Genomic DNA, 49,470 nt, shown 5'->3' with positions numbered 1-49,470 from the left:
GGCCATATTCGAATACATCAATGGCTTCTACAATCCGCGCAGAAGGCACTCGGCTTTGGCATGGAAAAGCCCATTGGCATTCGAAGCCAGGATCGCTTAAATGAGAACTCGGGGCGGAATCAAACCGTGACAGGTCCAAAGAGTTCGATATTCATCATCCGAATGTCGAACGAGATTACGTATTTGGATGGCTGCTCAAATCAATTTTCGAGAATGACTATCTACGGGCCAGGCTCGTATTCAAAGGCGGCAACTGTTTGCGCAAAGCCTTCTACCCTGACACCCGTTTTTCAGCCGACCTCGATTTTTCTGTCAGCGATGCCATTGACGCCGAACAAATGGGCGAACAGATCAATAATGCTTGCCGTGAAGCTCAAAATGCCTGCGGTGTCGAGTTCCTAATTGGCCGCAACACGTTCGCGTCGGGGCCGATGGTGGACAGCGCCCGGCGCTCATACAAAGCCCGAGTCTATTTCACCGACTTCTTTGGTCAGCAAGACGACTTGACGATCAGCGTCAAATTGGATGTTACCGAATTTGATCGCCTCCATCTCCCCACGATCACGCGTCAGCTCATTCACCCATATTCAGATGCCGCAGCTTGTAGCGCGGGTTTGAATTGCATGGCGATCGAGGAGATCGTCGCCAACAAGCTGAAATGCTTGATACAGCGCAGGCACTCCCACGATCTTTTCGACCTAGTGTATTCAACATTCATCGATCACACTATCGAACTGGACCGCGGCTTGGTCCTGCGCACCTTTTTAGACAAAACGATATTCCGCGCCAGCCCAGGCGCAGCCAAAGGAATTTTGCTTGGTATCCCGTTGGCTTTCTTCGGTGGAGTCTGGGAAAAATATATCCGTTGTCCGAAATCTACTCGCTTCGGCTTCGACCGCGCTGTCGAAGGTTTCAAAGACTGCATTGAACGCTTGTTCGATGGTGTAGGCAGCCGGAGTTGGGGTGAGCAACTCTATTTTGGCGGAGAGCATCGGCACCTGATCTTAGAAGCTGGAGCTGAACGCAGGCTGATGAAGTTGACCTATCACGGGGTTGAACGCGTCATCGAGCCATATTCGCTGGCTTACAAGCAAGCAGCGGGAAAGCCGGCGCGCGAATATTTTTACGCTTATGATAGAACAGGCGGGCGCACCAGCGGACCGAGCATCAAAGCCTTTCTCAACAAGGATGTTCAAGCGCTTTCGATCACGGATGAAAAATTCGAACCACGCTATGAAATCGAGCTTTCGAAGGCTGGAGAAGAAGCAAGGAACGTCTATTTCGGCAAAAGCTTCGGTGCAGGACGAGCCGCGCGCGGCGGTCGTTCCGCCAAAACTCGTGTTGGAAAAATACTGAAGGCGAAGAAGATCTGGGATTATGGACTCACTTACAAGGTGCAATGCCCTTACTGCCAAAAGATATTTACCCGGAAAACGCAGTCGCTCGAGCTAAAGGAGCACAAGTCGCCCGATGGCTTTCGCTGCGGTGGACGGAGCGGCTACCGAGTGTACTGAGCGCTCTGGTATTTCCTGCTCCAACAATTTTCGGACATCGCAAGGCTGCCGTGCGAGAATGCCCGCGTCCAATGACTTTTCCGATGAAACCCGTCTGTCCGCTCGCGACACCATTCCGGTCGTTCACTTCACTTCGCAACAAACGCCCACTCCCCGCCCTCTATTGACCTTCGCATACCGTGCAACGACCGGCAGCTTCGCAGAGTGGGAGGAAATCCTGCGTACGACCCAAATGGGGACGTATTGAAGCCGTCGCTAAGGCAATAGACCAAACTGTAATCGTCGGGTAGCACCGGTCCAGAGTTCAGCGTGAAATGGGAGCCAAGTGATCTTGCGCGATGCGCCAAGTGATCTTGCGCGCTACAAAAAAGTTCACACAATTTCCAACGTGGCAGCAAAGACGCCAAGTATGGGACTGAAATTCAAGAGCTTGATTTCTTTGGGGAAATGGCGCACCGGGGAGGATTCGAACCCCCGACCCCCAGATTCGTAGTCTGGTGCTCTATCCAGCTGAGCTACCGGTGCTTGATCTGCTCAAGAGCGTGTCGTCGAAGCCTTAAAGCAAGATTGCGACCGTCTTGGCGCTGCGGGGCGTGTGCCCCGGACAGGGCGCTTACCTACTGCGGTCCGGCGGGGAATGCAAGGGACTTTTCGAAGTTTTTTTCAAGGAACTGTCACAATGGCGCGCTACCCGCAGAAACCTGCCAGTTCCCCCCTCGCCCCGCCTGGCTGTGCATAACCGGGCTGCGCCCTGCCCCAGGGAGCCGCCGTGGTCAGATGGCTTTAAACCGCTTTGTCTTTTGCAGTGACATCTTTGAGGTCAGGCCGCTTGAGGCAGCCCCTATGACACACGGCCTGCCTCAAGCGGACCGGTCCGGCACCTCGATCCGGAAGCAGGTGCCCGGATGGGTTTCGTCGAGATGGATGGAGCCGCCATGGGCTTTCAAGAGCTCTGCCACGATGGCAAGGCCAAGGCCGACGCCGCCGGTTTTCGAGCCGGAATGGAAGGCCTTGAACAGGGCGGACTTGATGTTGCCCGGAATGCCGGGCCCGGTATCGGACACCGTCACGTGCACACAGGCGCCCTCGCGCTCTGCCGCCAGGGTGATCCTCCGGATCAGACTGCTGTCCCGCTCCGCTTCCAGCGCTTGAAGCGCGTTGCGCACCAGATTGAGCAGCACCCGGAAGATCTGTTCCGGGTCCGCGTCGATCTCCACCTCCTCCGGCACCTTGTTTTCGAAGGTTACCGTGCCGTGATCGGCCAGAGCCAGCACATCGGCCACATCATCGCCAAGACGGCGCAGCGCCAGAAGACGGCGCTGGGGCGGACGCTCCTGGGCCTTGCCATAGGCCATCACCGCCTGGGTGTAGCCGACGGCCCGGTCGAGCGTTGCCAGGATTTTCGGCGCAAGACGGCTGACCGTCGGGTCCGGCACATGTTCCAGACGCTCCAGAAACAGCTGCGCGGAGGCCAGCAGATTGCGCAGATCGTGATTGATCTTGGAGACCGCAAGACCAAGATCCGCCAGCCGCTGCTTCTGGTGAAGCGCCCGGGACAGCGCTTCCTCCATGGCCGCAAGACGGATTTCCGCATCGCCCAGCTCGTCCTTGCGGCCGGAGACCGTGATGATCCGGGAAGTGTCCTCCGGGTTGTCGGCAAAGCGTTCCATGGACCGGGTGAGTCGGCGCAGGGGCCGGATGAACAGCGCCCGCAGCGAAATATAGACCAAGCTGGCTGTGATACCGGAAATCACCAGCGACAGCGCCAGAATGCGGCCGGAAAAGGCCAGCATGTCCTGCTGCAGCAGCTTGACCGGCAACACCACATCCACCCGCTCCGTGTGGCCCATCTGGCCAAGACCGACCACCCGCATAACGCCATTGCCCTGGTAGGTCAGGATCTGGAACGCGCCCAGGATAGAGGAGACCGCCGTGTCATGGGCCATGTCGATCACGAAATCGACATTCTGCGGCACATCCTGCATGGCAATCAGGCTGCGGCGCGAGCCCTGGTCCAGCGAGATTGCAATCGCGCCGGTGGTGGTCAGCAACTCTTCCTGAAGGCGGGGGGCAATCGTATTGGTTTCGGCCAGAACGGACGCGGCCACGCCCGCCGTTGTCAACCGGTCCATCAGCCAAGTGTCCCGGTAGTTGGCGATGGAGGGCACATAGATGAAGACTTCCGACAACATGACAAAGAGCACGGTCAGGATCAGCAGCTTGCCGGACAGCCCGCCAAGCCGGTGCCCCTGTGCACGGATCTGATCTACCCCGGCCGGCCCTCCCGGGGACGGGTGCGGCGGGGCCTGATCCGGTGCTCCATCACTGGCCCCGTGCAGAGCCCGGGAAGAGACTGCGGCGCCGTCCGGCGCGCCCTCATGCTTCATGATCATTCGTCCCGACGGTGCCGCCCTCAGCCGGCACCGGTTCAAATACTTTATCCAAACCGGCGTAACATACCGATTACGCAGCGCAACCAAACACGTTTCGGTGCATCCGCATAGTACGAAATTGCCGCACGCCGCACCAGTTCCCCGAGGGTCGGATAAGGCGCGATGAAGCTGGCAAGGTCTTTCATCGACATCTTCTTAGACAGGGCAAGGGACAAAAGATTGACGATCTCCCCGGCCTGCTCCCCGGCGATGTCAGCCCCCAGAAGGCGGCCGCGCGGCCCTGCAATGAGTTTCAGCCGGCCTTTGAGGGCGCCTTCCGCCTGGGCCCGGTCATTGCCCGCGTAATCGGCGGTCAAGACTTTGACCTTGCTGCCATGGGTCTTGCGGGCCTGCGCTTCGGTGAGGCCCACATGGCCAAGTTCGGGAGAGGTGTAGGTCACCCAGGGCACGATGCCGGGTTCCATCCGGACCGGCAGGCGGAACAAAAGCGCACGGATCAGGAGCCCTGCCTGATAGCCCGCCACATGGGTGAATTGCAGCCCGCCGGCCACATCGCCAATCGCATAGACCTTGCGGTTGCTGGTGCGCAGGCTCTTGTCCACCTGGATGCCTTTGCGGTCATAGGCGATGCCCGCCGCGTCCAGGCCCAGCCCGTCCACATTCGGCGCCCGCCCGGCCGCCACCAGAAGATGGGAGGCTTCGATCTGCCGTGCCACACCATCCTTCTCGCAGACGCTCAAGACAAGCCCATCTCCAGTCTGTGCGACCGCCTCCACGCGGGTCTCTTCCAGAATCTCCACGCCCTCGCCCCGCGCGGCTTGCAGGACCAGGGCGCTGAGCTCCGGATCGTCCTTGCCCAGAGCTCTTGCCGCCTCCACCACGGTGACGCGAGCGCCGAGCCTGCGGTGCGCCTGGGCCATTTCCAGCCCGATGGGACCGCCGCCGACAATGGCCAGATGCTCCGGACAGCTCCGCAGGGTGAACAGGGTTTCGTTGGTCAGATACGGCACCTGATCCAGCCCGGGAAGGGGCGGCACGAAGGCGGAAGAGCCTGTGGCCACCACATAGCGGCGCGCCCGGATCTCCACCTCCCCGGCCTGCGCCCTGTCCGGCCCGGTGAAGCTGGCCGCCGCCTTGAGCACCGTGACACCGAGGCTTTCGAAGCGCTCTTGAGAATCGTGAGGCGCAATCTCGTCTATCACACTGCGCACATGGTCATTCACAGCTGCGAAATCGATCTCTTGCCCCATGGGAAGGATGCCAAATGCCTTGTTTTTCTGCGCGCTGGCAGCGGCCTTTCCGGCGGCCAGCAAGGCCTTGGACGGCACGCAGCCATAGTTGAGGCAATCGCCGCCCATCAGCCCTTTTTCGATCAGTACGACCTCAACCCCGAAAGCGGCCGCCGCCGCGGCGACGGACAAACCGGCCGATCCGGCACCGATGACACAAATGTCTGGGGTCAGCAATTTGGCCATGAAGGGCTCCGTTTCTGCTGGAGGCGGGACAGGATTACGCAGTGACCAGGCTAGGAATTGCGGGACCGGCGTTTTTTCAGGACCACGGGGATGAGGCTTGCAACTCCGAGGGCAAAGAAAGCCGCCAGCAGCTGGGGCGTGACCAGAGCACTGATCTCAATGGCACAGGTTCCCGCCGCCGCACAGCCCGGATTGGCGGCCTCCTGGGCCATGATGACACTGTCCAGACCGGAGCCGATAAAGGCAAAGGCGAAGGTGCCCGGAATGATCCCCAGCACGGTGGCAAAGGCGTAGGTGGCCAGGGGCATCTGAAAGACGGCCGGGGCGATATTGACCAGCCAGAACGGAAAGACCGGGGTGAGGCGCAGGAACAGGAGATAGCTGAAGCCTTCTGTGCGTAACCCCTCCGCCAGCCGGGCGAGAAAGGGGCCCGCCCGCCGGGTCAGAACATCGCCAAAGGAAGAGCGTGCCACCAGAAACACGATGGAGGCCCCGAGCGACGCGCCGATCACCGTGGCAATCCCACCCAGAACCCAGCCGAACAGGAAGCCCCCGGCAATGGTCAGGAGCGAAGCACCGGGAACAGACAGCGCGACGCTCACCAGATAGATCAGGATATAGGCCAGGAGCGCCAGGACCGTATGGTGTGCCACAAAGGCAGTCAGCCCCTGGCGCTGCATGATCAGATTCGACAGGCTGAGCTGATCCTGAAGTCCGGTGGAAAACACAATCGCCATCAACCCGGCCAAAGCTGCCATCGGCAACCATTTTCGGGCTCTGGCGGCGACGGATGATCCGCCGGAACCGCGTCTGTGCGCGGCCGCCTCGTCCGATCTTCCGGCCGCCGGGCCCGTTTCCTTCGGCGCTGCCATGGTGTCTGCCTTGTCCCCCAGCATATCCATCCACTTTGCGTATCGGTGTCAGGCGGTGGAAAGGACCGCCACAATTGCTTCATAAGGCAGATGTACCTTAAAGCCGGTAAAAAGAACGGCGCTTCACCGAGAAGTGACGGCATCTGGCGGCCCGGTCACCTGTGTGTGATCCGGGTTTTCGTGTCAGATTCTTGTCTGGTGACGTTGACTTGAAGCGGCGCGGCGCTTATAAGCGCGCTCGATCGGGACATGCATTCGGGACCCAAGGCTGAAATTGCCGCGCTCTTCCGGCGCTTTCGGGTGCTTTCTCCAAAGAATTTAAATGAACAAGGGCCGCGCTCAAATCCGCGCGGGGAAGAACAATGAAGCGTACGTATCAACCGAGCCGTCTTGTCCGCAAGCGCCGCCACGGCTTCCGCGCACGTATGGCCACCAAAAATGGCCGTCAGGTGCTTGCTCGCCGTCGTGCAAAAGGCCGCAAGAGCCTCAGCGCCTGATCGGCGACCTGCGCGCAGTGCGCCGGGTTGGCGGCGTCTGCCAGGACCAATCCGCCGCCATGGACACTCTAAAAAAGCGCTCCGAATTCCTGGCGGTCGCCAAAGGCGGCCGGCTGGGTCGGCGCGCTTTTGTCGTTCAGGGCCTTCCGCGGGACACGGATAATGCGCCGCGCGTGGGCTACACGGTGACCAAGAAGACCGGCAATTCTGTTGCCCGCAGCCGCATCAAACGGCGCCTGAGGGCAGCCGTTGCCGCGTTAGAGGCCGGGGATATTCCGCAAAAAGCAGATTTTGTGCTTGTCGCGCGCGATAGCGCGCTCACTCTTCCCTTTCAAAAACTCGTTGCAGACCTTAAGTCTGGCCTGAGCCAAGTGCTGGACCCGGACACGCCGCGCGGACGGTCCAAATCGCGCAAGGGGCGTCACAAGGGCGCTCAAGGGTCTCAGTCGACATCGCGCAGGAAACAGGGGTAACTCCAGTTGATTTCTGAAAACCGAAACACGATTCTTGCAATTGTCTTGTCCCTGATCGTTCTGCTTGGCTGGCAATATTTTGTTGCCAATCCGGAACTTGAGCGCCAGCAGGCAGCCCTTCAGGCCCAGCAGCAGGAAGACGCAGCCCGCCAGGCCGCAACGGCAGACGGCAGCAGCGGCCACGCCAACGCGCCCCAGCCTGCCGCCAACGCTTCGGGCGGCACAGCAGCCCTTCCGGCCCAGGGCGCAGGCGGCTCCGCCACCTTTGCCAACCGGGAGCAGGCCCTGTCCGCAAGCAAGCGCATTGTCATCGATACGCCCCATCTGGAAGGCTCCGTCAATCTGACCGGCGGGCTTCTGGATGATCTGCGGCTGAAGGAATATCACGAGACCGTCGACAAGAGCAGCCCAACCATCGTGCTGTTTTCGCCGAAGGGCAGCCCCAATCCCTATTACGCCGATTACGGCTGGGTGGCCGATCCCGGTGCCAATGTTGCCCTGCCCGGCCCAAATACGGTCTGGTCCGTTGCAGGCGATGCAACGCTCACGCCCAGCTCGCCTCTGGTCCTGACCTGGAATAACGGCGACGGACTGACCTTCAAGCGCACCTATTCGGTGGATGACAACTATCTCTTTACCGTTGACCAGTCCGTCGAAAACAGCTCCGGCGCGCCGGTCACGCTTTACCCTTACGGCCTGATTGCGCGCAAGGGCGTGCCGCAGACCAGTGGCATCTGGATCCTGCATGAAGGCCTTCTCGGGGTCTTCGGCGAAGACGGGCTGCAGCAGGTCAAATATGCGGACCTGGAAGAAGACGGCGCCATACGCCCGCCCAAGGTCGACAATGGCTGGCTTGGGATTACCGACAAATACTGGGCCGCCACCCTGCTGCCGCTTCCTGGTGCGGAGTTCCAGCCGAGCTTCAGCTTTTCCAAGACAACAGGCAACTTCCAGGCCGACTACCTGGGCAGTGCGGTGTCTGTTCCGGCGGGCGGAAATGCACAGACCAGCTCCTATCTCTTTGCCGGCGCCAAGGAAACCAAGCTTCTGGACGCTTATGAGGAAGCCCTTGGCCTGAACCGGTTCGAGCTCTTGATCGACTGGGGCTGGTTCTACTTCCTGACCAAGCCGATGTTCTTTGCCATCGACTATTTCTTCCACCTGTTTGGCAATTTCGGTGTCGCCATTCTGGTTGTGACCGTCATCGTCAAGCTGATCTTCTTCCCGCTGGCCAACAAGTCCTATGTCTCCATGAGCAAGATGAAGCTCGTGCAGCCACAGATGACGGAAATCCGCGAGAAATACGGCGACGACCGGCAGAAGCAGCAACAGGCGCTGATGGAGCTTTACAAGAAGGAGAAGATCAATCCGCTGGCCGGCTGTCTGCCGATCCTGATCCAGATCCCGGTCTTCTTTTCGCTCTACAAGGTGCTGTTCGTCACCATCGAAATGCGCCATGCGCCGTTCTTCGGCTGGATTCAGGACCTGTCCGCCCCGGACCCGACAACCCTCTTCAACCTGTTCGGCCTGATCCCCTGGGACCCACCGCAGCTGCTGATGCTGGGCGTCTGGCCCCTGATCATGGGCATTACCATGTTCGTCCAGATGAAAATGAACCCGGCCCCGCCCGATCCGACCCAGCAGATGATCTTCACCTGGATGCCCGTGGTCTTCACCTTCATGCTGGCTTCTTTCCCGGCCGGTCTGGTGATCTACTGGGCCTGGAACAACACCCTGTCGGTGACCCAGCAATATGTGATCATGCGCCGCCAGGGAGCCAAAGTGGAGCTCTGGGACAATCTGGGTTCCATGTTCAAACGCAAGAAACAGGCGCCGGACGACAAGAGCTGACGTCCAGCCGGACAATCCGGAAAGAGCCTCAAGCCCCGCGCTTCCGCGGGGCTTTCTTTTTGGGCAGACTGCTGATGACGCCCGCCTCCTTCAATCTTCGGGAACCGGACGAAAAACTCAAAGAGCGGATCGGGCGGCGTGTGGACGGAAAGGGCCATCCTCAGGGCCTGCGCGATGTTTGGCTGGAAAGCCGCCGGTCCAAGTAGGGTTTTGCCGTTTGCCTGTCGAAGTCCGGCTTGTATCTCACTGCCCGATGTGGTTGAAGAGGCTCCAGTCTGCCTGAAAGGCAGATGCCTGATCTCTTCCAATCTCAGGAGTGTGCAGACCAATGATCCGATGAAGCAAGACCTGTTCTGAAAGGCGAGGATGCCGGCCGGCAGGTCGAAGACGCACAGCGTCTCTCCATTTCCTTTCCATGTCATTTGCTTTCCGGAGGTCCCATGCACGGCCCATCCCCTGACACACGCCATCCCTTCAACGGCGAACCGCACACGGTTTTTCTGAAGAACGTCATCACCCGCCCCAATATCGAGGTGGGCGACTACACCTATTATCACGACTTCGACAATGCCCCGGACTTTGAGAACCGCAATGTGCGCTATCATTTCGAGGCGATCGGCGACCGGCTGAAAATCGGCAGGTTCTGCGCGCTAGCCCATGGCACCAGCTTCATCATGAACGGGGCCAACCACGCCATGACCGGGTTTTCCACCTACCCGTTTCATATTTTCGATGCCGCCTGGATGGCCGCCTTCGACCCGGCCAGCATTTTCGATCACCTGCGCGGCGACACGCTTGTTGAAAATGATGTCTGGTTCGGCACCCACTCAACGGTGCTGCCGGGGGTGACCATCTGCAACGGGGCCATCATCGGCGCCCACACAGTGGTCACCTCGGATGTGCCCCCTTATGCGGTGGTTGTTGGCAATCCGGGCCGTGTCGTCCGGCTGCGCTTCGACGAGGCCAGCATCGACCGGCTTCTGGCGGTGGCCTGGTGGGACTGGCCCGCCGCAAAGATCACCCGGCACTTGAAGGCCATCTGGGGTGCGGATATCGATCTTCTCGAAGAGGCCGCCCTCGCAGACGAACCGGCTCTCGACGCAGCGGACGAGGCAGGGTAGAAGGCGCCATGAGCGACGATACCCTCCATACCCCAGACGACCTGGAAGCGGGCCGGCTGATGTTTGCCCGCCCCTGGGACTTTTTGACCAGCGTCACCGACATGCGCGACCTTCCGGAAGCAGCCGGAACGGAAATCGCCTTTGCCGGGCGCTCCAATGTGGGCAAGTCCAGCCTGATCAACGCCCTGACCGGCCGTAAGGGCCTGGCGCGGACCTCGTCCACGCCGGGCCGCACGCAGATGCTGAATTTCTTCATCGCCCCGGACACGCCGCTGACCATTGTCGACATGCCCGGCTATGGCTATGCCCAGGCACCGAAAGAGCTGGTGGAGGCCTGGACCGACCTGGTCTTCTCCTATTTGCGCGGCCGGCCGAACCTGCGCCGGGTGATCCTTCTGATCGACAGCCGGCACGGCATCAAGAAGAACGATCTGGAAGCCATGGAGCTTCTGGACAAGGCGGCCGTGGTCTATCAGGTGGTGCTGACCAAGGCCGACAAGATCAAACCGCCCCAGTTGGCGCGGCTGATGGACGAGACCAGAACGCTGCTGACCAAACGGGTGGCCGCCCACCCGGTTGTCCTTGCAACGTCGTCGGAAAAAAACAAGGGCGTTGACGGCCTGAAGGCCGAATTGTGCCTGCTTGCCAACCAGTAGTGTCTGACAGACTTGAGAAAAGCCGCGAATTGTGAAGCCTGCACAAACCAGCTATAGCAAGTGTCCTTCAACCGATTGTCCGCATCCAGATTGAGTACCTCACGTCCATGACCACGCCCGACATGTCCAGCCGCGCCCACATCATCGCGCATGCACTGCCCTACATGCAGCGCTATGACGACAAGACCGTTGTGGTGAAATATGGCGGTCATGCCATGGGCGATCCGGAGCTGGGCCAGGCCTTTGCCCGCGACATCACGCTGTTGCGCCAGTCCGGCGTCAAGCCGGTGGTCGTGCATGGCGGCGGGCCGCAGATCGGCAAGATGCTGCAGCGGCTGAACATTGTCAGCGAATTCAAGGGCGGCCTGCGCGTGACCGACAAGGCCACCGTGGAAGTGGTGGAAATGGTGCTGGCCGGGGCGATCAACAAGGAAATCGTCCAGATGATCAACGCGGAAGGCGGCCGCGCGGTGGGCCTGTGCGGCAAGGATGGCAACCTGGTCACCGCGCGCAAGCTGCAACGCACCGTGGTTGATCCGGACAGCAACATTGAAAGCGTGGTGGATCTCGGCTTTGTCGGTGAACCGTCCAGCGTCGATCCGACCGTCCTGAAGCTGGTGCTGAAGGAAGCCATCATTCCGGTGGTTGCCCCGGTCGCCCATGGGGAGGACGGCGCCACCTACAACATCAATGCGGACACGGCCGCCGGGGCCATTGCCGGATCGCTTCACGCCAAGCGGCTGCTGTTTCTGACCGACGTGCCCGGCGTGCTCGACAAGGACGGCAATCTGATCAAGCAGCTGACCGTGGCCAAGGCGCGCGAGCTGATTGCCGACGGCACCATTTCCGGCGGCATGATCCCAAAGGTTGAAACCTGCATCGAGGCGCTGGAGCTGGGTGTGGAAGGCGTTGTCATCCTGAACGGCAAGGTGCCCCATGCGGTGCTTCTGGAGCTGTTCACCGATGGCGGCGCAGGGACCTTGATCCGCCCGTGACCGGCAAGCGCACCCTGCCGGCGGAAGGCCAGCACGCCCACCGCCAGGACCTTAGGGTCTTCAAGGGGGTGGAAGCCTGGGTCTTTGATCTGGACAACACGCTCTATCCGCATGACGCGGATCTGTTTGCCCAGATCAACGAGCAGATCGCCCGCTATGTGGAAAGGCTGCTCGACCTCAGCCGGGCCGATGCCATGGCCCATCAAAAGGCGCTTTACCACGAATACGGGACCACCTTGCGCGGCCTGATGGTGACGCACAAGATCGATCCGGACGACTATCTCGCCTTTGTCCACGACATTGACTATTCGGGCCTTGCGCCCGCCCCGGATCTGGGCACAGCCATCAAGGCCCTGCCCGGCCGGAAGTTCATCTTCACCAATGGCGACCGCCCCCATGCGGAACGCACCGCCGCCGCCCTTGGCATTGCAGAGCATTTTGAAGATATTTTTGACATCGTCTCGGCTGATCTTGTGCCCAAGCCCAACCGGGAAACCTATGACAAGTTCCTTGACCTGACCGGCATTGCCCCGGCCCGCGCCGCCATGTTCGAGGATCTGGCCAAGAACCTGCACGTGCCCCACCAGCTCGGCATGCGCACGGCGCTGATCGTGCCCAGGGGCAGCCGGGAAGTGTTTCAGGGGGACCTGGATCTGGAGGCCGATCCCTATCCCCATGTCGACTTTGTCACCGAAGACCTGACCGGCTTCCTGAAAGCCGTTCTGGGGGCTATGGCGTCCTGATCCGGAGCGGCACAGGTCTGCTTCAGTTCTGCGGAAACTTGAAGCCGCTTGAAAAGACGGCCCCTCCCCTTGCCCGGACCGGCTGAAGGCGCAATAAGGGGCAAATTTTCAAAAACCCGTCAGGAGCCTCATGTCCCTTCGTGTCGTCTTTATGGGCACCCCGGAATTTTCAGTGCCGACCCTCATGGAAATCGTCGGTCAGGGCCACGAGGTTGTTGCCTGCTACTCACAGCCCCCGCGCCCGGCCGGGCGGGGCATGGACCTGAAAAAATCGCCTGTCCATGAGGCCGCCGAGTCCTTTGCCATCCCAGTCTTCACGCCCAAAAGCCTGAAAGGGCCGGACGAGCAGGCCGAATTTGCCTCGCTGAACGCCGATGTTGCCGTTGTGGTCGCCTATGGCCTGCTGCTGCCAAAGGCTGTTCTGGACGCACCGCACCATGGCTGTTTGAACCTGCATGCCTCCATGCTGCCGCGCTGGCGTGGTGCGGCCCCGATCAACCGGGCCATCATGGCGGGCGACACGGAAACCGCCGTTCAGGTGATGCGCATGGAAGAAGGTCTGGACACAGGCCCGGTCTGCCTGTCGGAAACCGTGGCCATCGGCCAAAATATGACTGCCGGGGAATTGCATGACCGGCTGTCCGGCCTCGGCGGAGACCTGATGGTGCGGGCGCTTGCGGCCCTGTCACGGGGCGCCCTTGGCGAGCAGGCCCAGTCTGAAGATGGTGTCACCTATGCGGCCAAGCTCTCCAAGCAAGAAACCCGGATCGACTGGTCCAGGCCGGCGGCGGAGATTCACAACCACATTCGCGGCCTGTCCCCCTTTCCCGGTGCCTGGTGCGACATGCCACTTGGCAGCAAACCGGAGCGGGTGAAAATCCTGCGCAGCGCGCTGGTGGACGGCAGCGGAGTGCCCGGCACGGTGCTGTCCGCGGATGATGTGCCCGTGATTGCCTGCGGCTCCGGAGCTGTCCGTCTGGAAGAAGTGCAGCGCGCGGGCAAGAAGCCCATGAACGGCGCAGATTTCCTGCGCGGTGCAGCTCTTTCTGCCGGCACACAACTCAACTAAACTAGGCCCTTGGCATCACAGGCTTCAGGAGACACCCATGACCGGCGCGGCCCCATTCTCCGATCTGACAATCCGCAGCGTGACTGCAGAGGACACGGCTGCCATCCGGGACCTGCTGACGGCCGCATTTCCCTCCGGCATGGAAGCCCGGCTGGTTGAAAAACTGCGCAACTGCGGCGCCCTTGTGCTGGAACAGGTGGCTGTGGATGCCAGCGGCGCCGTTCAGGGCCACATTGCCTATAGCCGGGTCACTCCGGCGGCCATCGGCCCGGGACAGGCGCTGCAGGTGTGTTGTCTCGCCCCTGTCTCCGTATGGCCCGGCCAGCAGCGCAAGGGCATCGGCTCGCAGCTGATCCGCGCGTCCCTTGAGACGCTGAAAACGCTCGAGGAGGATCTGGTGCTTGTACTCGGGCCACCCTCCTACTATCCGCGCTTCGGGTTTGATGCGCAGCTCGCCCGCAAGGTTCAGGGGCCCTATGCAGGCGATGCGTTCATGGCGCTTGCTCTCACCCCGGCCGGGTCTGCCGATCTGCCGATTGAAGTGGCTTTTGCCACGCCGTTTCAAGAATTCGAATAATCAGAGCCCCGCAGAATGCCACGCTACAAGTTGACGGTGGAATATGACGGCCGCCCGTTCTGCGGCTGGCAGCGCCAGGCCAATGGGCCATCTGTTCAGGCCGTGATCGAACGAGCCATCCGGTCCTTTTCCGGCGAAGAGGTCACCATTGGCGGCGCGGGCCGGACCGACACGGGGGTGCATGCCACCGGACAGGTCTGCCACGCGGATCTCGGCAAAGCCTGGCCGGTCAAAACCATCATGGGGGCCCTGAACTTTCACTGCCAGCCGGACCCGGTGGTAATTCTGGACTGCGCAGAAATGCATGAGGGTTTCGACGCCCGTTTTTCCGCGATCCGCCGGTCCTACCGCTACCGCATCCACAACCGGATCCCGCCGCTGACCCATCAGCTCGGTCTGGCCTGGCATGTGAAGCCGGAGCTGGATGCTAAGGCAATGCACGACGCCGCGCAGGAATTTGTCGGCCACCACGACTTCACCACGTTCCGCCACTCCCGCTGCCAGGCCAAGAGCCCGGAAAAGACCCTTGAACACTTCCGCGTCTTCCGGGAAGGCGAATTTGTCATCGCCGAATGCTCCTCACGCTCCTTCCTGCACAATCAGGTGCGCTCCATGGTCGGCAGCTTGCGGCTGGTGGGGGAAGGCAAGTGGGGCGGCGGCGACATCTCAAAGGCACTTTTGGCACGGGACCGCAAGGCCTGCGGCCCGGTGGCCCCTGCCGACGGGCTTTATCTGACCCGCGTCGACTACCGCCCGGCGGAACTGGATATAGAACTCTTGAAAGACTGGCAGGCCCGCAAGGCGGCCCTGGGCGCTGACGCGGATCGCGTTTAATCGGATCTGCCTTTCGCTGCAAATCCAGGTGGCGCACGCAAAGGACATCACAGTTTGACTCTTCAGGGGGGCACCTACGGCTGGGGGCGAAATGGTACGCTAGTGTGGTGGAAGAGCCCAAAGCGCCGGATGATGCGTTTGGTATGAATGGCTGCTTTGCGTTCCCAATATTGGCCGTCCGCTGTTTGGCGACCTAGTCCTGAAAGCGGACATTCATTTGAGGCGCAGCAAATTCATAGAATGGGCGGGAAGCTGACATTTGCTGCACATGCAAACGCTCAGGTGCGATTTCCGCAAAGCAGACAATCAAAGTCTCAGATTCGGCTATGTGCGTGTTCCCAAGGAACCGATGGTGGTAAGCGTTGTTCCGTTCCCACCTGTACATTACTGATTTAGAACACCATGATCGCCATGAAGACTGCGCTTATCCGAGGTCTTTGTCACATCGTGCGATCACATTGTCTTTCTCTTCCGATTCTGGCCTAACATCATGACATTTAGACAAGATCAATTTTTCCAAGCAGTGGCCTCTCGGCAAATTCCGCGGATCAGGGTCGCAGGTATCGTTGTTGCGGATGAACGCGTTTTGGTTCAGCAACCCGTCGATGACCCTGGGTCCTGTTGCGCTTTTATTGGAGGCGAGTATGAGATCGGGGACACATTCGAGGCACGTTTGAAGAAGGAGTTTGAAGAAGAAACGAATGCCACGATTGTTACGTTGGAATATCTTTTCTGCGTCGAGAACCAATTTCGATATAACAAAAACCTGATTCAACAGGTGGAACACTATTTCCTGGTAAATCTGGATCGGCACGACGTGGAGAGCAGAGAAGCGCACTTAAGGCAGCGCTGGATTCCATTGCGGCAGCTCAGTCAAGCAGATGTCCGGCCAACAGCAGTTCGTGACGCGATTTCCGACGGAAGCTACTTGAGTAAGCGGCATATCGTTCAAATGCCGGATTAAACTGCTCGATTGTCCGGAATGCGGGCTGCGGCCGCAGCATCCGAAGGCCGCGCTCAAGGTCGGCTATGGGCCGTTAATGTCGGCACCCGGCTGCAATTGCCATGTCCGCTTTACTATTTCGGCTACAACAGCCAGACTGTGCGCTCCCGGCCACAAAGCTGTCATTCGCCGAAGCCGCATTTATGGCTGCTTCGTCCGCATCTCGCCAGTTCACGCCGGTTGGAGCGAACGGCAGGTGTGGGAAAATAGGCCCGGCACCGAGACAGTCACCGTAACAGCTCAATGAAACGCCTTTGAGGGCAAAATCCGTGGTTTTATCGCTGTACCGGCGGACGATCCCCTTACGAACGGGGCGTGCGGACCTAAACGTACTATTTCGCCCCTAGCCGTAAGCGACCCCTTCAGGAACGCGAAGCGCTAAGAAGAGGCGGGCTGTTCGTCCGGCGGGATCACAACGCATTTCTTGTAAAGATGCCAGGTGGTGTGGCCGAGCACGGGCAAGGTCACAATCAGGCCCAGAAACGCCGGCGCCATCGAAACGATCAAAAGCGCGGTGACCGCCAGCGCCCAGCCGATCATCGGCACGGGGGACACGACGACGGCACGCACACTGGTGATCATGGCGGTGATGAAATCCCGGTCCTCCTCCAAAAGCAGCGGGAAGGAAATCACCGTCAGCGAAAACAGGATCAGGGACAGGATCGCCCCGACCACATGGCCGACCGCCAGAAACATCAGCCCTTCCGGCGTGGAAATGACCTGAGCCAGGAACGCATCAAAGCTGGCAAAGGACTTGAAGCCCAGAAAAAGCGCCAGCAGCAGCCGCACCTGATACATCCACATGATCTGGATAAAGAGCACCACAAAAGCCATCCAGGACAGTTCCCGGCCCTTCTGGGCCCAGATCGTGCCAAGGACCGCTGTCCAGGTGAGCGGTTCCCCGGAGGCGAGCCTGCGGCTGACCTCATAAAGGCCAACCGCCGCAAATGGCCCGATCAGCACGAAACCGGCGGCGGCCGGATAGGACAGGTAGCTCATGTTGAGGGCCGCCGCGCTGAGGACCACAAACAGCCCGCCTGCGGCAAACAGGGCACCGATGACGAGGCCATAAACGGGCGCCCGCCGGAAATCCATCAGACCGGCGGCCAGCGCATCGATGACATCATTGGCGGTGATCTTGTTGACCTGCGGCATGGGGCGCATCGCCGCGGCACTTTGAGCCACTGGCGCGTGTGGTGCGGCAGTTTGAGATGTTGGGGCCTGGCGGTCTGCGCCCGCAGGCGCGCCAGCCCCGGCGGGGGCAGTCTTGATATCGGTCATGGTTCAGCTTCCTCCCAAAAGCCGGATGATGAACGCGTCTGCCCTCCTTCAGACACACAATGTTACGCATGGATCAGCGGGAGTCTCAACGGGAGAAATTCCTTATCCCTCTAAACGAAATATTTGATGTGAGTTCGAGCCCGCGTGCAAATCGTGAAAGTGGCTGAATTTTAAAAAATAAATCTCTCAAGAAGTGTATTTGAACCGTCCATGACACAGAATTTCTCCTGTGCCACGGGGCACTGCACCGCCTGTATCGGGGCTTTCCGCAAGAGCGTTAAAGGTCAGACCGGCCGGTGCTCACTGCAAGAGCGTTTATTCGGCCGCCGGTTTGGTCTGCTCGGCCGCTGCGGCGGCGGCGGCGGCGGAGGTGAGCGTTTCCTTCTGCTTCTCGTCCATCTGGGACATGTCGGGCAATTGCACGCGCACCTCCTTGCGCGCGAACTGAATGCCGTTTTCGTCAAACACCTGCTGCACGCGCTTGTAGATTTCCTTGCGCACGCCGAACTGCTTGCCGGGCTTGGTGGTGAACTTGCCGCGCACAACAATGCCGACATCGTCCACATCCGCCACGCCCTGCCCCTTGAACGGCGCTAGAATGTCGTCTTTGTATTCGTCCATCTGCATGATGTCCTGGCCGATCCGCTTGAACAGTTTGCGCACCTTCTCCACATCCGTGTCGAAGGGCACCGTGAATTTCAGCTTCATGATCACCCAGTCGCGGGACAGGTTGGTGAGTTTGGGGATCTGGCCATAGGGCACGATATGGACGGCCCCTCTGGTGCCGCGCAGCTGCAGGGAGCGGATCGAGATTTTCTCGATGCTCCCCTGGGCATCTCCCGTGTCGACAAATTCCCCAAGCCGGAAGGCATCATCCATCAGGAAGAAAACCCCGGACACAACATCCTGCACCAGGGTCTGGGCGCCGAAGCCGACGGCAAGACCGATGACGCCGGCCCCGGCCAGAAGCGGCGTGATGTTGACCCCGAGCTGGGACAGCGCCAGAAGGACCGTCAGAGTGAGGATGGTGATCTGAAGGACCACCCGCAAGAGCGGCAGGATTGTTGCCATGCGCGATTTGCCGGCCCCGCCCATTTCCGCATCATCATCCTGATTTTCCGCTGGCGGTGAATCCTTGGCCAGTTGATGGGACACCCACAGATTGGTCACCTCCCAGGCCAGATACCCGGCGGCCAGGATCAGCAGGAATATGACACTGTCGCGGGCGACGGCCGATCCGTCATTGGCACCAAGCGCCAAAAGGTTCAGCCCGTAGATGCGCCCGACCATCAGGATCAGGAATGCCAGAAGGGCGACCCGGGCGATCCGCACATAGCTGTGCCGGGTCTGCAGATGCGCAGCTTCGGCTACCGGTCCGTCCCCCTGCATCGGGGGCACGATATGGGAGACAATGCCCCTGACCATTGTGTCCAGAAACGGTGCGAACACCACAAGCGCGATCACGGCCAGGGACCGCCCGGCGGTCAAGGCGTCGCTGCCCATGCTGGTCGCCGCCTGAACCAGAACCCAGTTGAAAATGATGAAGGCCATGGAAAAATACGGCCAGAACCGGGCCATGCGCTCCAGACCCGAAGTCGGGTCTTCATCATCTCCCAAAATGATGCTGGTGAGGCCGTGCCGGGCCTTCCAGACAATGGAGACAATCCATGCGTTGACCGCAAAACCGACAAAGAAACGGAAGGTCCCGGCGACGTTCTCGTCCGCCCCGTGCAGAATGTTGCGCAGGAAAAAGGCAACACCGACCACAGTGAAGAGCGTCGTGAAATTGTGATAGAGCGCCCGTGCGGTTGCATCATCTGCCGTTACAAGCCGCAATTCGCGGCGGTTGGGCGCCAGCGCAAACCGGAGCAGAGCCGCCACCAGCCGCGGGATGAACACGATCCAGAAGACTGCTTGCAGGGCAAAGCTGCGCGCCACAGGATCGGCTATGGCAGTCCGCCCGGCAATGACCGCCACTACGACAAAAACGACCAGTCCGCCAAGGTCAAGCCCGGCCCGGGTCGACACCAGTTTGACCGTTTCAAAAAGGCTTTCGGGGGACTTATCGCGGATCTTGCCGCGCAAGGTGGCAGTGAAGCGGTTCATCGCAAACTCGGCTGCAAACCCGGCGATCAGAATGATGGCAATGCCGATGAGCAGCACATGCAGAGGACCTGCGACCTCACCGGAGACCAGGGCGGTCAGGCTTGCCGCGATGCTGGAAAAGAGCTCGGGCAGGTTTTGAAAATGGTTGCTCACCATGGCCGCGAAGTCATTGGCCATCGTCTGCAGCTGCTGCAGCAGGCTGGGCCTCTGGCTCGCTGCCGGGGCTGCCTGCGCCTTGGTGGCGGCGCTTTGCTGGAGCAGGGTCATCAGATCGGTTAGCGCCTCGACCTGATCCGGGTCCAGATCGGAGACCAGCTTGTGCATCGCGTCGCTCTGAAGGGCAGGAGGCAGATCCCCCTGGGTGTCCTGAGCAAAGGCGGTTGGTTGAAAAAGGCTGAAGATTGCGAAAAAGAAGCTGATTGCACAGAGATGGATGGACTTGCGTAACACAACGCGCATGGAGCTGCCCCCGACGGCTTTTTTGAAATTGCCCCAAAATAGACTCGTCCACGCCGCAAAATCTACCAATAATCCGCTGCGTAATTTGCAAATTTCAGAAACTACGAACTGGCAGAAGAAGCCCCCCTTGCGATAAATACCGGTGCAGTCCAAGGGCGGCGCTTGATCCCGGCCGCGTATGCGTCTACCTCCCTAACAGATCAATTTTCGTAAGCAGGACTGGATGACCACACTCCCTACAAGCGCAAATGTCGCCCCCGGGCCAGCCTGGGCTTTTTTCAGCCCCTTCGGGCGCATGGGCCGTCAGCCCTATTGGCTTTGCTTTGCCTTTATCTGCCTGGTTATGTCGCTTCTCCTCAGGCTCTGGATGCTGTCCCTTCCAGCCCAGCCCACCAGGGAGGAAATGACCCTGGCGGCCTTTCTGTCCTCCAACCCGCTGATTCCGTTTGTTCTGCTCACCCTGAACTGGATTGAGATTGCCATGGTGATCAAGCGCCTTCAGGATCTGGGCCGCAGCGGCTTCTGGGCGCTTTTGATTTTCCTGCCTTTCGTCAACCTGCTGATGTTCTTTCTGCTCGGCTTTGTGCCAAGCCAGGACAAGCCGAACCGCAGCGGACCGATGCCCAACAGCTACTGGCGCAAGTCCTGACCCCTTCCGTCCTCCCTGCCCGCAACTCTCCTTTGAAACCGAGTTCCCCTCTGATGTCTTCTGCCGTCTCCATCGCCCAGGATCTGATCCGCTGCCCCTCTGTCACTCCTGCCGAAGGGGGGGCCCTTGCCACGCTGGAAACGCTTCTGGCCAAGGCCGGGTTCTCGGTCTCAAGGGTCACATTTCAGGACAAGGACACGCCGGACGTGGAGAACCTGTTCGCAACGATCGGCTCGGGCGCACCGCATTTCGTCTTCGCCGGGCACACGGATGTTGTTCCGGCCGGAGCGGAAAGCGACTGGCGCCATGGCCCGTTTGCGGGCGAAATAGCCGACGGTTACCTGTTTGGCCGCGGGGCGGTCGACATGAAAGGCGGCATTGCCGCCTTTGCCGCAGCGGCGCTGGATTTCATCGGCGCACACGGACCTGATTTTGGCGGCACGATTTCCTTTTTGATCACCGGTGATGAAGAAGGGCCCGCCGTCAACGGCACTGTGAAACTGCTGGATTGGGCAAAGGCGCAGGGCCACAGATTCGATGCCTGTATCGTCGGCGAGCCAACAAATGTGGACACGCTGGGCGACACGATCAAGATCGGCCGCCGCGGCTCCCTGTCAGGCATTGTCATGGTGACCGGCGTTCAGGGCCATGTGGCCTATCCCCATCTGGCCGACAACCCGGTGCCGGGCCTGCTGCGCCTCCTGAGCGCGCTGGATGGTCTGGAGCTGGACAAGGGCAATGCGCGGTTTGAACCGTCCAATCTGGAGATCGTGACGGTGGATGTTGGCAATCCAGCCTTCAATGTTACCCCGGCCCGGGCCGAAGCCCGGTTCAACATCCGCTACAACGATGAATGGACCCTGGAGAGCCTGAAGGCCCGGATCACCGAAACCCTGGAGGCGGTAGACATGGGCAACCTGAGCCGGGAAATCACCTTCCGGCCGGATGCCAGCGAATCGTTTCTGACCCGCGACGATACGCTGATCGGCACCTTGAGTGCGGCGGTCGCCGCCGAAACGGGCCGGACACCCGCCCTGACAACCGGGGGCGGCACCTCTGACGCCCGGTTTATCAAGACTTATTGTCCGGTTGTTGAGTTCGGACTTGTGGGGCAGACCATGCACAAGGTTGATGAATGCACCCAGATCGTGGATCTTGAACGGCTGACGGCCATCTACACCCGTTTTCTGGCCGGATATTTTGGGCACGAGTCAGGAGCGGCTTGACGTTGATCACCATGACGGAAATCCGGGCGGCGCTGGACGGCTCCTGGCTATTGCTGCGCAACAGGCCGGAAGGCATGGCGTTTTTCGACCAGTCCATTCATGGGTTCTGGCGCTCGTTTCAGGTCGTGTTCCTGCTGATCCCGTTTTTCCTGCTGGCGGGCCTGTCCGAACGTCAGATCTATTTTCTGGAAAATCTGTTTCATCCGGAAGGGTTCCCCAACCGGGCCTTCTGGAGCGCCCAGGCGTTCGGGCTTGGGGTCGACTGGATTGCCCTGCCCCTGATTATGGCAGCGCTAGCCTCCCCCATCGGGATTTCGCACCGCTATGTGCCCTTCATCGTGGTCCGCAACTGGACCAGCCTGCTGGCATCCATTCCGTTCACGATCAATTACATCCTGTTCCTGCTCGGCATCATTCCGACAGGGATTGCGCTGCTGCTGTCGCTGACCTGTGTCGTGGTCGTGCTCTGGTACCGTTTTCTGGTGGCCAGGATTGCCCTTCAGGCCACCGTCAGCCTGGCGATTGGGGTTGTCGTCCTCGACATTCTGCTGTCGCTGGTGATTGCCGAAATCGTCGAGATCCTTTGGCTCAGATAAAACCCCCGCCTTTCGGAAAGACGGGGGTTGAAAGAGACGATCCGCCCGCTCAGTCGCGCAGAAGCTCGTTGATCCCGGTCTTGGACCGGGTCTTTTCGTCAACGGTCTTCACGATCACCGCGCAATAAAGGTTCGGGGCCGCCTCGCCGTTGCCCATGGTGCTGGAAGTCGGCATGGACCCGGCCACGACCACCGAATAGGGCGGAATTTCGCCATAGGTGATTTCGCCGGTCATCCGGTTCACGATCCGGGTCGACTGGCCGATATAAACGCCCATGCCCAGCACGGACCCTTCGCGCACGATACAGCCTTCCACCACTTCGGAGCGGGCACCGATGAAACAATTGTCCTCGATGATGACAGGACCGGCCTGAAGCGGTTCCAGAACCCCGCCGATGCCGACGCCCCCGGACAGGTGCACATTCTTGCCGATCTGAGCGCAGGAGCCGACGGTCGCCCAGGTATCGACCATGGTGCCCTCATCCACATAGGCGCCGAGATTGACGAAAGACGGCATCAGGACAACGCCCTTGCCGATAAAAGCGGAGCGGCGCACGGTGCAGTTCGGCACGGCCCGGAACCCGGCCTTTTCAAAATCCGTCCCGCCCCAGCTGTCGAATTTGGACGGCACCTTGTCCCACCACACGGCAGCGCCAGGGCCACCTTTGATGACTTCCATGGCGTTGAGGCGGAAGGACAGCAGAACCGCTTTTTTGGCCCACTGGTTCACGAGCCAGTCCCCGTCCTTTTTCTCCGCAACACGCAATTCGCCACGGTCCATGCTGTTCAGCGTGGCTTCCACCGCATCACGGACCTCGCCGGTGGTCGAGGTGTCGATGGACGCGCGGTCTTCAAAGGCGGCGTCGATGATCGCAGACAAGGCGGCAAAATCTTGAGGCATGGCTCGAAGGTCTCCAGACAGGAACAAATCGTGCGCGGACCTAAGCCGCCGCACCTTGCCATGTCAAGCGTCCTGCGCCCCCCGTCCGGCCCCTTGCGCCCCGGCTCCTTGCCCGCCTGCTGGCCAGCCGCCGCCCCTCCCGGCCCTTCCGGCCTGTGCGCCCTTGCCCGGTTCCGGCCCGGGCGGCCGCCCGGTTGAGCAAAAATAACCGAACCCTTGCAGTTTCAGTTAGTTTTTGTCGGCCTAGCCTGACCTAAGATGAGTGGAAATCAACTGAACTCAAAGGTGCCCCCGTGGAACTGTGGATCCCGATCACGATTTTTGCGGCCTTTTGCCAGAACCTGCGCACGGCAATGCAAAAGCATCTGAAGGGCAGGCTCGGCACGACCGGGGCCACCTTTGTCCGCTTCGGCTACGGTGTGCCGTTTGCGCTCGCCTATGCGGCCGTTCTGCACCTTGTTTTCAAGGCCCCTGTTCCAGACCTGACCCCGACCCTGATGATCGCAGGTGCGCTCGGCGGGCTGGCGCAGATCATGGCCACCTTTCTGCTCATCTATCTGTTTTCCTTACGTAACTTTGCGGTCGGCACGGCCTATTCCAAGACAGAACCCATCCAGGCGGCCCTGTTCGGGCTGGTGGTGCTGGGAGAACATGTGACCTGGGGCGCCGCTATCTGCATCATGGTGGGCATTTCCGGGGTGGTTGTCATTTCACTCGCCCGGGTGCCCCTGACCTTTGCTGGCGTGCGCGCGTCTCTCTTCGGGCGCCCGGCCCTGATCGGTCTTGCGTCCGCCGCCCTCTTTGGTGCGTCTGCAGTGGCCTACAGAACCGCGTCGCTGTCGCTGCAAGGCACGCCGGTGCCCATGCAGGCGGCCACTGCCCTGGTCTATGCCACCCTGTTTCAGACCTTGATCATGACGCTCTACATGCTGTGGCGCGAGCCCGGAGAGTTGCGTGCCAGCCTCAAAGCGTGGCGGGCTGCTGTCTGGGTCGGTGCCTCTGGTGTGGCCGGGTCCGCTGGCTGGTTCACCGCCATGACCTTGCAAAATGTTGCCTATGTCCGGGCCCTGGCCCAGATCGAACTGGTTTTCACCTTCCTGGCCTCCTGGCTGGTGTTCAAGGAAGTGATCACACGGTCTGAGATCGCAGGCTGCCTGCTGATCATTGCAGCGGTGATCGGGGTCATTCTGTCACACTAGTCACCCCGATCTGAAGTTCGTCTCACTTTCCAGCATGTTCCGGCCGAGTTCAGCTTCATGAGGATCACTAGCAAGTCTATGTTCATAGTGTGGTTTTCGGAACTGAAATACGCCACGGCGCGCTGCACAAATCAGGCGTATTTCAAGTCCACCACACTAGGGCTGCCCGGCGGTGCCTTCCAGCCAGTCGCGGAAGGCGGCGACGGGCCGGGCAAGGGTGCGGGCCGGAGAGCGGACGAACCAGTAGCCGGTATCCAGTTCCAGCACCGGCCAGTCCGGGGCAACAAGATGGCCCGCTTCCAGCTCCTGAGAAATGAAGCGCCTGTCGATGGCGATCGCACCCATGCCTGCAATCGCCGCCTGGATGGCCAGGTCCCGGCTTTGCAGAACCGTGCCGGAATTAATGTCCGGATGACTGAGGCCGGACGCCTCCAGCCACTGCATCCAGTCGGCCCGCCGGGCGGCGCTGTGCAGCAACGGCAGCGTTTCCAGAACCTCCGGATCCGGAGGCTTGGCGCCCTGAAGCAGACCGGGCGCCATGGCAACCGCCAGATGTTCCCTCCAGAGCAGATGGGCTTCGATCCCGGACCAGTTGCCGGTGCCCAGCCGGATGGCACAATCATAATTTTCCCAGTCCAGATCGATCACCCTTGTGGAGGTGGACAACAACAGCTCCACATCCGGCTGGTGCGCCTGAAAGTCGGGCAGACGCGGGATCAGCCAGCGGGTGGCAAAAGTGGTGACCGTGCTGATCCTGAGTTCCGTACGGCCCCGCCGCCGGAAACTGTCAACCGCCTCGTCAATCCGGTCAAAGGCGTCGCCCAGGCTAAGAGCCAGCCGCTGACCCTCGTCGGTCAGGGTCAGGCCGCGCCCGTCCCGGTTGACCAGCGTTGCGCCCAATTCGCTTTCCAGTTTGCGCATGAGATGGGACAGCGCGGACGGAGACACGCCCAGTTTTTCAGCCGCAAGAGCTGCCCGGCCGTGACGGGCGAGGAGAGAAAAAGCATGAAGCGCGCGCAGGGAAGCCATGAAGAACCGGATCTTTATTGAGTTTTGCTCAATTTAACCGAGTTTCATGCGAATAAGAACCGGTTTGATCCCTTCTTTGCCGAAGGGCAGGCGATGAGGCCTTTTGATATCTGCAAACGGCTGCGCACATCCAATAAGATCGTGATGTCCGAAGAATTGGCGGTCTGAAAATCCCTCAGGCGAGACCGGGCAACAGCACCTTGAGACTGCCGGTCATCATCTCCATGGCGATGGCGGCCAGGATCATGCCCATCAGGCGGCTCATGACGCTGTTGGCGGTTTGCCCCAGGAACCGCGACAGGAAGGGGGCTGCAAAAAATGTCGCGACCAGAACCGCAATGGCTGCGGCCACAGCTGCAACATAGGCCACTTCCTGCTCAAAGGAACTCACTTGCCCCCGGAAGATGATCATCGTGGAAATGGACCCTGGGCCGAGCAGCACCGGAACGGTGAGCGGATAAATCGCCGGATTGTCCTGCGCCTGCATATGCTCCTTTTCGGTTTCCGAGCCATGATGGGTTTCCGTCTTCTGCCCCCGGATGAGATCCAGGGCAATCAGAAGGATCAGAAATCCGCCCGCGAGGCGGAAGGCATCCAGGCTGATGCCGAAGATCTTCAGGATAATATCACCGGTCAGGCCGATCACCACTGAGCCGATGGTCAGGCTGATCAGGAGCGTGAAGGCAACCTTGCGCTCAAAAGCCGGACCCCGGTCAGAGGTCAGGGCCAGGAATACAGGCAAATTGGCAATAGGGCTCATGATCGCGAACAGCGCCGCGAAGGTTTTCAGGAACAAGGCCTGATCCATGACTGCCGCCCTTCCCCTTTTGGCCGCCTTTTGACCGCCTTTTGACCGCCTTTTGGCCGCCTTCAGCCAGCTGCACCCAGTCGGCGGTGGTCAGACCTTGCCGGCCAGTCTGGCCTGTTTGCTGAATTTCTTGACCACCCTGTCGCGTTTCAGCTTCGACAGATAGTCAATGAACAATTTCCCGTTCAGGTGGTCAAGCTCGTGCTGGATACAGGTGGCCAGCAAGCCGTCCGCCTTGATTTCCCGTTCGGCGCCCTCCCGGTCAAGAAACTGCACCGTCACTTCCGCAGGCCGTTCCACATCCTCATAGTAATCTGGAATGGACAGGCAGCCTTCCTGATACACGGACAGATCTTCACTTGACCAGACGATTTCCGGATTGATGAAGACCATGGGCTCCTTGGGCGCATCTTCCTTGGCCACATCCAGCACGAACAGACGCTGCAAAATGCCGATCTGGCTTGCAGCCAGACCGATGCCCGGCGCCGCATACATGGTTTCCAGCATGTCGTCGGCCAGAGCGCGGACGTCGTCAGTGACGGTTTCCACCGGCGCGCAGACCTCGCGCAGCACCGGGTCGGGAATGGTGATAATGGGGCGTTTTGTCATGCGCCTGACATAGGCAATCGCGCCGCGCCGGTCAACGCGCAATTCACGCCTCTCCAAAGGCCTGGCCCAAGCGTTTTCAACGGTTCTGACCGGTAGGGCGGATAGGAGCATCAGCCGAATCGTTCTATGTTTGTTTCATGAACGAGATCCTGTTTGAGTTGAATGGCCGTCCGGTGACAGGGCTGGAAGCAGCCCTTGCCGGTGGTTTCTGTCTGCTGGTGCTGATTGTCTGGCTTGTCTTGCGCACCATGCGCCAGATCCGCCTGCGCGCGGAAGACGACAGCGCGGCGGCAGAGCGCATCCACGAGCTGGAAAGCCACCTGTCCCAATTGCTGAAATCGCAAGGGGAAATGACCGGCCGCATGCAGACCATGGCGGAGGTGTTCGGCACCCGCCAGTCGGACATGATGCGCGCGGTCAATGAGCGCCTGGACGGCATGGGCCACAAGCTGGGCCTGTCCATGGCCGACACCACCAAGAAAACCCAGGACGGGCTCCGCCACCTGCATGAACGCCTTGCAGTGATCGACCGGGCGCAGCGTACCATTACGGACCTTTCCGGTCAGGTGGGCCAGCTTCAGGCCATTCTCGCCAACAAACAGACGCGCGGCGCTTTTGGCCAGGGGCGGATGGAAGCGATCATTCAGGACCAGATGGCACCGAGCACCTATTCCTTCCAGAGCCTTCTGTCCAACAATAGTCGTCCGGACTGTCTGATCCATATGCCGAACGGTGCGCCCCCGCTTGCCGTTGACGCGAAATTTCCGCTGGAAGCGTTCAACCTGCTGCGCGAGGCGGAGACCGACGATCAGCTGAGGGTGGCGCAGGCCCAGTTCCGTAAGGATTTCACCAAACACATACAGGATATCAGCGAAAAGTATCTGCTGCCCGGAGAAACCCAGGACACGGCATTCCTGTTTGTGCCGTCAGAAAGCATTTTTGCCGAGGTGAATGAGCGGTTCGAGGATCTGGTGCAACGCGCGCACCGGGCCCGGGTCGTGATCGTCTCCCCGTCCCTGTTGATGCTGTCTATCCAGGTGATTCAGTCGGTTCTGCGCGATGCCAAGATGCGGGAACAGGCACACCTGATCCAGGCGGAGGTCGGCCATCTGATCACCGATGTCGGACGGCTGAATGAACGGGTCGGCAAGTTGCAATCCCATTTTGCCCAGGCGAACAAGGATATCGACCAGATCCTTATTTCAACGGACAAGATCACCAAGCGCAGCCGCAAGATCGAAGACCTTGAACTGGGAGAGGCAGAGCCAGCCCGGCAGGAGGTGTCCGATCCGGAGCCTGAGCTGTCATTGTCGCAAAAAGCCTGAACAGATCCACCACGCCGCCGGGCAGCTGCCGGCTGGCCCAATAGAGTGCCGCGCTCCGCCGGATCTGCATTTCGCGGCCTGACATCAGAGATTTCAACGCAAAAGACAAACGGTTTGACCGCATTTGAACGCGACACGCACTAACGGCGTGCCGAATGGTCCTGTGTCGGCAGATGGCGGGCGCTGGTGATCTGGCCCCATTCCCTGGCCGCAATACGCTCAATCGCCCGGTCGAGGGGCTCGGAAGCGACGGTCATGGTGAAACCATTGGCATGAAGCAGCCGGTTCGGACCGGTGACAATGCCCACATGCCCTTTCCAGAACACCAGATCCCCGCGCAGGAAAGTGCTCGGATCCTCATGCGGAATTTCCGCGCCTGCAGCCGCTTCCTGCATATCGCTGTCGCGGGGGATGTCATACCCTCCCGCTTGGGCAGCCAGCTGGACAAGCGCAGAGCAATCAAGCCCCGTGCTGGTGCGCCCGCCCCACAGATAGGGGGTGCCGGTAAATTCCTCCGCCACCGCCACCCAGTCGCCTGCATATGTCTCCAGCGGCACCAGATGTTTGGCGGCAACGGCCGTGCCGTCGCTCAGCAGGGCATAGGTCAGGCCGCGGGTTTCAGTCGTGCCGGTAACGTTCACCTGCGCGCCGATGGACAGGCAGCCAAGTGGCGGAAATTTCAGGTCCGGCCCAGGATAACAAAAGGTCCGCAGCGCCCGGACCCGGTGGGAGGCCGGGTTGACCGGGCCGAGCCCGTCGGACGAAAACCAGCCGACATAGCCATCGGTGTCGAGTTGCCCCCAGGCCCAGCCTTCCGCAGTCTGTTCATAGACCGTGACCCATTCCCCGCGCAAAGCCTGGCTGTCGATGGACCAGTCCGGCCGGGGCTCCGGCCGGATGTCCAGATGATCGGCAGTGACCTGAAACACTTCACCATCGGCAAAGCGGGACGCCTCCACCCTGCCCTCATAGTCACGGGCGGCAAGGTCCGGACGGACCGGATGCAAACGTCGGTCAAAAGGCTGGCTCATGGGAGGGCACCGGGTCACGGGGTGAAAGGCTGAGACCACTCTTACCCGATAGCAATCTATCTGATGAGGGTGGCATGAGGCCCTGCGTTCAAAAGGGTATTCCTTAGCGCGGCAGATCTTTGGCCTTGTCTACCACGAGGTCGCCCAATTGCTCCAGATAAAGTGCGCCGGCGACGGTTCGGGTAATAATCACGTTGCGTTTGTCGGCCTCATCCCGCTTGCGTGATAACAGCCGCATGCCGCCCAGCGTGTCCAGCGCCCGGGTGATGGCAGGTTTGGTCACATTGAGCTTGGCCGCAAGCCCGCGCACAGTATGAGGCGGTGGCTCCAGATAGACAGTCAGCAGGATCGTTATCTGGCGCGCGGACAAATCCTGTTCGCTGTCGCGAACCAGCGCCAGATTAACTTCATGCAGCAATTTCAGCGCCTGAGAGGCGCGTATGTCGACAGCCATGGTGTTGCCGGTTTCTCGGTTTCATTCCCGGCCATCGAAACACAAAAACGTTTCGGACCCGTTATCTTACGTTCAAATAGCGTTCCGAGATCATATCGAACAGGCAGCGGATGCCCTGAGCCTCTCCGCCCGCCGGTTTTCCGGGCCGGTCAGACGGCGTCCAGCCGTAAATATCGAAATGCACCCAGCTGTCTGTCTTTTCGACAAAACGGGACAGGAACAGCGCCGCCGTGATGGAGCCGGCAAAGCCGGTGCCGGACGTGTTGATGTGGTTGATGTCTGCCACCTTGCTGTCGAGATACTTCATGTAAGGTTGCCAGAGCGGCATCCGCCACAGCGGATCGGCGGACGCTTCCGCCATGACGGCAATGTCTTCGGCGAGGACCTCGTCATCGGTGTAGAAGGGCGGAAGATCCGGCCCGAGCGCGACCCGGGCGGCACCGGTCAGGGTGGCCATATCCACCAGAAGGTCCGGTGCCTCTTCATCCGCCAGCGCCAGGGCATCTCCCAGGATCAGGCGGCCTTCCGCGTCCGTATTGCCGATTTCAACAGTCAATCCCTTGCGGCTTGGCAGAATGTCACCGGGACGGAAGGCACTGCCGGCCACCGAATTTTCAACGCAGGGAATGATCACCCGCAACCGGACAGGAAGGTTTGCCGCCATGATCATGCTGGCAAGGCCAAGCACATTTGCCGCCCCGCCCATGTCCTTCTTCATGAGGGACATGGAGCCGCCCGGCTTCAGGTTGAGGCCGCCCGTATCGAAAATGACGCCTTTGCCCACCAGTGTGACTTTGGGATGACCCGCATCCCCCCAGCAGAAATCGGCCAGACGCGGGGCCCGGGAGCTGGCCCGGCCAACCGCATGCACCATGGGGAAATTCTCCGTGAGGAGATCCTCCCCCACAACAATGCGCCCGGTGCCGCCGTGTGCCTGGAACAGCGCCTCAACGGCGGCGGCAAGCTCTTCCGGCCCAAGATCATTTGCCGGTGTGTTGATCAGGTCGCGAGCCAGTTTTACCCCATCCAGGATCGTGCCGATCCGTTCAAGGTCCACCTCTTCGCCCACTCCGAGCCGCCGGGCCTTGCCGGATTGCGCCAGATAGCGCTCGAACCGGTAGGATGAAAGAGCAAACCCGAGCGCGGCCTGTTCGGGATCGGGAAAGCCATCTGCCAGCACATAGTCGCCTTCCGGAAGGCTGCTGACGCAGGCGCCAAGCGCAAACGGATGCGCGAGGCCGGTCTCTTCTACACCGAAAAGGACTACGGCCCCATTGTCCTCTCCGTTTGGCACCAGAAGATGGGACGAGGGTTTTGCCGAATACCCGTAGGCCTCACACCAGCTGCGCGCTGCCGTGCCCAAACCGGCAAGAACCGTTTCAAGGGTGGCCTCGCGCACCGCGATGATGGAGGTGGCATCCGGCAGGCCGGTGTTGCGGAGAAGGATGTTGCGCACTGTTGAGGCTCCGTTGGCTGGGCTGATCTGGTTCGGTCAGATCAACAGGTAAGCCCCCTAGCCCGAAGACGCAATATTCCAGCCAATGCTCTGATCAATCTTGCAAATCGCGACGGAACTTAACCAAGCATTAGGGTTAATTATCTATTTCTCTAAGGGAACCCGAAAAGTGCGGGCAACAAGGAAGTTGACAATGCAAGCGCCCAGGACCGGCTCCGCGCCACGCCAAACCAAGACACGTGTCTCCGTTCTAATAGCCGTGAGTGTGCTCGCGCTGATGACCGCTGGCTGTGCGTCGAACAAGGCCAATACGGGAACGCATTCCCCCACTTCCGGTGTCCATTCCGTAGCGCCCGGTTCCAGCCAGGCCCGCGCCGAAGTGGCCAAGTGGGCCAAGCGCTATGAAAAGGACCGCCAGAACCGCACCTCCCTTCTTGGCTATGCCAATGCGCTCAGCCAGAATGGCCAGATCCAGCAGGCCATGGCGGTGCTGCGCGCTGGTGTGATTGCCCATCAAAACGACCGCGAAATCGCCTCGGCCTATGGCAAGATCCTGGCCATGAATGGCCGCTTTGAAGAAGCACTCAATGTTATTCAGGGCGCCCAGCGCCCGGATATGCCGGACTGGAAACTGATGTCGGCCGAAGCGGCCATCTATGACCAGACGGGCAATCAACAGAAGGCCCGCAGCCTCTACAAGCAGGCTCTCAAGATCGCTCCGGACGATCCGAGCCTGCTCAACAATTTGGGCCTTTCCTATCTGCTGTCCAACGAACTGCCGGATGCCGAATACACGCTGCGCCGTGCCGCCAGCCTGCCCGGAGCGGACAGCCGCGTACGTCAGAACCTCGCCCTGGTTCTTGGGGTGCAGGGCAAGTTTGACGAAGCCATTCAGGTGGCCCAGGCTGAGCTGGACCCGCGCCAGGCCGAAGCCAACATCGCTTACCTGCGCCACATGATGCAAAAACGCGCCCGGAGCTAGTGTGGTGGAATTGAACAACGCCTCATTTACGCAGCGCGCGCCGGAGCATATTTCAGATCCGAAAACCACATTAAAAACATAAACTTGCTAGTCACCCTCTTGAATCTGAAGTTCGTTCGGAGCGTGCCGCGAAATGTGACGAACTTCAGATTCCGGTGACTAGGTGGCGGTGGTTTCGCGAGCCCGACAAACGCCTTCCTGCACGTTTCAATGCCCTCAGAAGCACTTTCCGCGAGAACGTCTGCGGGCCGGAGAGGCCTCGGGAGAACTCATGAAGACTGTCCCCAAACCGGGGAACTTCCAATGATCTTCGACAGCAGACAGGGGCCTGGGCTCCTATGAAAGCTCTCCAAGGCAAGAGGTATTTCCTCAAGCAGAAACCGGTTTGCTTTTCCTTGTCCGCTCCTTGACAAAACGAAACCCAGGCGCGCGCTGGCGAAGCCTGTTTTCCTGGAAAGACCTGCTGGACGGGTCGGCTGGCGCTTTGAAACCCTCAAACACCAAAAGGCAAGGTCATCCATATCCAAGTTCAAGGGCGCAAGGGCTGAAGCGTCGAAATTGCTAAAGACGCCCCCCTCACCCTGTTCCACCAGACCATCAGAACAGTCTTGAGCGTACATCACACGATCCAGGATTTGCCTGTCACTGCCGCACGCCTCTCACCAAACACGCCTCAATTGGATGGTCTTTTGCGGTTCGCCGGCAAGAAGAGGCCCGCAGGCCGGCCGGGCAAGCGGCGTGACATGGCCTGGCGGGCCTGAAGAAGCCGCTGCGGGCCGCGGCATGAGTGCGCTCCGCCGTGTTGCGCATCCTGGACGATGCCCCACCTCCCCAAGTGCGCTCCAACGATGTCAGCGGGCAAACGAGACCGGCCCTTCGGGAGATGGAAAGCAGTCCGTCGGCAACGTTGCGCCTCTTACCCGACACACCATATCGCGCTGCGCGACGCGCCTTGCCGAATGACCTGCTGTCCAAAAACAAAAGGGAGGCAGACTTATCGCCCGAGGCTCTACCCCCCGGCAATATCCATGACCTGCATGACCGCCGGGCTCATGATAATGAAGAACAGCACCGGCAGAAAGAATATGATCATCGGAACGGTCAGTTTCGGCGGCAGGGAGGCCGCTTTCTGCTCGGCAAACAGCATGCGCTGTTCGCGGGTGTCATCGGCCATGGTCCGGATTGCGGTCCCAACCGGTGTCCCGTAACGCTCTGCCTGTACAAGAGCCATCATGACGTTTTTCACGCCGTCCACACCGGTGCGTTTGGCAAGGTTTTCAAAAGCCGTCCGGCGTTCGCTGAGATAGGATAGTTCTGCTGTGGTCAAGGACAGTTCTTCTGCCAATTCAACGGACTGTACCCCGACCTCTTCGGCAACCTTCTGAAACGCGCCCTCGATCGACATGCCCGATTCCACACAGATCAGCATCAGATCGAGTGCATCCGGCCAAGCCCTTTGAATCTTGAGCTTCCGTTTGTCGATCTTGTTCTTCAGGACCAGGTTCGGGGCAAAGACACCCACGCCGGAAATCAGCAGACAGATACAGATCCGGGTGACGACCGGCAGGGTGTCGGCCGGCAGAATGACAAAGGCATAGAACAAGGAGATCAAAAACAGCACAAGCGGCAAGGCAATCCGGGCTGTCAGGTAGTAGTAGAGAGGTGCCGAACCACGATATCCAGCCATTTTGAGCTTCTCAATCGTGCTTTCATCCGACAGCATTTCCCTCAAATTAAGCCGGTCGACAAGGCTCTTCATCTGTGCCTTGGGCTGGTTCCGAAGCGCCATCCTTGCATCTTGCTGGCCTTCCTGCAGCCGCGCCCGTTCCTTGGCCCGGAGCTTGTCGCGTTCCAGGGCCACGCTTTTCATGCGCGATTTCAAGGTGTCACGGGACAGAAGGGGCGTCACCAGCGTGAAGATTGTGCCGGTCACCGCAACCATGGCCAGAACCGCTGCCAGAGTTTGGCTGGAGGCGAGAGTCTCGAGATCCATGCGGGCTCCTAAAAATCAAAATTGATCATGTGGCGCATGACCATGATGCCGATAAACATCCAGAACAGGCAGCCGCCAATAATGATGTTTCCAGACGTGGTATTGAACAGCATCATCATATAGTCGGGGTTAATCAGGTAAATAATGCTGCCCACACCAAAGGGCATGGCACCAATAATCGCCGCCGATGATTTGGCTTCTGAACTCAGAGCCTTGATCTTCCCCTTGAGCGATTTCCGGCCGCGCAAAACCCGGGAAAGGTTTCCGAGCGCTTCAGCAAGACCACCACCGGCCTTTTGCTGAATGGCGACCACGATTGCAAAGAAATTCGCCTCCGCGAGAGGCACACGGTCCGGCAACCGGGCAACCGCTTCAGCCAGCGAAACCCCCATCACCTGGGTTTCTGTGATCTTGCGGAACTCTGTTGCAACAGGCTCACGGGACTCCCGGGCCACCACTTTGATGCAGTCCGCCAGCGGAAGACCCGCCTTAACGCCACGCACAATGATGTCGACGCCATTGGGCAACTCATCCAGAAACTGGTTGAAGCGGCGTTTGCGCTTGTGCCCCACATACCAGCGCGGGAACCCGAACGCACCGACAAAGCCTGCGGCCAGCGTGATCCAGAGGTTTCCAACTGCGATCAAGCCGATCAGAAGAAAGACCAAACAGCAAACGGCGCTGAAAATCACAAAGTGCTTCATCTCCCAGGTCAGCCCGGCCTGTTCCATTTTGACCTTCAGCGAGACCTTATGCTGCTTGTCGTGCTTGGCCCTTTGACGCTGCTCAAAATCTTGCAGCTGATCCTGAATCGATTTCTTGCGCCTGTCATTGTCCCGAATGGCTTTGCGTTGTTTCTCGTTCTGAGGCCGCGCGGCAACGGACTGGATGCGTTTGTCACTGCGCTTGGTGCCGGAAAGGGCCGGTTGGAACAGGCTGAAAATGATCCCGCCAACCGCAAGCATGACCAGCACCGCAACTGCGATGCCGGTAATCTGTGGGGTTAGAAAGTCTTCAAGTCCGGACATTGATCGCTCATTCAGCTCCATATTCAGGCATTTCGGCCGCATCCAGGGCCTGTGCCAGGCGCGCTTCATCACCGAAGTAGCGGGCGCGCTCCCAGAATTTCGGCCGGCCAATTCCTGTGGACCGGTGACGGCCGATAATGCGGCCGTTCGGATCTTCCCCGACAATGTCATAGAGGAAGACATCCTGCGTGGTGATGATGTCGCCTTCCATGCCAACCACTTCGGTCACGTGGGTGATGCGGCGGGAGCCATCGCGCAAACGGGCGGCCTGCACCACAACGTCGATGGACGAAACAATCATCTCGCGCAGGGTCCGCGACGGCAGCGAGAAGCCACCCATGGTGATCATGGATTCAAGTCTCGACAGGGCCTCGCGCGGAGAGTTGGCGTGCAAGGTGCCCATCGAGCCATCGTGACCGGTGTTCATGGCCTGCAGAAGGTCGAAGGCTTCCGGGCCACGCACCTCACCCACGATAATCCGCTCAGGACGCATACGCAGACAGTTTTTCACAAGATCGCGCATGGTGATCTCGCCTTCCCCTTCCAGGTTCGGGGGGCGGGTTTCAAGACGCACCACATGGGGCTGCTGCAACTGAAGCTCGGCGGAGTCTTCGCAGGTGATGATGCGTTCGGTGCTCTCGATATAGGCCGTCAGACAGTTGAGCAATGTCGTCTTGCCCGAGCCCGTACCGCCGGAGATCAAAACATTACAGCGGGAGCGTCCAATCACCTGGAGGATGGTGGCCCCTTCTGGCGTGATCGAGCCGAAATTGACAAGCTGATCGAGCGTGAGCTTGTCTTTCTTGAACTTACGAATGGTGAGTGCGGGACCGTCAATGGCAAGCGGCGGCGCAATGACGTTAACACGGGATCCATCCGGGAGACGGGCGTCACAGATCGGGCTGGCATCATCCACCCGGCGGCCGACCTGGCTCACGATGCGCTGACAGATGTTCATCAGCTGTGCGTTATCGCGGAAATTCACGCCGGTCTGCTCAACTTTACCGGACGTTTCGATATAGACCGTATGCGCGCCGTTGACCATGATATCGGCAATATCATCCCGGGCCAGGAGAGGTTCCAGAGGGCCGTAGCCGAGCACGTCATTGCAGATGTCTTCAAGCAGGTCTTCCTGCTCGGCAATCGACATGATGACATTTTTCAGCGCGATGATGTCATTCACGACATCCCGGATCTCGTCGCGGGCATCTTCGGCATCAAGGCGGGCCAGCTGCGACAGGTCAATGGCCTCAACCAGCGCGTTGAAGATCTGGGCCTTTGTCTCGTAATACTCGTTGTTCTTCTTGCGCGGTGAAGACGCGGCCTGGCTGGCTTCGGGTTCAGGAGCCGGAGCAGCTTTTGCCGCAGGCGCGGGAGCTGCCGCTTCAGCCGGCTTTTCAGGCTCCGCAGACGCAGGAGCCGGTTGTGCTTTTATCGCATCATCGGGCTTTTCAGGGTCTTCTGGCAGGCTCTGAAGGCCTCCCGGAACCCCTCCCGGGCGGAGGGTCTGAGATCCGGACGATGAATTACCGCGTCTTCCAAACATAACGATCTATCAGCTCCGTCTAAGGGCCCGTCAGCCGGACTTCCGTCTCAGTTTCGAGAAAAGTCCGCCGAGAGATGACCGTGACGTCGGTGCAGGCTGCACCTTTCCGGAAATTGCGTTGGCCAGATTGTCGAACATGCCGGTCACGGCGTGTTTTCCGTCCATCTCACCGATCATCTGTCCATTGTTCGCCGCCGTGCCGAAAAGCTGGGGTTCGAATGGGATGACTGCCTTCACCTGAAGCCCAAGCGCTCCGGCAAATTCATCGGGTTTGATCTCGGGGCGCTTGGGCACGTTGACCTTGTTCATGACCAGGTGCGGCGCCCGGTCGTTTGGCCGCAGCTGCTTCAAGATATCAACGGCATTCTTGGCGTTGCGGAGATTGGCAAGATCGGGCTCGGCAACCAGAACAATCTCATCCACGTTCAACAATGTGTTTTTCACCCAGGCATTCCAGCTGTGGGGCACATCAAGCACCACATTGGGAACGGATGAGCGCATGGTCTCAAACAGAAGCTCGAAAGATTTCTCGCCGTGATCATAGGTCCGCTCAAGGGTCGCGGGAGCGGCCAGAATGCTCAAATGCTCGCTGCATTTGGACAGGATCCGGTCAAGATAGGTTTCGTCCAGCCGGTCCGGCGAGGAAATCGCTTCAAACACCCCTTGCAGCGGGTCCTGGTTGAAATCCAGTCCGGCTGTCCCAAAGGGGAGATCCAGATCGGTGATAACCACTTCGCTCTGGAAATTCCGGCCAAGGGCCCAGGCACAATTGTGGGCAACAGTTGAAGCGCCACAGCCCCCCTTGATACCGAAAAAGGCAGTCGTCCGGCCGAGCGGTTCGGCTTCAGGGTCACTGTAGAGCTCGGCAATGGAGCCGATCAGCTGATACACATTGACAGGTGCAATGAGGTATTCACTGACACCACGCGCGATCAGATCCCGGTAAAGAGACACGTCATTGACGTTGCCAATCACGATCACCTTGGTTCCGGCATCGCAATATTCAGCGAGCTGATCCAGGTTGCCAAGCAGCTCTTCCCGCTGGCCATTGGTCTCCACGATGATCAGATTCGGTGTTGGTGCCTGGGCAAAGACATCAATGGCTGCCGGAATGCCACCCATATCGAGTTTGAGATGCGCTTTGGCCATGCGGCGGTCTTCCATCGCCGTTTCGGCAACCTGCATGGTCGCATCGGTCAGACAGAAGCCGTGCACCGTGATGCGCGGAACCGATCCGATGTTTCCTGCAGCATCGATCCCTGCAGGCTGGTGATCAGCAGGCTCGGACATGGACTCCAGATAGCCCGGCATATCCTTCAATTCTGCGTTTGTGCTCATGCTTCACCTATTCTGAGACCTGAGCGCCCACACCTTCGGTATAGGAACTGGTGGTCTCTGACCCTTCTCTGTAATTCTCGATCACAACTGCGCGACGGGCCTGATCGGCCGGTGTGGACGCCCTTGGCGTAATCAGGTCAGACGGATTGTCGACCATCGCGGCAAGGTTGGACTGGGTAGCGCAGCCGAAATTTTCATATTCCGTGTTTTCTCCAATGCCGCCGCCGAGGTTTTTCGGCCAGGCCCCGCAGGGCCCTGCCGTTGCCTGCATGGCAGCATAAGACAGACGGATTGGTGCCTCGGCAGAGGAATCTTGAACAGCGTAGGTGCGGGTCGAAATTCGGGACCGGCTGACACCGCCACGCTGCAACGCCGTCTTGATATCGCCTGTCACCGCATGAACGGCGGCTTCATTCGCTCCCCCTGAAGGGATCAGAATTTCGACCGCGCCATTGCCCTTTTGACGGGACTCAGCTGCAAATGCGGAAATCGTGCCTTCGATCGGACCATATAGGTTCCGCGTGTTCCGGCCGATCGGTAGGTCGAGCGTCGCCGGCTCTTCCGTAATGACAATCGGGTGCCGGTAGCGGTAGTCATGAGCTGCCAGCAACTCGGAATTCGTCTGACCAGTCGTATTGCAGCCCGCAGCGGTCAAGCACCCGGCAAGCACAAGCGCGGATCTGGAAAGGGCAGACATCAGGACTGCATTCTTCGTCTTCATCCGTCCATCCTCACTTGTAGATAAATCCGACTTCGCCATGGTATTCATCCTCGATGACACCACCAGAAGGGTTAAAAATCTTGTTCAACCGGTTCAGAAAAACGGTTTCTGCGTCCGATGGCGGTATCAGGTTCTTGTCTGGCCGCACCATTTTCTGCATGGCGACCGGCCGGACGACATAAGGCGTGACGAACACTGCCAGTTCAGTTTGATCCCTCAGAAAGTCGCGGCTTTTGAACAAGGCACCCAAAACCGGGATCTGCATCAAACCGGGAATGCCCTCTATAGACTGGCTGTAGGATTCTTTCAGCAGGCCTGCCATGACCAGCGTACCGCCAGAGGGCAGTTCCACAGTGGATTCTGCCCTGCGGACTTTCAGGGCCGAAATCGTGATACCGCCCGTGGTCACCGCGCCTTCGTTGGTCAATTCACTCACCTCTGTCAGCACCCGGAGACTGATGCGTCCCCCGGAGAGCACCACCGGCGTGAAATCCAGGCCGACACCGAATTTCTTGAACTCGACACTGACAGAGTCATTGTCCTGAGCAATCGGGATAGGAAACTCCCCCCCCGCCAAGAAGCTGGCATTTTCACCAGATATCGCTGTCAAGGTCGGTTCGGCGAGCGTGCGGATAACCCCATCGCGCTGAAGCGCCTGGATCTCTGCGCTAATCGAGGCCGAACCAGAGGCAAACGACACGCCGGCAACCGCCTGGTTGACGATGGAGGGGTTCACGTTGAACCCGGGAGCCGAAGAAAAATTCGGTGTGAAATTGCCGGTTCCCACCGATCCACTGAATTGAACCCCAAGCTGCTTGACAATCGAGCGCTCGACTTCGGCCACCGTCACCTTAAGGTGAACCTGATCCTTGCCTTCCACTGTGATCAAATTGACCACTTTGGTCGCACTGTCAGCGCCTTGGAACTTCGAGGCAATGTCTGCTGCCTGTTGCGCCTCAAGGGTGCTTTTGGCAGTGCCGCTCAAAATCACGTTGCCATTGACAGACTCAGCAGAAATATTTGCCCCGGGAATGAGTTTGCGAATGATCCTTGCCAGATCGGATGTGTCATTTTCCACCCGCAGATCAAAGCTCGCCAGTTCGCGGCCACTGCGGCTGAACAAGACCAGACGGGCCTGACCTGCGGTGTTTCCGAGAACAAAGATCCGGCGCGGCGTTCTGAGGACCGCATCAGCGATTTCCGGATTCGAGACCAGGACGTCGGCTGCATCTTCGGCCAGATTGATCACAACCGACCGGCCGATCCCGACATTCAAAATGCGTCCGCTGGCCCGCTCTCCGGCTGCGATATGAACCTGGCTTGGAAAATTGGACTGAGCTGAAGCTCCGGTGACCGGTGTTCCAAGGCTAGCGGCGAACAGAGCGACACACGCCGTCAGTTTAACCAGATGGTGTCTCATTGCGCCCCTCATTCTGAACTTTTTTTTCATATCCGGTCTCATGGCGAAACTGCCTTGCTGGTGATGCCGTATTTCACGTAGCTCACATCATTGCGCCGGCCTTGATCGTCGACCGCATCATCGGCTGAATCCTGAGCACTGCGAAGGGCGAGCGAGATGGTGCCAAGCTGTTGCGCCTGCGCCACGACCTCAGACTCCGGCAGTGTGAGTTCCAGAGTTGCCGTCTTCTTGGGTGACAGATTTTTCTGGTCCTGTTCTCCCGCAGTCGTGGAGTCAATCGCCAGAACGCGTATGTTTTCCAAGATCGTCTTTGAGACGACGGATTCACGCTCGTCACTGGTAAGAATGAGATCGACCTTGTCGCCGGGAAGAATAAAGCCGCCCGCGGTGGTCTCCGCTTCGACGCTCACGGCAATTGCCCGTTTCCCCTTCGGCAAAATCGCCGCCATGAAACCTTTGTCCGTGTTGATCAGGCGTTCCGGCCGGATGGGCTCGCCTGCGAAAATCGGTGCCTTTGCGATTCGGCCGATGAATTCCTTTTCGGCCGTCGGATCGCTCTTTTTGGTCACGACCCCACGCGGCAGTGCATCCTCGGGCCAATCTGACCAGGCGAAGTTGTCCTTGGTCAGCTTGCCACCGAGAGGAATGTCGACTTCGGCAATGAGAACCTTTGCCTTTTTCGTTTCAACCGGGACCTCGACAGCCTGTGGTGCCGGCTCTCCGCCGGACATCATAACCATCCGGAAAGCCAGCAGACCTGCCACCAATGCGATCGCCAGTACGAAGATTCGAGCGAATTTCATGACAAAAACCCAATGATCCTGCGCGCTTCTGCGCCTTGTGTTCTTAGGATGACGGGAAATTGGTCAAAACATGGTTAATCGTCAGTAGAAGTTTTTGGTTAATTTCCATTAACTTTACCAAACACGTCCTTAAATCTCATTCAATTTGCGAAAATTCGTACCAATTGACAAAGCGCGACCGGACAACGCCGATTTTCTGTGCCGTTGCTGACTTCACATTTGAACATCAAGGAAACAGGACACTTTTCACTGTTCCCAGTTGAGCGAAGCAATGATTTCGAACTGGTCCGGGGCGCCTGGCTCGGGGAAAGAACCGCCTTCCGTGCTTTTACCCATGTCTCATATGCCGAATTTAATTTTTTGCCAGGAGAGCCAGCCAGATTTTGCGGCCACACAAACGCCAAGACTGGCAAAAAAGAGCGGGACGCGGGACAGCCAAGACCGGAGAACGCTCAGAAAGACAGGCAGCGGGAGGCAAATCAGATGCAACGCGATGTGCGCCAAAGCGTACGTGTCAGGCGCTTTGGCCAAGCATCAGAAACCACCCGGTCGACGGGTAGATTTGGAGACCGGCAATTGCGATGGCAATTCCATATGGGATGCCGCTCTTGCTGTCGTGCAAACGCGCAAGCCAATCCTGCCGGTACAGCACAGCCGGGAGCACAAGATGGGAGCGCATCAAGAGCAGGCCAATCGTCAAGAACATTCCGTATATCGCGACAAGAGCTACAAACGCGGCGAGTTCTGGAGAAAAACCGACCCACAAGGCGATGGCGCTTATGAACTTGACGTCCCCGCCCCCCATCCATCCGGCGGCAAAAAACGCAAAACAGACGGAAAAAACCGCAAGCAGCCCAGCCACATGAAGGCCCCAACCACTCGGCGGCATGCCGGTGCAAAGAGCCAGAACAGAAAACCCGCCGATAAGCAGCAGCGACACCCTGTTGCGGATGGTCATCGTCAACAGGTCGGAGGCCCCGCCGAATGCCACAAGCATCGGGAAGAAGACCAATAGTGCCGCCTCTAACATATCAAGCTCACAATTCTTTCAGCCCGTTCCAAGCATATGTGCAGGAAGTTAATGAAATAAGGACCTAAGACAGCAAACCGCAAAACAAAAAACGGGCAGAGATCTGCCCGTTTCTTGCAATCACACGATCTGGTAACGCCGCACCGCGTTCGATGTGGCGCAGACCAGCGTATTAGCTACCGGTCGTGACGGTCGTGCCAGCGAGCGCGGAACCGATCGCGGAGAAGATGCTGCTGATGTTCGTACCAGCCAGAGACACACCAGCAATGATCACGATGGACAGCAGACCTGCGATCAGGCCGTATTCAATTGCAGTTGCGCCGGATTCGTCTTTAGCGAAACGGTTGATAAGAGATTTCATGTTTTTGCTCCAAGTACCACTGAGTTGACAGCTTCAAGTTCGCCGGATCTTTTTTGGTCCGTTCGAACACGGCTTCACCCTAGGCATCAGAGCTTTCCAACCCGTTAAAACAACCAAAGGATTCCGCGTTAATGCTGAGAAAAGAAAAGATAGTTAAAAATCTGTATAGATAAAAAAATATTAATTTCAGTATTCGACAATTAATATCCAGAATATTATTTGTAAAAACTCTTCTATGTGCAGGAATATTCCTCAGTATATTTGAGATTTCTCCGCGCACTCCCCATCATGAATTCGCTTTGATCTTAATAAAACGCACTATCAGTAAAATTTATAAGACCGGAATTCTGGATACAAGATTGTCCTGATCTCACTCTCCGGCTTTTAAACATGCTCAATGAGATTTCTTCTCCAGCAAAAACAAGTTGAGGCAGCTTTAGTCTTAATTCTTCACCGTTAGCAGATCGTTCACCACGTTTGAGGCATTATCTCGAAAGAAATCACATAGATGGAGTATTCATAAGCATGTTTATGAAGCTAGCGAAATGGGCCGGCGTTCTTGTGTTTGCTGTTCAGGCAAGCGCCGCTCTGGCTGAGGAAGGCCCTGTGATGGTGACAGTCGACCGCGCAAAGATCTTCCGCATAGATGACGGCGCCTCCGCAGTGATCGTTGGCAATCCGTTTATTGCCGACGTTGCCCTTTACGATGAGAATACAGTTGTGATTACGGGCAAAAGCTATGGGACTACCAATCTCGTCATTTTGGATCGCAACAGCAAGCCGATTGTTGACGAGACCCTGACTGTCAGGGCGTCCGCAGAGGGTGTGGTCGCGATTTACCGCAAGTCCTTGCGCTCGACCATGTCGTGCCATCCAACCTGCGAGCCAACGATGCGCCTTGGCGATGATCTCAAAACCTTCGAAGGAATTGCGGCCCAGTCTGAATCCAGAAACGCGATGGCTGCAACAGCGGCTGGCGGCACACAATAACGTTGCTGAAATGTGAGCAAACGATGAAGCGGCAGATGGCAGAGCGAACCAGATATATTCCCCGGTTGATGAGATGCTTTCTCAAGGACCGGAAAGGGGCAACAGCAATCGAATTTTCGTTCATCGCCTTGCCCTTCTTTATCCTGGTCTTTGGCATCATCGAAGTCTGCTTTTCGATCTTCGTCAACAGGATGGTCGACAATGCTGTGATCAGCGCCTCCAGGCTGATCCGAACCGGCCAGCACGCGGACATTTCTTCCGTTTCGGATTTCAAAGACAAGATTTGCGGTTTCATGCCGACCTTCATGTGCGACACGGACAGAATTGTTGTCGACGTGGAAAACGTGAATGCCTTTTCCGATGCCGGTTCCACAAACAGCCTCTATGACAGCGACGGCGAGCTGAAAGAAGAAGATGAGCTTTCGTACAACATCGGAGGTTCAAGCAGCATTGTCGTCGTCAAGGTCATCTACAGATGGCCGAGGATGTCGTCGGCACTGAATTTGGCTCTCGGCGACCATGGCACTGAGCAACTCCTGACCTCAACAATGGTGTTTCGCAATGAACCCTGGCAATGATCTCAATCTGAGCCCAGCAAGATTGGACGGCCGCGCTTTCCGGCTCCTTGCGAAACTGCGCCGCAGCGAAGACGGTGTCACCGCAGTCGAGTTTGCGATCATTCTGCCGTTCATGCTTTTCCTGCTGATCGGCATGACGCAATTGGCGGATGCGCTGAATCAGGACCGGAAAGTCAGCCGGATTGCCAACTCCATCGCCGACCTCATCGCGCAGGAAGAAACCCTCACGTCGTCGGATCTCGATTCCCTTCTGGACATTGGTGAGAACATTCTGGACCCTTACCCTTCGACCAATTTGCAGGTGATTGCGGCAAGCGTTTCCTTTGACGCATCTGGAGATGCAACAGTTGACTGGAGCCGTGACTCCAATGGTTCGGAGCCTTGGGCCGAGGGCACGGCCCCGCCCTTCACGCTTCCTGCGACCGTGGCAACTCCGAACACATCCATTGTTGTTGGCCAGACCAACCTTGGATACACACCCAACTTTGTTGGATTTCTGGACTCCCTCTACGGCTGGAGCCCGTCGGCTCTCACCCTGAGTGACACCTACTATCTTGCTCCGCGCATCACAGACACGGTGACCTGCGGCACCTGCTGAGACGCTCCTGGCCTTGACCCGAATGGGGGCAGAAAGGCACCGTAAGAACTCTCCCGTATTTGTATCGTCGTACAATCCGGATACCTTCCAGCTGAATGTTGCGCTGCAAAATTCCGTTTCAGCTTGGGATCCACGACCGATGGCGACAAACAAGACATATGACCAGATTTCCGTAGGGGATACAGCAGAGATCATCCGGGAATGTTCCAGCAATGACCTGCTGGTCTTTGCCCACGCCTCCGGCAATCACAATCCGATCCACCTGCCCGACACCGACTGGACCGGCGACGGCCATGTGGACAAGCCCGTGGCACCGGCCATGTGGGTTGGAGGCCTCGCTTCGGCTGTCCTTGGCAATATTCTTCCCGGCCCGGGAACCGTCTACAAGTCCCAGTCTTTCCGGTTTCTCGGCGGCGCTGCTGTGGGCGACAAGCTGCATGTGCGGGTCACGGTCACAGAAAAGCGGGGGGACAATATTGTTGTCCTGGATCTGAGCGTGGCCCGTGACGGCACCGTCCCCCTGGTGGAGGGCGTAGCGGAAGTGGCCGCCCCGACCGAAACCATTGAATTTGATTCCAGCAACATTCCTGCCCTGCTGGTGCAAAGGCACCGTCACTTCAACCGGATGATCGAGCTGGCCAAGACCTTGCCGGCCCTGCCCACCGCCGTTGCCGCGCCCGATGACCCCAATTCCCTGGAGGGGGCGATCATGGCCGCGCGTGAAGGCCTGATCCGCCCCACCCTGATCGGCGCAAAAGACCGGATCGAACAGGCCGCGAAAGACCTCGGCGAGGATATCGGGGCCTATGAACTGATCGATATCGAAGACGAGATGGAAGCAGCCGGGCGGGCAGTCGCCATGGTGCAGGAAGGCAAGGCAAAAGCGGTGATGAAGGGGCATCTTCACACCGACCACCTGCTGCATAACGTGGTCAAACGCGATGGTGGCCTCAGGACAAAACGGCGGATCAGTCACGTATTTGTCATGGACATTCCCGGCCGCAAGACACCGGTTCTCATTTCCGATGCTGCCATCAACATCACACCCGACCTCAATACCAAGGTCGACATCACCCAGAACGCGATCGACGCTGCCTGCTCACTGGGCCTCGACACGCCGCGCGTCGGCATCCTCTCCGCCATTGAAACCGTCAATCCGGCGATCCCCTCCAGTCTCGATGCGGCGGTTCTGTCGAAGATGGCCGAACGCGGCCAGATCACGGGTGCCATTGTGGATGGCCCGCTGGCCATGGACAACGCCATTGACGTTCAGGCGGCGCGCACGAAGGGCATCACCTCTCTTGTGGCAGGCCATGCGGAGGTTCTGATCGTTCCCAATCTGGAAGCCGGCAACATGCTGGCCAAGGAACTGACGTTCATTGCCCATGCCGAAGCCGCCGGACTTGTGCTCGGCGCGAAGGTGCCGGTGATGCTGACCAGCCGGGCCGATGATGCAAGGGCCCGCCTCGCCTCCTGCGCGCTGGCGCTCCTTTACATGCACTGGCAGGCGACCGGGGCCCCGGCCGGGATACTGGACCGGGAGGCGACCTGACCATGGCACAGGTTATTCTGGTCCTCAATTCCGGGTCGTCTTCCATCAAGTTCACACTCTATGCAGGCCCGGCTGTGCAGCTGGCCGGGCAGATTTCCGGCCTTGGCACCAAGCCGCAGATGACGCTGACATCAAAGGGGACGGGAACCCGGATCGACCGTGCCTTGACCGGCAGCGAAGGCCAAAGCCATAGCAGCGCCCTGGCCGCACTCCTGCCGGTGCTGGAGGCTGAACTGGCCGGACAGACAGTCGATGCGGTCGGGCACCGGGTGGTGCATGGCGGCACGGCCCACACCGCGCCGTTAAAGATCACGGATGCGCTTCTTGAAGACCTGAAAACGCTGGAGCCACTTGCTCCTTTGCACCAACCTCACAATCTGGCCGGGATCGAAGCGGCCCGGGCCGCCTTCCCGGACGCCTTGCAGACCGCCTGTTTCGACACGGCGTTTCACCGTTCACACCCCTGGGTGAACGACACCTTTGCCCTGCCCCGCTCCCTCTATGAGGAAGGTGTGCGCCGCTACGGCTTTCATGGCCTGTCCTATGAATATATCTGCAGCTATCTGAACCGGACGGCGCCGGACCTTTCTGCCGGCCGGCTGGTTGTGGCCCATCTGGGCAATGGCGCGTCCATGTGCGCGATCCGCAACGGTCAGAGCATCGGCTCCACAATGGGCTTTACTGCCGTCGACGGCCTGCCCATGGGCACGCGGTGCGGTCAGCTGGATCCGGGGGTTGTGCTTTACCTGCTGACCACAAAGGGCCTGTCCACGGATGAGGTTTCGGATCTGCTTTACAAACAATCCGGTTTGAAGGGCCTGTCCGGCATCAGTCAGGACATGCGCGCCTTGAGCGAAAGCGATGATCCCCGGGCAGCAGAGGCCATCGACTATTTTGTTTTCCGGATCCGAAGGGAACTGGGCGCCATGGCCGCAGTGCTTGGCGGTCTTGATACGATTGTCTTTACCGGCGGCATCGGTGAGAACGCCGCACTGATCCGCTCAAAGGTCTGTGACAATCAGGACTGGCTGGGCCTTGCCATCGATGAGACGAAAAACGCGGCACGGGCCGAGGACATTTCAGCAGACGGCTCGCGCATCAAGGTGCTGGTCATTCCGACCAATGAGGAAGAAATGATCCGCCGCCATACGCAGGCCCTGATGCAAGCGGCGGCCTGATACCACGTGCAATTGATCATGACCTATTTGGCCGCTCTTGGTATGACGCTTCTCTTGCTCGCCGCCAAACAGCGGCAGGCCAATCAAAAACCTGCCCGTTTGGGCCCCACACATCAGGGTTTGCTGGACGCCTCCAGCAGACCTGCATAAGTATCTTCAAAAGTTCTCAGAACCGGCCGGTAATCGGCATGGACCACCGGCTCAAAACCGCCCGGCAGATCCGGCTCGATCGCCAGATAGGCATCCGGGGCCTCGCGCCGCAGATCCATCAACCCGGCTCTCAGCCTGCGCTTCAGCTCGTCTGGCAAATTCTTGGAGATGCTGTGGGCGGAATAGGGAATGGGGGCAGACCGCCAGACAATCTCCAGATCCTTGAAGCCCTTGCCACCGGAAATGTAAAAATCGTTCAGCGTACCCGCTGTAAAGCCGTTCTTGGCTTCTCCCGCGAGGCTCGACCAGCCGAGCGTTGCTTGAACACGCCCGTCCATCAGGGCTTTTACCCCTTCCAGCGGGTTCTGCACCTCCACAAGAGCCTGAAAATGCGACCGGACGTCGATCCCATCGGCTGCCAGATTGGCCAGCGGCACCCGGTAGGCGGCAACCGCCTGGGCACTGCCAACGGCGAGCCGGGTGCCTTTCAGATCTTCAAGCGCGCCCTTGCCCTCGTCCTTGCGTGCAATCAGAACCGCATAGAAGCGGGCCGGGAAATCATCCGGCCCAGCGGTCACCAGGGGTTCGACGCAATGGCACAGCCGGTCGGCAGCCGCATATGCTGAGGGAGACAGACGCACATAATCGATCTTGCCCTTGGCAAGCCCGTCCACCGCGTCTCCCAGTGTCGTCATCAGGAAGAGGTCCACGGGAAGATCGGCAATCTCCTCCAGAGCCTGGCGGAAAGGCTCCACCCGCTCGCGGGCGGTTTCATCAGAAGCGACAACCACCCCGAGCCGCAACCGGTCCGGCATTGTCTCCAGATTGGCGGCAGAGGCGGCTCCGGGTATGAAGATCAAGACCAGAAGCAGCACAAACAGGTTCGCACGAAAGATCAGCAAAGCCACAGTTCCGTCATAACACTCTGATTAATATAAAAGATTATAGCCCGCCCAACGAAACACTTCTCATCAAAACAGGTTCCCCACATGAGCAACCCTATCACGAACGTTGTCTTCGATATAGGCAATGTCCTTATCGAATGGAATCCGGAAATTCTCTATGAACGTCTCATTCCCGACGATGTGGAGCGCAAAACGTTTCTTGAGACCGTGTGTACCTATGACTGGAACCTGCAACAGGATCTTGGCCGCACCTGGAAAGACGCCGTCGACACCCTGAGCGCGGCCCATCCGGACAAGGCCGGCCTGATTGCCGCCTATTCGGAGCGCTGGCACGAGATGGTTCCAGGCGAAGTCCCGGGCACGCGGAGCCTGCTTGACACCCTCAAGGACAAAGGGATTCCCCTTTATGCCATCACGAATTTTTCGGCTGAAAAATTCGCCGAGGCGATCGAGCGGTTTCCGTTCCTGGCAACCAGCTTTCTGGATACGGTTGTCTCCGCGCATGAGCAGCTGGTCAAACCGGATCTGCGCATCTATGAGGTGCTTTTCAACCGCAACACACTGGATGCCGCCAGTTGCCTCTTCATTGACGATTCCCTTGCCAATGTTGAAGCCGCCAGAAAAACCGGCATGACCGCCCATCACTTCAAGGGAGCTGAGGGCCTCCAGCAGGATCTTCAGCGGCTCGGACTGCTGTGAAGCTGTTGAGGCGCGGCGGGATCTGCAGAATGTGCCGTGGTGCACATCGCGTTTCATCAGATGCGCCTCTCGCTGCCTGACCTCAGAAAGTTCAACACGAACAGCAAAAACGGTTTGAACCCGGGGGAACGCTGCTCTGTCTAGCGCATCGGGCGATAAGTCCGATATTCCAGTGTGTTCCGAAAAAACTTCAGAGTCAGGAGAGTGACTAGCCAGCCTATGTTTCTAGTGTGGTTTTCGGAACTGAAACACGGCATGCCGCGCGCTGCACAAATGGAGGCGTCTTTCAATTCCACCGCACTAGGTGTGGTTTCTGATCAGGTTGTTCCGTTGAGGACCTGAAGTGGCGTTTTGCCGTTGATGCCCATGTGTGTGCGTTTTGTGTTGTACCAGTCA

Annotated in this window: 47 protein-coding genes and 1 tRNA gene; 25 read left to right on the top strand and 23 right to left on the bottom strand. The window is 59.0% G+C overall.

What is annotated here, in order from left to right; translation table 11 throughout:
• The first annotated feature begins 149 nt into the window (after nucleotides 1–149).
• Nucleotides 150–1,514, top strand: coding sequence for a nucleotidyl transferase AbiEii/AbiGii toxin family protein (locus tag ACXAIC_RS21590; RefSeq protein WP_475185418.1), 1,365 nt, complete (start codon nucleotides 150–152; stop codon nucleotides 1,512–1,514).
• Between the two features lie 448 nt (nucleotides 1,515–1,962).
• Here ACXAIC_RS21590 and ACXAIC_RS21585 read toward each other — a convergent pair.
• The 4 genes from ACXAIC_RS21585 to ACXAIC_RS21570 form a co-directional block, all read right to left on the bottom strand.
• Nucleotides 1,963–2,039 (bottom strand) — tRNA-Arg (locus tag ACXAIC_RS21585).
• Between the two features lie 335 nt (nucleotides 2,040–2,374).
• Nucleotides 2,375–3,901, bottom strand: a complete 1,527-nt coding sequence (locus tag ACXAIC_RS21580; protein ID WP_475185403.1) for a sensor histidine kinase — start codon at nucleotides 3,899–3,901, stop codon at nucleotides 2,375–2,377.
• A gap of 50 nt (nucleotides 3,902–3,951) precedes the next feature.
• Entirely contained in the window at nucleotides 3,952–5,382 is a 1,431-nt protein-coding gene (locus tag ACXAIC_RS21575; RefSeq protein ID WP_475185398.1) for a dihydrolipoyl dehydrogenase family protein, read from the bottom strand.
• Nucleotides 5,383–5,432: 50 nt separating this feature from the next.
• On the bottom strand, nucleotides 5,433–6,284 hold the full coding sequence (locus ACXAIC_RS21570) for a TVP38/TMEM64 family protein (protein WP_475185394.1): 852 nt from the start codon (nucleotides 6,282–6,284) through the stop codon (nucleotides 5,433–5,435).
• Between the two features lie 332 nt (nucleotides 6,285–6,616).
• Here ACXAIC_RS21570 and rpmH point away from each other — a divergent pair, with 332 nt between their 5' ends.
• From rpmH to ACXAIC_RS21510, 12 genes are all read left to right on the top strand, one after another.
• Nucleotides 6,617–6,751, top strand: coding sequence for a 50S ribosomal protein L34 (rpmH, locus tag ACXAIC_RS21565; protein ID WP_006934271.1), 135 nt, complete (start codon nucleotides 6,617–6,619; stop codon nucleotides 6,749–6,751).
• 59 nt (nucleotides 6,752–6,810) lie between these two features.
• Nucleotides 6,811–7,224: a ribonuclease P protein component gene (gene rnpA / locus ACXAIC_RS21560; protein WP_475185390.1), complete on the top strand. Its 414-nt coding sequence runs from the start codon at nucleotides 6,811–6,813 to the stop codon at nucleotides 7,222–7,224.
• 9 nt (nucleotides 7,225–7,233) lie between these two features.
• The gene (gene yidC, locus ACXAIC_RS21555) at nucleotides 7,234–9,075 is read left to right on the top strand and encodes a membrane protein insertase YidC (RefSeq protein ID WP_475185414.1); all 1,842 of its coding nucleotides are present in this window, start codon (nucleotides 7,234–7,236) and stop codon (nucleotides 9,073–9,075) included.
• A 74-nt stretch (nucleotides 9,076–9,149) separates the two neighbouring features.
• Nucleotides 9,150–9,281 carry a hypothetical protein gene (locus tag ACXAIC_RS21550; RefSeq protein ID WP_475185387.1) on the top strand — a complete coding sequence of 44 codons (132 nt, stop codon included), beginning with the start codon at nucleotides 9,150–9,152 and terminating at the stop codon, nucleotides 9,279–9,281.
• 234 nt (nucleotides 9,282–9,515) lie between these two features.
• A complete protein-coding gene (locus tag ACXAIC_RS21545) occupies nucleotides 9,516–10,196 on the top strand; it encodes a CatB-related O-acetyltransferase (protein ID WP_475185384.1) in 681 nt (226 codons plus the stop codon).
• 8 nt (nucleotides 10,197–10,204) lie between these two features.
• Nucleotides 10,205–10,852, top strand: coding sequence for a ribosome biogenesis GTP-binding protein YihA/YsxC (gene yihA / locus ACXAIC_RS21540; RefSeq protein ID WP_475185381.1), 648 nt, complete (start codon nucleotides 10,205–10,207; stop codon nucleotides 10,850–10,852).
• Between the two features lie 107 nt (nucleotides 10,853–10,959).
• On the top strand, nucleotides 10,960–11,847 hold the full coding sequence (gene argB, locus ACXAIC_RS21535; RefSeq protein WP_475185375.1) for an acetylglutamate kinase: 888 nt from the start codon (nucleotides 10,960–10,962) through the stop codon (nucleotides 11,845–11,847).
• Nucleotides 11,844–12,590: a pyrimidine 5'-nucleotidase gene (locus tag ACXAIC_RS21530; protein ID WP_475185371.1), complete on the top strand. Its 747-nt coding sequence runs from the start codon at nucleotides 11,844–11,846 to the stop codon at nucleotides 12,588–12,590. Before argB ends, ACXAIC_RS21530 begins: the two co-directional genes overlap by 4 nt.
• Nucleotides 12,591–12,720: 130 nt before the next feature.
• Nucleotides 12,721–13,659: a methionyl-tRNA formyltransferase gene (fmt, locus tag ACXAIC_RS21525; RefSeq protein WP_475185369.1), complete on the top strand. Its 939-nt coding sequence runs from the start codon at nucleotides 12,721–12,723 to the stop codon at nucleotides 13,657–13,659.
• Between the two features lie 37 nt (nucleotides 13,660–13,696).
• Entirely contained in the window at nucleotides 13,697–14,236 is a 540-nt protein-coding gene (locus ACXAIC_RS21520) for a GNAT family N-acetyltransferase (protein ID WP_475185366.1), read from the top strand.
• Between the two features lie 15 nt (nucleotides 14,237–14,251).
• Nucleotides 14,252–15,070: a tRNA pseudouridine(38-40) synthase TruA gene (gene truA / locus ACXAIC_RS21515; protein WP_475185362.1), complete on the top strand. Its 819-nt coding sequence runs from the start codon at nucleotides 14,252–14,254 to the stop codon at nucleotides 15,068–15,070.
• Between the two features lie 490 nt (nucleotides 15,071–15,560).
• Nucleotides 15,561–16,034, top strand: coding sequence for an NUDIX domain-containing protein (locus ACXAIC_RS21510; protein ID WP_475185360.1), 474 nt, complete (start codon nucleotides 15,561–15,563; stop codon nucleotides 16,032–16,034).
• A 417-nt stretch (nucleotides 16,035–16,451) separates the two neighbouring features.
• On the opposite strand, the gene ACXAIC_RS21505 is transcribed toward ACXAIC_RS21510, so the two are convergent.
• Both ACXAIC_RS21505 and ACXAIC_RS21500 read right to left on the bottom strand, forming a co-directional pair.
• A complete protein-coding gene (locus ACXAIC_RS21505) occupies nucleotides 16,452–17,237 on the bottom strand; it encodes a DUF2189 domain-containing protein (protein ID WP_475185411.1) in 786 nt (261 codons plus the stop codon).
• A 432-nt stretch (nucleotides 17,238–17,669) separates the two neighbouring features.
• On the bottom strand, nucleotides 17,670–19,919 hold the full coding sequence (locus tag ACXAIC_RS21500) for a mechanosensitive ion channel family protein (RefSeq protein ID WP_475185354.1): 2,250 nt from the start codon (nucleotides 19,917–19,919) through the stop codon (nucleotides 17,670–17,672).
• A gap of 223 nt (nucleotides 19,920–20,142) precedes the next feature.
• Between ACXAIC_RS21500 and ACXAIC_RS21495 the strand changes: the two genes are divergently transcribed.
• From ACXAIC_RS21495 to ACXAIC_RS21485, 3 genes are read left to right on the top strand one after another with little or no spacing between them, the layout of a single operon-like run.
• Nucleotides 20,143–20,568, top strand: a complete 426-nt coding sequence (locus tag ACXAIC_RS21495; protein WP_475185350.1) for a DUF805 domain-containing protein — start codon at nucleotides 20,143–20,145, stop codon at nucleotides 20,566–20,568.
• Between the two features lie 53 nt (nucleotides 20,569–20,621).
• Entirely contained in the window at nucleotides 20,622–21,794 is a 1,173-nt protein-coding gene (dapE, locus tag ACXAIC_RS21490) for a succinyl-diaminopimelate desuccinylase (RefSeq protein WP_475185347.1), read from the top strand.
• Nucleotides 21,791–22,390: a hypothetical protein gene (locus tag ACXAIC_RS21485; protein ID WP_475185346.1), complete on the top strand. Its 600-nt coding sequence runs from the start codon at nucleotides 21,791–21,793 to the stop codon at nucleotides 22,388–22,390. Before dapE ends, ACXAIC_RS21485 begins: the two co-directional genes overlap by 4 nt.
• 49 nt (nucleotides 22,391–22,439) lie before the next feature.
• On the opposite strand, the gene dapD is transcribed toward ACXAIC_RS21485, so the two are convergent.
• The gene (gene dapD / locus ACXAIC_RS21480) at nucleotides 22,440–23,291 is read right to left on the bottom strand and encodes a 2,3,4,5-tetrahydropyridine-2,6-dicarboxylate N-succinyltransferase (protein ID WP_475185341.1); all 852 of its coding nucleotides are present in this window, start codon (nucleotides 23,289–23,291) and stop codon (nucleotides 22,440–22,442) included.
• 293 nt (nucleotides 23,292–23,584) lie between these two features.
• On the opposite strand from dapD, the gene ACXAIC_RS21475 reads away from it, so the two are divergent.
• Complete coding sequence (locus ACXAIC_RS21475) at nucleotides 23,585–24,490, top strand: DMT family transporter (protein ID WP_475185339.1); 906 nt, start codon at nucleotides 23,585–23,587, stop codon at nucleotides 24,488–24,490.
• Nucleotides 24,491–24,646: 156 nt separating this feature from the next.
• On the opposite strand, the gene ACXAIC_RS21470 is transcribed toward ACXAIC_RS21475, so the two are convergent.
• The 3 genes from ACXAIC_RS21470 to def form a co-directional block, all read right to left on the bottom strand.
• On the bottom strand, nucleotides 24,647–25,519 hold the full coding sequence (locus ACXAIC_RS21470) for a LysR substrate-binding domain-containing protein (RefSeq protein ID WP_475185337.1): 873 nt from the start codon (nucleotides 25,517–25,519) through the stop codon (nucleotides 24,647–24,649).
• A 175-nt stretch (nucleotides 25,520–25,694) separates the two neighbouring features.
• Nucleotides 25,695–26,327, bottom strand: a complete 633-nt coding sequence (locus ACXAIC_RS21465; protein ID WP_475185333.1) for a MarC family protein — start codon at nucleotides 26,325–26,327, stop codon at nucleotides 25,695–25,697.
• 90 nt (nucleotides 26,328–26,417) lie between these two features.
• Nucleotides 26,418–26,936: a peptide deformylase gene (gene def / locus ACXAIC_RS21460; RefSeq protein ID WP_475185408.1), complete on the bottom strand. Its 519-nt coding sequence runs from the start codon at nucleotides 26,934–26,936 to the stop codon at nucleotides 26,418–26,420.
• A 137-nt stretch (nucleotides 26,937–27,073) separates the two neighbouring features.
• Between def and ACXAIC_RS21455 the strand changes: the two genes are divergently transcribed.
• Complete coding sequence (locus tag ACXAIC_RS21455) at nucleotides 27,074–28,261, top strand: DNA recombination protein RmuC (protein WP_475185328.1); 1,188 nt, start codon at nucleotides 27,074–27,076, stop codon at nucleotides 28,259–28,261.
• 140 nt (nucleotides 28,262–28,401) lie between these two features.
• Here the strand turns inward: ACXAIC_RS21455 and ACXAIC_RS21450 are convergent, their stop codons facing one another.
• From ACXAIC_RS21450 to ACXAIC_RS21440, 3 genes are all read right to left on the bottom strand, one after another.
• Nucleotides 28,402–29,292: a C40 family peptidase gene (locus ACXAIC_RS21450; protein WP_475185324.1), complete on the bottom strand. Its 891-nt coding sequence runs from the start codon at nucleotides 29,290–29,292 to the stop codon at nucleotides 28,402–28,404.
• 103 nt (nucleotides 29,293–29,395) lie between these two features.
• Nucleotides 29,396–29,746 (bottom strand): MarR family transcriptional regulator, encoded by a 351-nt coding sequence (locus ACXAIC_RS21445; RefSeq protein ID WP_475185322.1) that lies wholly within the window; start codon nucleotides 29,744–29,746, stop codon nucleotides 29,396–29,398.
• A gap of 61 nt (nucleotides 29,747–29,807) precedes the next feature.
• On the bottom strand, nucleotides 29,808–31,202 hold the full coding sequence (locus ACXAIC_RS21440; RefSeq protein WP_475185319.1) for a leucyl aminopeptidase family protein: 1,395 nt from the start codon (nucleotides 31,200–31,202) through the stop codon (nucleotides 29,808–29,810).
• A 193-nt stretch (nucleotides 31,203–31,395) separates the two neighbouring features.
• On the opposite strand from ACXAIC_RS21440, the gene ACXAIC_RS21435 reads away from it, so the two are divergent.
• Nucleotides 31,396–32,184 (top strand): tetratricopeptide repeat protein, encoded by a 789-nt coding sequence (locus ACXAIC_RS21435; protein WP_475185317.1) that lies wholly within the window; start codon nucleotides 31,396–31,398, stop codon nucleotides 32,182–32,184.
• Between the two features lie 1,009 nt (nucleotides 32,185–33,193).
• On the opposite strand, the gene ACXAIC_RS21430 is transcribed toward ACXAIC_RS21435, so the two are convergent.
• The 9 genes from ACXAIC_RS21430 to ACXAIC_RS21390 form a co-directional block, all read right to left on the bottom strand.
• Nucleotides 33,194–34,177, bottom strand: coding sequence for a type II secretion system F family protein (locus ACXAIC_RS21430; RefSeq protein ID WP_475185313.1), 984 nt, complete (start codon nucleotides 34,175–34,177; stop codon nucleotides 33,194–33,196).
• A gap of 8 nt (nucleotides 34,178–34,185) precedes the next feature.
• The gene (locus ACXAIC_RS21425) at nucleotides 34,186–35,205 is read right to left on the bottom strand and encodes a type II secretion system F family protein (protein ID WP_475185309.1); all 1,020 of its coding nucleotides are present in this window, start codon (nucleotides 35,203–35,205) and stop codon (nucleotides 34,186–34,188) included.
• A gap of 7 nt (nucleotides 35,206–35,212) precedes the next feature.
• On the bottom strand, nucleotides 35,213–36,751 hold the full coding sequence (locus ACXAIC_RS21420) for a CpaF family protein (protein ID WP_475185304.1): 1,539 nt from the start codon (nucleotides 36,749–36,751) through the stop codon (nucleotides 35,213–35,215).
• 30 nt (nucleotides 36,752–36,781) lie between these two features.
• Nucleotides 36,782–38,089 carry a CpaE/TadZ family protein gene (locus tag ACXAIC_RS21415; RefSeq protein ID WP_475185300.1) on the bottom strand — a complete coding sequence of 436 codons (1,308 nt, stop codon included), beginning with the start codon at nucleotides 38,087–38,089 and terminating at the stop codon, nucleotides 36,782–36,784.
• 7 nt (nucleotides 38,090–38,096) lie between these two features.
• Entirely contained in the window at nucleotides 38,097–38,810 is a 714-nt protein-coding gene (locus tag ACXAIC_RS21410; protein WP_475185296.1) for a CpaD family pilus assembly protein, read from the bottom strand.
• A 10-nt stretch (nucleotides 38,811–38,820) separates the two neighbouring features.
• Nucleotides 38,821–40,230: a type II and III secretion system protein family protein gene (locus ACXAIC_RS21405; RefSeq protein ID WP_475185292.1), complete on the bottom strand. Its 1,410-nt coding sequence runs from the start codon at nucleotides 40,228–40,230 to the stop codon at nucleotides 38,821–38,823.
• Between the two features lie 38 nt (nucleotides 40,231–40,268).
• A complete protein-coding gene (cpaB, locus tag ACXAIC_RS21400) occupies nucleotides 40,269–41,033 on the bottom strand; it encodes a Flp pilus assembly protein CpaB (RefSeq protein WP_475185289.1) in 765 nt (254 codons plus the stop codon).
• Nucleotides 41,034–41,547: 514 nt separating this feature from the next.
• Nucleotides 41,548–42,063: an A24 family peptidase gene (locus ACXAIC_RS21395; RefSeq protein ID WP_475185288.1), complete on the bottom strand. Its 516-nt coding sequence runs from the start codon at nucleotides 42,061–42,063 to the stop codon at nucleotides 41,548–41,550.
• 172 nt (nucleotides 42,064–42,235) lie between these two features.
• Nucleotides 42,236–42,424 carry a Flp family type IVb pilin gene (locus tag ACXAIC_RS21390; RefSeq protein WP_475185286.1) on the bottom strand — a complete coding sequence of 63 codons (189 nt, stop codon included), beginning with the start codon at nucleotides 42,422–42,424 and terminating at the stop codon, nucleotides 42,236–42,238.
• Between the two features lie 525 nt (nucleotides 42,425–42,949).
• Between ACXAIC_RS21390 and ACXAIC_RS21385 the strand changes: the two genes are divergently transcribed.
• The 5 genes from ACXAIC_RS21385 (at nucleotide 42,950) to ACXAIC_RS21365 (ending at nucleotide 47,320) form a co-directional block, all read left to right on the top strand.
• Nucleotides 42,950–43,414, top strand: a complete 465-nt coding sequence (locus ACXAIC_RS21385) for a pilus assembly protein N-terminal domain-containing protein (RefSeq protein ID WP_475185284.1) — start codon at nucleotides 42,950–42,952, stop codon at nucleotides 43,412–43,414.
• A 35-nt stretch (nucleotides 43,415–43,449) separates the two neighbouring features.
• Nucleotides 43,450–43,992, top strand: a complete 543-nt coding sequence (locus ACXAIC_RS21380; protein WP_475185283.1) for a TadE/TadG family type IV pilus assembly protein — start codon at nucleotides 43,450–43,452, stop codon at nucleotides 43,990–43,992.
• Nucleotides 43,976–44,590 (top strand): TadE/TadG family type IV pilus assembly protein, encoded by a 615-nt coding sequence (locus tag ACXAIC_RS21375; RefSeq protein ID WP_475185279.1) that lies wholly within the window; start codon nucleotides 43,976–43,978, stop codon nucleotides 44,588–44,590. The genes ACXAIC_RS21380 and ACXAIC_RS21375 overlap by 17 nt, the downstream gene beginning before the upstream one ends.
• A gap of 139 nt (nucleotides 44,591–44,729) precedes the next feature.
• Nucleotides 44,730–46,142, top strand: a complete 1,413-nt coding sequence (locus ACXAIC_RS21370; RefSeq protein WP_475185275.1) for a bifunctional enoyl-CoA hydratase/phosphate acetyltransferase — start codon at nucleotides 44,730–44,732, stop codon at nucleotides 46,140–46,142.
• Between the two features lie 2 nt (nucleotides 46,143–46,144).
• Nucleotides 46,145–47,320 carry an acetate/propionate family kinase gene (locus tag ACXAIC_RS21365; protein WP_475185271.1) on the top strand — a complete coding sequence of 392 codons (1,176 nt, stop codon included), beginning with the start codon at nucleotides 46,145–46,147 and terminating at the stop codon, nucleotides 47,318–47,320.
• A 113-nt stretch (nucleotides 47,321–47,433) separates the two neighbouring features.
• On the opposite strand, the gene ACXAIC_RS21360 is transcribed toward ACXAIC_RS21365, so the two are convergent.
• Nucleotides 47,434–48,372 (bottom strand): phosphate/phosphite/phosphonate ABC transporter substrate-binding protein, encoded by a 939-nt coding sequence (locus ACXAIC_RS21360; protein ID WP_475185267.1) that lies wholly within the window; start codon nucleotides 48,370–48,372, stop codon nucleotides 47,434–47,436.
• An 87-nt stretch (nucleotides 48,373–48,459) separates the two neighbouring features.
• On the opposite strand from ACXAIC_RS21360, the gene ACXAIC_RS21355 reads away from it, so the two are divergent.
• Entirely contained in the window at nucleotides 48,460–49,074 is a 615-nt protein-coding gene (locus ACXAIC_RS21355; protein ID WP_475185264.1) for an HAD family hydrolase, read from the top strand.
• The last annotated feature ends 396 nt before the right edge of the window (nucleotides 49,075–49,470 follow it).

The organism is Roseibium sp. AWQ4_254 (genome assembly GCF_056161025.1).
This window is presented reverse-complemented; position numbering and strand designations above follow the sequence as displayed.

Bases quoted from the DNA above. Each gene is read 5' to 3' on its own strand.
- ACXAIC_RS21580 (WP_475185403.1), bottom strand. From the start codon at position 3,901: ATGAAGCATGAGGGCGCGCCGGACGGCGCCGCAGTCTCTTCCCGGGCT.
- ACXAIC_RS21575 (WP_475185398.1), bottom strand. From the start codon at position 5,382: ATGGCCAAATTGCTGACCCCAGACATTTGTGTCATCGGTGCCGGATCG.
- ACXAIC_RS21570 (WP_475185394.1), bottom strand. From the start codon at position 6,284: ATGGATATGCTGGGGGACAAGGCAGACACCATGGCAGCGCCGAAGGAA.
- rpmH (WP_006934271.1), top strand. From the start codon at position 6,617: ATGAAGCGTACGTATCAACCGAGCCGTCTTGTCCGCAAGCGCCGCCAC.
- rnpA (WP_475185390.1), top strand. From the start codon at position 6,811: ATGGACACTCTAAAAAAGCGCTCCGAATTCCTGGCGGTCGCCAAAGGC.
- ACXAIC_RS21550 (WP_475185387.1), top strand. From the start codon at position 9,150: ATGACGCCCGCCTCCTTCAATCTTCGGGAACCGGACGAAAAACTCAAA.
- ACXAIC_RS21545 (WP_475185384.1), top strand. From the start codon at position 9,516: ATGCACGGCCCATCCCCTGACACACGCCATCCCTTCAACGGCGAACCG.
- yihA (WP_475185381.1), top strand. From the start codon at position 10,205: ATGAGCGACGATACCCTCCATACCCCAGACGACCTGGAAGCGGGCCGG.
- argB (WP_475185375.1), top strand. From the start codon at position 10,960: ATGACCACGCCCGACATGTCCAGCCGCGCCCACATCATCGCGCATGCA.
- fmt (WP_475185369.1), top strand. From the start codon at position 12,721: ATGTCCCTTCGTGTCGTCTTTATGGGCACCCCGGAATTTTCAGTGCCG.
- ACXAIC_RS21520 (WP_475185366.1), top strand. From the start codon at position 13,697: ATGACCGGCGCGGCCCCATTCTCCGATCTGACAATCCGCAGCGTGACT.
- truA (WP_475185362.1), top strand. From the start codon at position 14,252: ATGCCACGCTACAAGTTGACGGTGGAATATGACGGCCGCCCGTTCTGC.
- ACXAIC_RS21510 (WP_475185360.1), top strand. From the start codon at position 15,561: ATGACATTTAGACAAGATCAATTTTTCCAAGCAGTGGCCTCTCGGCAA.
- ACXAIC_RS21505 (WP_475185411.1), bottom strand. From the start codon at position 17,237: ATGCGCCCCATGCCGCAGGTCAACAAGATCACCGCCAATGATGTCATC.
- ACXAIC_RS21500 (WP_475185354.1), bottom strand. From the start codon at position 19,919: ATGCGCGTTGTGTTACGCAAGTCCATCCATCTCTGTGCAATCAGCTTC.
- ACXAIC_RS21495 (WP_475185350.1), top strand. From the start codon at position 20,143: ATGACCACACTCCCTACAAGCGCAAATGTCGCCCCCGGGCCAGCCTGG.
- dapE (WP_475185347.1), top strand. From the start codon at position 20,622: ATGTCTTCTGCCGTCTCCATCGCCCAGGATCTGATCCGCTGCCCCTCT.
- dapD (WP_475185341.1), bottom strand. From the start codon at position 23,291: ATGCCTCAAGATTTTGCCGCCTTGTCTGCGATCATCGACGCCGCCTTT.
- ACXAIC_RS21470 (WP_475185337.1), bottom strand. From the start codon at position 25,519: ATGGCTTCCCTGCGCGCGCTTCATGCTTTTTCTCTCCTCGCCCGTCAC.
- ACXAIC_RS21465 (WP_475185333.1), bottom strand. From the start codon at position 26,327: ATGGATCAGGCCTTGTTCCTGAAAACCTTCGCGGCGCTGTTCGCGATC.
- def (WP_475185408.1), bottom strand. From the start codon at position 26,936: ATGACAAAACGCCCCATTATCACCATTCCCGACCCGGTGCTGCGCGAG.
- ACXAIC_RS21455 (WP_475185328.1), top strand. From the start codon at position 27,074: ATGAACGAGATCCTGTTTGAGTTGAATGGCCGTCCGGTGACAGGGCTG.
- ACXAIC_RS21450 (WP_475185324.1), bottom strand. From the start codon at position 29,292: ATGAGCCAGCCTTTTGACCGACGTTTGCATCCGGTCCGTCCGGACCTT.
- ACXAIC_RS21445 (WP_475185322.1), bottom strand. From the start codon at position 29,746: ATGGCTGTCGACATACGCGCCTCTCAGGCGCTGAAATTGCTGCATGAA.
- ACXAIC_RS21435 (WP_475185317.1), top strand. From the start codon at position 31,396: ATGCAAGCGCCCAGGACCGGCTCCGCGCCACGCCAAACCAAGACACGT.
- ACXAIC_RS21430 (WP_475185313.1), bottom strand. From the start codon at position 34,177: ATGGATCTCGAGACTCTCGCCTCCAGCCAAACTCTGGCAGCGGTTCTG.
- ACXAIC_RS21425 (WP_475185309.1), bottom strand. From the start codon at position 35,205: ATGTCCGGACTTGAAGACTTTCTAACCCCACAGATTACCGGCATCGCA.
- ACXAIC_RS21420 (WP_475185304.1), bottom strand. From the start codon at position 36,751: ATGTTTGGAAGACGCGGTAATTCATCGTCCGGATCTCAGACCCTCCGC.
- ACXAIC_RS21415 (WP_475185300.1), bottom strand. From the start codon at position 38,089: ATGAGCACAAACGCAGAATTGAAGGATATGCCGGGCTATCTGGAGTCC.
- ACXAIC_RS21410 (WP_475185296.1), bottom strand. From the start codon at position 38,810: ATGAAGACGAAGAATGCAGTCCTGATGTCTGCCCTTTCCAGATCCGCG.
- ACXAIC_RS21405 (WP_475185292.1), bottom strand. From the start codon at position 40,230: ATGAGACACCATCTGGTTAAACTGACGGCGTGTGTCGCTCTGTTCGCC.
- cpaB (WP_475185289.1), bottom strand. From the start codon at position 41,033: ATGAAATTCGCTCGAATCTTCGTACTGGCGATCGCATTGGTGGCAGGT.
- ACXAIC_RS21395 (WP_475185288.1), bottom strand. From the start codon at position 42,063: ATGTTAGAGGCGGCACTATTGGTCTTCTTCCCGATGCTTGTGGCATTC.
- ACXAIC_RS21390 (WP_475185286.1), bottom strand. From the start codon at position 42,424: ATGAAATCTCTTATCAACCGTTTCGCTAAAGACGAATCCGGCGCAACT.
- ACXAIC_RS21385 (WP_475185284.1), top strand. From the start codon at position 42,950: ATGTTTATGAAGCTAGCGAAATGGGCCGGCGTTCTTGTGTTTGCTGTT.
- ACXAIC_RS21380 (WP_475185283.1), top strand. From the start codon at position 43,450: ATGGCAGAGCGAACCAGATATATTCCCCGGTTGATGAGATGCTTTCTC.
- ACXAIC_RS21375 (WP_475185279.1), top strand. From the start codon at position 43,976: ATGAACCCTGGCAATGATCTCAATCTGAGCCCAGCAAGATTGGACGGC.
- ACXAIC_RS21370 (WP_475185275.1), top strand. From the start codon at position 44,730: ATGGCGACAAACAAGACATATGACCAGATTTCCGTAGGGGATACAGCA.
- ACXAIC_RS21365 (WP_475185271.1), top strand. From the start codon at position 46,145: ATGGCACAGGTTATTCTGGTCCTCAATTCCGGGTCGTCTTCCATCAAG.
- ACXAIC_RS21355 (WP_475185264.1), top strand. From the start codon at position 48,460: ATGAGCAACCCTATCACGAACGTTGTCTTCGATATAGGCAATGTCCTT.